This is a genomic window from Arcticibacterium sp. (assembly GCF_055134445.1).
In genome coordinates this window covers 1-42,284 of record NZ_JBSRVI010000087.1, presented here as the reverse complement: position 1 = coordinate 42,284, position 42,284 = coordinate 1, and the positions used below count along the sequence as shown (strand labels likewise).

At 37.0% G+C, this 42,284-nt stretch carries 60 protein-coding genes and 3 tRNA genes; 41 read left to right on the top strand and 22 right to left on the bottom strand.

Annotated elements, in window-relative coordinates; translation table 11 throughout:
• From ACTBZY_RS11975 to ACTBZY_RS11960, 4 genes are all read left to right on the top strand, one after another.
• A partial coding sequence (locus ACTBZY_RS11975; protein ID WP_463046580.1) for a hypothetical protein occupies positions 1-223 on the top strand: 223 nt, incomplete at its 5' end.
• Position 224: 1 nt separating this feature from the next.
• A complete protein-coding gene (locus ACTBZY_RS11970) occupies positions 225-584 on the top strand; it encodes a hypothetical protein (RefSeq protein ID WP_463046579.1) in 360 nt (119 codons plus the stop codon).
• A 67-nt stretch (positions 585-651) separates the two neighbouring features.
• Positions 652-966, top strand: a complete 315-nt coding sequence (locus tag ACTBZY_RS11965; RefSeq protein WP_463046578.1) for a hypothetical protein — start codon at positions 652-654, stop codon at positions 964-966.
• 220 nt (positions 967-1,186) lie between these two features.
• Entirely contained in the window at positions 1,187-1,375 is a 189-nt protein-coding gene (locus ACTBZY_RS11960) for a hypothetical protein (protein WP_463046577.1), read from the top strand.
• Here ACTBZY_RS11960 and ACTBZY_RS11955 read toward each other — a convergent pair.
• The 4 genes from ACTBZY_RS11955 to ACTBZY_RS11940 all read right to left on the bottom strand — a co-directional run bounded on the left by ACTBZY_RS11955 (position 1,372) and on the right by ACTBZY_RS11940 (position 5,128).
• Complete coding sequence (locus ACTBZY_RS11955) at positions 1,372-2,142, bottom strand: phage minor head protein (RefSeq protein ID WP_463046576.1); 771 nt, start codon at positions 2,140-2,142, stop codon at positions 1,372-1,374. The genes ACTBZY_RS11960 and ACTBZY_RS11955 overlap by 4 nt on opposite strands.
• Positions 2,135-3,517 carry a phage portal protein gene (locus ACTBZY_RS11950; RefSeq protein WP_463046575.1) on the bottom strand — a complete coding sequence of 461 codons (1,383 nt, stop codon included), beginning with the start codon at positions 3,515-3,517 and terminating at the stop codon, positions 2,135-2,137. The genes ACTBZY_RS11955 and ACTBZY_RS11950 overlap by 8 nt, the downstream gene beginning before the upstream one ends.
• Before the next feature lie 64 nt (positions 3,518-3,581).
• On the bottom strand, positions 3,582-4,748 hold the full coding sequence (locus ACTBZY_RS11945; RefSeq protein WP_463046574.1) for a PBSX family phage terminase large subunit: 1,167 nt from the start codon (positions 4,746-4,748) through the stop codon (positions 3,582-3,584).
• Positions 4,748-5,128: a hypothetical protein gene (locus tag ACTBZY_RS11940; RefSeq protein WP_463046573.1), complete on the bottom strand. Its 381-nt coding sequence runs from the start codon at positions 5,126-5,128 to the stop codon at positions 4,748-4,750. Before ACTBZY_RS11940 ends, ACTBZY_RS11945 begins: the two co-directional genes overlap by 1 nt.
• A 276-nt stretch (positions 5,129-5,404) precedes the next feature.
• Here ACTBZY_RS11940 and ACTBZY_RS11935 point away from each other — a divergent pair, with 276 nt between their 5' ends.
• From ACTBZY_RS11935 to ACTBZY_RS11900, 8 genes are all read left to right on the top strand, one after another.
• Positions 5,405-5,749, top strand: a complete 345-nt coding sequence (locus ACTBZY_RS11935; RefSeq protein WP_463046572.1) for a hypothetical protein — start codon at positions 5,405-5,407, stop codon at positions 5,747-5,749.
• Positions 5,750-5,817: 68 nt separating this feature from the next.
• On the top strand, positions 5,818-6,027 hold the full coding sequence (locus ACTBZY_RS11930) for a hypothetical protein (RefSeq protein ID WP_463046571.1): 210 nt from the start codon (positions 5,818-5,820) through the stop codon (positions 6,025-6,027).
• Between the two features lie 56 nt (positions 6,028-6,083).
• Positions 6,084-6,326, top strand: a complete 243-nt coding sequence (locus ACTBZY_RS11925) for a hypothetical protein (protein ID WP_463046570.1) — start codon at positions 6,084-6,086, stop codon at positions 6,324-6,326.
• 148 nt (positions 6,327-6,474) lie between these two features.
• Positions 6,475-6,687 (top strand): hypothetical protein, encoded by a 213-nt coding sequence (locus ACTBZY_RS11920; RefSeq protein WP_463046569.1) that lies wholly within the window; start codon positions 6,475-6,477, stop codon positions 6,685-6,687.
• A 155-nt stretch (positions 6,688-6,842) separates the two neighbouring features.
• Positions 6,843-7,037 (top strand): hypothetical protein, encoded by a 195-nt coding sequence (locus ACTBZY_RS11915; protein ID WP_463046568.1) that lies wholly within the window; start codon positions 6,843-6,845, stop codon positions 7,035-7,037.
• 11 nt (positions 7,038-7,048) lie between these two features.
• A complete protein-coding gene (locus ACTBZY_RS11910; RefSeq protein WP_463046567.1) occupies positions 7,049-7,273 on the top strand; it encodes a hypothetical protein in 225 nt (74 codons plus the stop codon).
• Positions 7,270-7,410, top strand: a complete 141-nt coding sequence (locus ACTBZY_RS11905; RefSeq protein WP_463046566.1) for a hypothetical protein — start codon at positions 7,270-7,272, stop codon at positions 7,408-7,410. The genes ACTBZY_RS11910 and ACTBZY_RS11905 overlap by 4 nt, the downstream gene beginning before the upstream one ends.
• 31 nt (positions 7,411-7,441) lie before the next feature.
• Complete coding sequence (locus ACTBZY_RS11900; RefSeq protein ID WP_463046565.1) at positions 7,442-7,585, top strand: hypothetical protein; 144 nt, start codon at positions 7,442-7,444, stop codon at positions 7,583-7,585.
• Positions 7,586-7,613: 28 nt separating this feature from the next.
• On the opposite strand, the gene ACTBZY_RS11895 is transcribed toward ACTBZY_RS11900, so the two are convergent.
• From ACTBZY_RS11895 to ACTBZY_RS11885, 3 genes are all read right to left on the bottom strand, one after another.
• Positions 7,614-7,895: a hypothetical protein gene (locus ACTBZY_RS11895; RefSeq protein WP_463046564.1), complete on the bottom strand. Its 282-nt coding sequence runs from the start codon at positions 7,893-7,895 to the stop codon at positions 7,614-7,616.
• Positions 7,895-9,022 (bottom strand): phage integrase SAM-like domain-containing protein, encoded by a 1,128-nt coding sequence (locus ACTBZY_RS11890; RefSeq protein WP_463046563.1) that lies wholly within the window; start codon positions 9,020-9,022, stop codon positions 7,895-7,897. The genes ACTBZY_RS11895 and ACTBZY_RS11890 overlap by 1 nt, the downstream gene beginning before the upstream one ends.
• A 138-nt stretch (positions 9,023-9,160) precedes the next feature.
• A tRNA-Lys gene (locus ACTBZY_RS11885) sits at positions 9,161-9,233 on the bottom strand.
• A 132-nt stretch (positions 9,234-9,365) separates the two neighbouring features.
• On the opposite strand from ACTBZY_RS11885, the gene ACTBZY_RS11880 reads away from it, so the two are divergent.
• From ACTBZY_RS11880 to ACTBZY_RS11865, 4 genes are all read left to right on the top strand, one after another.
• Positions 9,366-10,046, top strand: coding sequence for a hypothetical protein (locus ACTBZY_RS11880; RefSeq protein ID WP_463046562.1), 681 nt, complete (start codon positions 9,366-9,368; stop codon positions 10,044-10,046).
• A gap of 42 nt (positions 10,047-10,088) precedes the next feature.
• Positions 10,089-10,174, top strand: a tRNA-Leu gene (locus ACTBZY_RS11875).
• Between the two features lie 39 nt (positions 10,175-10,213).
• The gene (locus ACTBZY_RS11870) at positions 10,214-11,263 is read left to right on the top strand and encodes a tyrosine-type recombinase/integrase (protein ID WP_463046561.1); all 1,050 of its coding nucleotides are present in this window, start codon (positions 10,214-10,216) and stop codon (positions 11,261-11,263) included.
• Positions 11,264-11,678: 415 nt separating this feature from the next.
• The gene (locus tag ACTBZY_RS11865; RefSeq protein WP_463046560.1) at positions 11,679-12,086 is read left to right on the top strand and encodes a hypothetical protein; all 408 of its coding nucleotides are present in this window, start codon (positions 11,679-11,681) and stop codon (positions 12,084-12,086) included.
• Here ACTBZY_RS11865 and ACTBZY_RS11860 read toward each other — a convergent pair whose 3' ends face one another.
• The gene (locus tag ACTBZY_RS11860; RefSeq protein ID WP_463046559.1) at positions 12,087-12,788 is read right to left on the bottom strand and encodes a hypothetical protein; all 702 of its coding nucleotides are present in this window, start codon (positions 12,786-12,788) and stop codon (positions 12,087-12,089) included.
• 72 nt (positions 12,789-12,860) lie between these two features.
• Positions 12,861-13,097: a hypothetical protein gene (locus tag ACTBZY_RS11855; protein WP_463046558.1), complete on the bottom strand. Its 237-nt coding sequence runs from the start codon at positions 13,095-13,097 to the stop codon at positions 12,861-12,863.
• Between the two features lie 136 nt (positions 13,098-13,233).
• Between ACTBZY_RS11855 and ACTBZY_RS11850 the strand changes: the two genes are divergently transcribed.
• From ACTBZY_RS11850 to ACTBZY_RS11775, 16 genes are all read left to right on the top strand, one after another.
• Positions 13,234-13,737, top strand: a complete 504-nt coding sequence (locus tag ACTBZY_RS11850; RefSeq protein WP_463046557.1) for a hypothetical protein — start codon at positions 13,234-13,236, stop codon at positions 13,735-13,737.
• Entirely contained in the window at positions 13,734-14,195 is a 462-nt protein-coding gene (locus tag ACTBZY_RS11845; protein WP_463046556.1) for a hypothetical protein, read from the top strand. The genes ACTBZY_RS11850 and ACTBZY_RS11845 overlap by 4 nt, the downstream gene beginning before the upstream one ends.
• Positions 14,188-14,646: a hypothetical protein gene (locus tag ACTBZY_RS11840; protein ID WP_463046555.1), complete on the top strand. Its 459-nt coding sequence runs from the start codon at positions 14,188-14,190 to the stop codon at positions 14,644-14,646. Before ACTBZY_RS11845 ends, ACTBZY_RS11840 begins: the two co-directional genes overlap by 8 nt.
• 36 nt (positions 14,647-14,682) lie before the next feature.
• Positions 14,683-15,243 (top strand): hypothetical protein, encoded by a 561-nt coding sequence (locus ACTBZY_RS11835; protein WP_463046554.1) that lies wholly within the window; start codon positions 14,683-14,685, stop codon positions 15,241-15,243.
• A gap of 78 nt (positions 15,244-15,321) precedes the next feature.
• Positions 15,322-15,483, top strand: a complete 162-nt coding sequence (locus ACTBZY_RS11830) for a hypothetical protein (protein ID WP_463046553.1) — start codon at positions 15,322-15,324, stop codon at positions 15,481-15,483.
• Positions 15,484-15,547: 64 nt separating this feature from the next.
• Positions 15,548-16,051 (top strand): FliH/SctL family protein, encoded by a 504-nt coding sequence (locus ACTBZY_RS11825; protein WP_463046552.1) that lies wholly within the window; start codon positions 15,548-15,550, stop codon positions 16,049-16,051.
• Positions 16,052-16,064: 13 nt separating this feature from the next.
• The gene (locus ACTBZY_RS11820; protein WP_463046551.1) at positions 16,065-16,331 is read left to right on the top strand and encodes a hypothetical protein; all 267 of its coding nucleotides are present in this window, start codon (positions 16,065-16,067) and stop codon (positions 16,329-16,331) included.
• 1 nt (position 16,332) lies between these two features.
• The gene (locus tag ACTBZY_RS11815; RefSeq protein ID WP_463046550.1) at positions 16,333-17,031 is read left to right on the top strand and encodes a hypothetical protein; all 699 of its coding nucleotides are present in this window, start codon (positions 16,333-16,335) and stop codon (positions 17,029-17,031) included.
• Positions 17,032-17,089: 58 nt separating this feature from the next.
• The gene (locus tag ACTBZY_RS11810; RefSeq protein WP_463046549.1) at positions 17,090-17,638 is read left to right on the top strand and encodes a lysozyme; all 549 of its coding nucleotides are present in this window, start codon (positions 17,090-17,092) and stop codon (positions 17,636-17,638) included.
• A gap of 4 nt (positions 17,639-17,642) precedes the next feature.
• A complete protein-coding gene (locus ACTBZY_RS11805) occupies positions 17,643-19,427 on the top strand; it encodes a hypothetical protein (protein WP_463046548.1) in 1,785 nt (594 codons plus the stop codon).
• Between the two features lie 27 nt (positions 19,428-19,454).
• Positions 19,455-19,736 carry a hypothetical protein gene (locus tag ACTBZY_RS11800; protein ID WP_463046547.1) on the top strand — a complete coding sequence of 94 codons (282 nt, stop codon included), beginning with the start codon at positions 19,455-19,457 and terminating at the stop codon, positions 19,734-19,736.
• 4 nt (positions 19,737-19,740) lie between these two features.
• On the top strand, positions 19,741-20,043 hold the full coding sequence (locus ACTBZY_RS11795; RefSeq protein ID WP_463046546.1) for a hypothetical protein: 303 nt from the start codon (positions 19,741-19,743) through the stop codon (positions 20,041-20,043).
• A gap of 13 nt (positions 20,044-20,056) precedes the next feature.
• Positions 20,057-20,368 carry a hypothetical protein gene (locus ACTBZY_RS11790; protein ID WP_463046545.1) on the top strand — a complete coding sequence of 104 codons (312 nt, stop codon included), beginning with the start codon at positions 20,057-20,059 and terminating at the stop codon, positions 20,366-20,368.
• A gap of 1 nt (position 20,369) precedes the next feature.
• Positions 20,370-20,621: a hypothetical protein gene (locus tag ACTBZY_RS11785; protein WP_463046544.1), complete on the top strand. Its 252-nt coding sequence runs from the start codon at positions 20,370-20,372 to the stop codon at positions 20,619-20,621.
• 4 nt (positions 20,622-20,625) lie between these two features.
• The gene (locus tag ACTBZY_RS11780) at positions 20,626-21,339 is read left to right on the top strand and encodes a hypothetical protein (protein ID WP_463046543.1); all 714 of its coding nucleotides are present in this window, start codon (positions 20,626-20,628) and stop codon (positions 21,337-21,339) included.
• Positions 21,339-21,722: a hypothetical protein gene (locus ACTBZY_RS11775; RefSeq protein WP_463046542.1), complete on the top strand. Its 384-nt coding sequence runs from the start codon at positions 21,339-21,341 to the stop codon at positions 21,720-21,722. The genes ACTBZY_RS11780 and ACTBZY_RS11775 overlap by 1 nt, the downstream gene beginning before the upstream one ends.
• 119 nt (positions 21,723-21,841) lie before the next feature.
• Here ACTBZY_RS11775 and ACTBZY_RS11770 read toward each other — a convergent pair whose 3' ends face one another.
• The 6 genes from ACTBZY_RS11770 to ACTBZY_RS11745 all read right to left on the bottom strand — a co-directional run bounded on the left by ACTBZY_RS11770 (position 21,842) and on the right by ACTBZY_RS11745 (position 25,729).
• On the bottom strand, positions 21,842-22,540 hold the full coding sequence (locus ACTBZY_RS11770) for a DNA adenine methylase (RefSeq protein WP_463046541.1): 699 nt from the start codon (positions 22,538-22,540) through the stop codon (positions 21,842-21,844).
• 282 nt (positions 22,541-22,822) lie between these two features.
• The gene (locus ACTBZY_RS11765; RefSeq protein ID WP_463046540.1) at positions 22,823-23,125 is read right to left on the bottom strand and encodes a hypothetical protein; all 303 of its coding nucleotides are present in this window, start codon (positions 23,123-23,125) and stop codon (positions 22,823-22,825) included.
• Positions 23,122-23,466, bottom strand: a complete 345-nt coding sequence (locus ACTBZY_RS11760; protein WP_463046539.1) for a hypothetical protein — start codon at positions 23,464-23,466, stop codon at positions 23,122-23,124. Before ACTBZY_RS11760 ends, ACTBZY_RS11765 begins: the two co-directional genes overlap by 4 nt.
• Entirely contained in the window at positions 23,450-24,559 is a 1,110-nt protein-coding gene (locus ACTBZY_RS11755; protein WP_463046538.1) for an AAA family ATPase, read from the bottom strand. The genes ACTBZY_RS11760 and ACTBZY_RS11755 overlap by 17 nt, the downstream gene beginning before the upstream one ends.
• A complete protein-coding gene (locus ACTBZY_RS11750) occupies positions 24,556-25,059 on the bottom strand; it encodes a hypothetical protein (protein ID WP_463046537.1) in 504 nt (167 codons plus the stop codon). The genes ACTBZY_RS11755 and ACTBZY_RS11750 overlap by 4 nt, the downstream gene beginning before the upstream one ends.
• A 367-nt stretch (positions 25,060-25,426) precedes the next feature.
• Positions 25,427-25,729: a hypothetical protein gene (locus ACTBZY_RS11745; RefSeq protein ID WP_463046536.1), complete on the bottom strand. Its 303-nt coding sequence runs from the start codon at positions 25,727-25,729 to the stop codon at positions 25,427-25,429.
• A gap of 99 nt (positions 25,730-25,828) precedes the next feature.
• Between ACTBZY_RS11745 and ACTBZY_RS11740 the strand changes: the two genes are divergently transcribed.
• From ACTBZY_RS11740 to ACTBZY_RS11720, 5 genes are all read left to right on the top strand, one after another.
• Entirely contained in the window at positions 25,829-26,191 is a 363-nt protein-coding gene (locus ACTBZY_RS11740) for a helix-turn-helix domain-containing protein (protein WP_463046535.1), read from the top strand.
• Positions 26,192-26,234: 43 nt separating this feature from the next.
• Positions 26,235-26,546: a hypothetical protein gene (locus ACTBZY_RS11735; RefSeq protein WP_463046534.1), complete on the top strand. Its 312-nt coding sequence runs from the start codon at positions 26,235-26,237 to the stop codon at positions 26,544-26,546.
• 693 nt (positions 26,547-27,239) lie between these two features.
• Positions 27,240-27,380, top strand: coding sequence for a hypothetical protein (locus tag ACTBZY_RS11730; RefSeq protein WP_463046533.1), 141 nt, complete (start codon positions 27,240-27,242; stop codon positions 27,378-27,380).
• Between the two features lie 507 nt (positions 27,381-27,887).
• Positions 27,888-28,949 carry a hypothetical protein gene (locus ACTBZY_RS11725; RefSeq protein ID WP_463046532.1) on the top strand — a complete coding sequence of 354 codons (1,062 nt, stop codon included), beginning with the start codon at positions 27,888-27,890 and terminating at the stop codon, positions 28,947-28,949.
• Between the two features lie 190 nt (positions 28,950-29,139).
• Entirely contained in the window at positions 29,140-30,054 is a 915-nt protein-coding gene (locus ACTBZY_RS11720; RefSeq protein ID WP_463046531.1) for a hypothetical protein, read from the top strand.
• Between the two features lie 202 nt (positions 30,055-30,256).
• Here ACTBZY_RS11720 and ACTBZY_RS11715 read toward each other — a convergent pair whose 3' ends face one another.
• Entirely contained in the window at positions 30,257-31,813 is a 1,557-nt protein-coding gene (locus ACTBZY_RS11715) for a hypothetical protein (protein ID WP_463046530.1), read from the bottom strand.
• 101 nt (positions 31,814-31,914) lie between these two features.
• Here ACTBZY_RS11715 and ACTBZY_RS11710 point away from each other — a divergent pair, with 101 nt between their 5' ends.
• A complete protein-coding gene (locus ACTBZY_RS11710) occupies positions 31,915-32,472 on the top strand; it encodes a DUF6580 family putative transport protein (RefSeq protein ID WP_463046529.1) in 558 nt (185 codons plus the stop codon).
• A 5-nt stretch (positions 32,473-32,477) separates the two neighbouring features.
• A complete protein-coding gene (locus ACTBZY_RS11705) occupies positions 32,478-32,780 on the top strand; it encodes a DUF4286 family protein (RefSeq protein ID WP_463046528.1) in 303 nt (100 codons plus the stop codon).
• Here the strand turns inward: ACTBZY_RS11705 and ACTBZY_RS11700 are convergent.
• Together ACTBZY_RS11700 and lpxK are read right to left on the bottom strand one after the other, a co-directional pair.
• On the bottom strand, positions 32,777-34,633 hold the full coding sequence (locus ACTBZY_RS11700) for a putative porin (RefSeq protein WP_463046527.1): 1,857 nt from the start codon (positions 34,631-34,633) through the stop codon (positions 32,777-32,779). The genes ACTBZY_RS11705 and ACTBZY_RS11700 overlap by 4 nt on opposite strands.
• Before the next feature lie 26 nt (positions 34,634-34,659).
• Positions 34,660-35,712: a tetraacyldisaccharide 4'-kinase gene (gene lpxK / locus ACTBZY_RS11695; RefSeq protein WP_463046526.1), complete on the bottom strand. Its 1,053-nt coding sequence runs from the start codon at positions 35,710-35,712 to the stop codon at positions 34,660-34,662.
• A gap of 27 nt (positions 35,713-35,739) precedes the next feature.
• Between lpxK and ACTBZY_RS11690 the strand changes: the two genes are divergently transcribed.
• Entirely contained in the window at positions 35,740-36,822 is a 1,083-nt protein-coding gene (locus ACTBZY_RS11690) for an o-succinylbenzoate synthase (RefSeq protein WP_463046525.1), read from the top strand.
• A 5-nt stretch (positions 36,823-36,827) separates the two neighbouring features.
• On the opposite strand, the gene hemF is transcribed toward ACTBZY_RS11690, so the two are convergent.
• Positions 36,828-37,727, bottom strand: a complete 900-nt coding sequence (gene hemF / locus ACTBZY_RS11685; protein WP_463046524.1) for an oxygen-dependent coproporphyrinogen oxidase — start codon at positions 37,725-37,727, stop codon at positions 36,828-36,830.
• A gap of 103 nt (positions 37,728-37,830) precedes the next feature.
• Between hemF and hisC the strand changes: the two genes are divergently transcribed.
• A complete protein-coding gene (hisC, locus tag ACTBZY_RS11680; protein ID WP_463046523.1) occupies positions 37,831-38,880 on the top strand; it encodes a histidinol-phosphate transaminase in 1,050 nt (349 codons plus the stop codon).
• Between the two features lie 56 nt (positions 38,881-38,936).
• On the opposite strand, the gene ACTBZY_RS11675 is transcribed toward hisC, so the two are convergent.
• The 3 genes from ACTBZY_RS11675 to ACTBZY_RS11665 all read right to left on the bottom strand — a co-directional run.
• Positions 38,937-39,560, bottom strand: a complete 624-nt coding sequence (locus tag ACTBZY_RS11675; RefSeq protein ID WP_463046522.1) for a hypothetical protein — start codon at positions 39,558-39,560, stop codon at positions 38,937-38,939.
• A 146-nt stretch (positions 39,561-39,706) separates the two neighbouring features.
• Positions 39,707-39,780: transfer RNA gene (locus ACTBZY_RS11670), tRNA-Ala, on the bottom strand.
• A 129-nt stretch (positions 39,781-39,909) separates the two neighbouring features.
• Positions 39,910-42,284 (bottom strand): BamA/TamA family outer membrane protein (locus tag ACTBZY_RS11665; protein WP_463046521.1); only part of this gene is annotated, 2,375 nt, incomplete at its 5' end.

The following is a 42,284-nucleotide window of genomic DNA, read 5'->3' as shown; positions in this document are numbered from 1 at the left end:
GCTACTAATTAATGAATTAGTGGAAATGGAGAAAACCCGCCAAGCTAACTTTGACGTTGATGTAATGCGTGACAAATTCGGCTCTATTGACCCCAGAATGGAAAACGGCTGCATCACAACAGGGTTCGAAGCCCTTGGAACGGCTTATATTTTAAAAATCATTGTTTACAAGAAAGAAACCAATCGCCTTAAGAAATTGGGGTTTGATATTTTTAATAATTGATATGGAGGTAATAATTGAAAAGGGCTCTTCTGACGGAGAGGTAAAAATAGGGCTAAAAGGCATTAACTTTATAAATGAAGGAAAAGGGGTTCCGATCCTGAAAGACTTCGACCGTTCCGCAAAGTTGGGCGAAACTAAGTCTGTAAAATTAAAAGACAATTGCCTTGTTGCCGATTTTGAAATCACAAAAGAAATGCATGGCTTGTATCCAGTGATAGGGGTTCGGATTATACGTAACAGTGGCATGGTTGGGGATCATAGGTTTACAACAATGGTAGAAACCGAACTTTTGGCTATTGGCTTATCAGAGTCGCCTAATGAGGATAAATCTATTCAACCTATTAGATATACTGAACATTGAAAACACTCGAAGAAATCACCGCAGCAGTTGAAAAGGCTGAGAAGGAAAGGGAAAGCGACCAATAAATATGCCTTGTTACGACAGTAGAAACGACAGTAGTCGAATTGTGGTTGACAATCCAGAGGACAAAAAGATCATATCTGAGTTGATGAATAGAAATAAGAGCCTAGAGGCTGGACTTTGTGCTATTATTACAGAACTCGAAAAAGAGGGCATTGCGAATAAGATAATAACACGGGCGAGCAGAAGCGGACTTATTGACCTTGTAGGTTTTTGGGCTAATCACAGCAAAGAAGACGATGTTAGGCTGGCGAAAAAGCTCCATAGTGAATTTAGCGAACATGAGCAATCGATACTAAGAAAGTTACTTGGAGACAAATGAAAAGACCAATAATTAGTCAAGAAGAATGTATAAAATAAGCTTAACGCTTTGCGACAAGGTTGTACCTAGTAATATACCTGTATTAGAGTATGATAACGCAGACGAGTCATGTGAAATGGTGGAGGTGTGGCTAGAGTCTAAGCTGTTTGCTTTGTGCGAGTCTCCTAGCGTATTCGTATCTTTTGAAACAGAACGTTGTTGGGATGAAAACTTTTGTCGCATGGAGTCTGCGTTAACTTTTACCGTAACGGGTAGCGTTGATATTATCATGGATCACGCTATTACGTGCCTAACACAACATGAGGGGGTAGATGATGATGCAGTCTCAGACATAGACTTTGCTATCTTTGAATTTGAAAGCTATGAAGAAGCTTTCGGTTATTGCAGCGACTTGAAAGAAGGATCTTAATTCAACCTCGACTCATCAACCACATAAGCAATAGAACACCGACAATTTACCGACTCTTTAGCTGCTCCGTTCGGGTCGCAGGGGTAAAGCATTTGGCTAGCTCCAACTTGAAAATATTCGCCCTTTGGTTTTCTTGTATTATTTAGTGATATGTGCGAATTCCGAACTCTTGCGTCACTAGTCGCCAACCAAACCCCTTCCAAAGGCAATGTGCTTGAATTAGCCGCCTCAGTTGTTCCGAATGATGCCGCATAGGTCGTTTCTGTTCGTGCGATGGTTCTGGCTCTGTTTTTTACTATTCCTAGTTGTTTTTGCAACACCCTAGCACCTTCACGACTTCCGACACGTTGCTCAACAATGAAACCCAAAACCTTTCTAAGGTCGTTGATGGTAGTATTTCGTAGTGTTGATATTTTTACCTGAGTGGCTGCTCCGCCTATCGCCCTTAGTATTGTTTGCTTCCAAACTTCGGAGAAGAAGCCAGTTGCTAATTCAGGAAGGATAAAGTCCTTCTTTCCGGACATCCTTTTAAACTCTGCGTTCTGCCAGTCGTAAAAGCTCAAAGACTCCTTGGTGTAAATCTTGACGAGTAGTTCCTCCCAATCCGAACGGCTCACTCTTTCGACCTGAGCAAGTGCGGATTCTGCGGACTGGAATTGAATCACATCAATGTAATATTTATAAATCGCTTTCAGGTGATTATAAACGACATTAACGTTTCGCCTTTCTGCTGCGTTGTATAGTTTATTATAGCCTGGTCTATTCATCTAACGGCAACGGGTCAGGTATTGAAATATCCCAATACTTTTGTGGCAATTCGGCTCTTTCGTCTTGTAGGGCTTCGTAGTCTATGTATAGCCTCTTTTCGTTGTCGCTCATAAAGTCAGCCTTTGACAACATTTCCACTTCTTTAGCCAAATCCCTTCCGAGTTCTTCGTAAACGTCATAATCGAACGCTATTGAATAGCCTTGATAGTTTTGGATTACGTATTCTCTTAAGTGCTCCTCTATCGCTATAAGGTCAGGAAAAACGCCATCTCTTAAACAACTGGCAATATATGACCTTTGGTTGTCGTAGGTTGTGCCACCACTACTAGGGAAAATAACCTGTGCGTTGAAATTCCACAATGCAGAAATATCCTCTTTCGCTTCTTTCTTTGCGTCAGACGTCACGCCCCTGATTAGGTTTGATTGTAGTTGTGTCACCTCTATAGGTGAGCCAATTACCGCCATCAATTGAGATGTTTTCTGTCTCAGCGACCTAACTATACTGTCTCTAAACTTTTGGAATATTCCAGATTCATCATTAGGAATAGGATTGTCTCCGTCTTTTGGGGTAATCAACGCTCTTAAATCACCACCAGCAAATGAAGAATACTCCCTTTCAATCGCCTGTGTATACGCCTTAATTAAAGGCCATACAGCCTGTATTTTAGAAACCCCATACAAGTGCCCTCCGTTCATGTCTAGTTCTGGACTTTCGGAAGAAATGCGTATTACGTCCTCTTTTAAGATTGTGACATTTGGGTTACTTCTATACCTATAACCCAAAATAGGGTCTACCGGGTTTCCGCTGGCAACTATCTCAACTAGGTGAGTGGGTAGATTGTAAAGGTTATGGAATCTACCGCTATTTAAAGACTTTTCTAACCTTGTTCCATATAACGCAATCCATCCATTGTCTTTATACATACTTGACGCATACATAAAGCCAGCCCATGTTTGGTATTCATTTGGCCTAGTTAGTATCTTTTTAAGACTCACTAAGTCGGATTTTACCCCTATTTCGTCCATTGGCATATCCTCAAACGCCTTTGTCCTGAGTTTTTTTAGCTGCCTTAGCTCGTATGGGTTTGTATAGATTCCGTTCCATTTGTGAAACTCCTTCTTGTCGCTCTTGTTTTCTGGCTTATCTTGAAGGATTAGTGGCTTTATTTGACTGGATTTGCTGGCCTTCCAGTTTGTTACGGTGTATAATGGTGGATTGGTCTTTATAGCGTCGACATACTGCTTGCTATTGTGAATAATAGACGGAATCGGTATATTTTGGAAAGAATGCTGAAAGATAACCTCATTGAACTTGTTAGGCTCAGATGGGCTTTGTGTTGTTGGCTTTCGCCCTTTACTGAAGAAACCAGCCATTTAACTTGATGTTATTGGGCTGTTAGTGCGTTTTGGATATTCAAATATAGTTGGCATTTACCAATTATCCAACAGCCCAAGAATATTTTGGTTTTAATAAGCTCTCACAACCATACCGAACCGCATCAATTAAATGATTATAGGAGTCAATGGGCTTGTTTAGGTTGTTTCCTTCTTTGTCTGTGTCCCAAGTATAATTCCTTAGCTCTTTTATTAAGTTAGTAGATCTCGAGGTTACTAATAAATCATACTGCTGCAAGTTTTGGATGCCGTGCATGATTGAGTCCTTTCCTTTGTTTGCTCCTTTTATTCTAACCCCGCCCCTTTTGATTTCTTCAATACTTTTCGGTTCTGCTGAGTCGGCAACAATGTAAATATTGTCGTCGATATTCTGTTTTACAAAGTTGACTATATCAGGGTTGACCATTTTAGTCCGGTATAACCTTTCGTCTAGTATCAACTTGCCGTTCCATTTATAAATGTCTGCAATTGTGGTAGGGTCGTTTGTGTATCCAAAATCAAGCCCCCTGCTAAATAGCTGTGCGTCTGGCGGTATTGTGTCGATTTGTTTCCAGTTGTTGAAAATTACCCCCTCCAATGAGCCAATTAGCCCAAGGCCGTAAACGTTGTACCAGTTTTCCCAAAATTTGGAAGACTTGGCTTTCTCTTTAGCCTTTAAGATAAAGTCTATTGCTGATCGTGGGCAAGCTTCATTATCTAGGTAGTTGATAATTAAGAAATCAACGTCGCTATCTCCTTGTAATTCTTCATGAAACCAAAATGGACTAGTAGGATTCCAGTCCATTGTCACACTCCCTTTTGTTCGTACCGCTAACTCAGTATAGGCAGTAAAAGGCATATTATTTGCCTCATTCATGTATAATCTGTCACGCCTACCCCCTCTTAGCTTCTTTCCGTCATCAGCCCCAAAGAACTCAATATAAGAGCCGTTCGCAAAGGTGTAACGTGAATCTGTACTATGCCAGTGGCTTTGAATCCATCGACCAGTATCAATCATAATTTCCTTAAAATCCTTTATTGCACCTCTTTTGAGGTGTGGAACTGATTCGGCAACTACTGAAATAGATGTATTGGGGTGTTTTATAGCGAAATCAATTTCAATCGGCAATATTCCATAGGTCTTTCCTGCCGACGTTCCACCCTGAACGCCTTTAATTGGCTTTTTTAGGGCTTTAATCTTGTTTATTGCCGTTGTTCGCTCAAACGCCATTAGTCGGGGAATAGTGGTTGTTCTGAAATCTCAACCTTGCTTGTAATAGACTGCATAGCCCTACCAAATACATAATCCCTAAAATCGGCTAATGCCTTCGACCTGGTTGTGTCGTCGGTCATTTCTTTTATTATCAATCTGAGGTACAAGGGTTGTTCTTTGTCGTTTGCTATTTCTTTAATAGCCAGTTCGTCCAATGAAAAAATTATTTGGTAGGCTTCAATTAGTTGCTCCTTGGATAAAGGTTCAAAACCTTCCTCTTTCATCTTTGCATTAAACATGGTGAAAGTCTTAGGTTTCCGACCCCTATTTTTAGGCTGGTATTCTGACGAAAATTGTTTTCCATCCTCTCCATCAATTTTACTGTATCCTCCCGCCATATCGTCGTTTTTTCGTCGTTTTACCTTACTTAGAACGGTACACCCTCAACCCTACTTATCTGACAAAAATAGAACTAAATATAGTTGGTATTTCCAGACTATGCAACAAGCGAGTAAAATTAATTTACTGAATTGCACTATTGTAATAATTATATGACAAAATAAAGAACTTTTGACTAATACTTAAAGTATTGTAATTATATTATTACATATTCAATCGTTTTCGTATCTTTGAAATGTCGGAACAACGAAGTGACGACATAAACGACTAAGACAATGAAAAAGTTAGCTACATGGGGTAAGGTTATCAAGGAAACAGAAATGGCAATGCTTATCGAAACAGAGGTTGGCAATGTTGAGCAAATGGAAGAGACTACAAGGTCTCAGGACTGGTTCCCAAAATCTCAATTAGAAATATTAAGACGAGGAAACTCAAAGGAGGTCATTAATGATGAAAGGTCAAATACTGTCTTTTTTGTAAGTAAGAAAAAATACTTCCCTAGTAACAAATCAATTGAAATATCAAGTACAAAAGGGATTTACTCAACCACTGCTGATGAGGTAAAAGAGGGTAATTCTAATTCAAATCTTTTCAAAAACACTAAATATACATTTGCTTAAAAACCTTAGTCGCTCCGAAATCGCAAGAAAGTAGGAGCTTTAACAACAACAATTAAACAATTAAGACGATGAAAGCTCAAATCAAAATCGAAAAACCATTCCGTGTAGGCTCAGCTAATGAACTTTATGAAGTGATGGGAAAGCTAAATTCTTATGTCTCTGAATACGGGATAGACACAAAAGGGAATATCTATTTTAAAATGCTTAATGGAACAACTGAAAGGTATTCAAGAAAAGAGTTCATTAAGATGTCAAGAGAAGACAGAAACGTATTTTAAAACAAAAACACCCCGAACATCTACACAATGAACGGGGTGTTTAAACAACTAAGACGATGCAAGATAACGAAGATTTAATGTTCAACCAATCGGACAGCTTTATTGATTTCCTAAAAGAACACCCTTTAATCTCTATAAACGCTTTAGAGAAGGAGACCGGCTGCAAGGGAAATGTAATTGCTCAGGCTATGGCAGGCAATCGAAAAATACCAATTCATTATTGGTACGCTATAAATAATACCCTGGTCAATTACGGGTACAGTATCGATGATTATGTAAGCACCGAGGAAGGGGATTAATTTATCACCCAAAATCAAAGAAATAAACGATAGTTTGGGCGATAAGTGGGTGATAAAAATATTGTTTCATCTTTTCTTGCTTTATGTTTGCAAATATCAAATAGAATGACGTACTTTGAAATGCAGTAACAATTAAACAATCAAAGAAATGAAACTATCAATCGAAACAACTAACAAATTAAGAGCTGGGGATTTAGAGAACGCTTATAATGATGCTTTAAACGCAACAAACAGAGAAGGGTTTATTTGTAAGCTTAAGTCTAACATGCCTAACACAATTGTAGGGGCTGGAGGCAATCACATCTTTGTTTCTGAACAAGGTGGGGAAAGGTTAGGCTTAATTACAAACCCATTAAGATAAATAATTCACGGGGTGTTAACCACTTCTTCAGGAAATCCGCAAATTAGACCGAGGTAAGTACATTGAGTTGAGGCATATTGACTATGATTTAATTCGAGACAATAAGCCAATGTTGATAAGATTGCTAATTCTGGTTATAATGAAATACAAATGATATGGGACAAAGAGTAACACAAAGAATTTTAGAATGTGACATATGCAATAATATCCCTGAAAATGGGGCTTACTTATGGCGTATGGGTAATGAAATGTGGTGTGAAGCCTGTTGTGACAAAGCCGACGAGGAAGAAGAACAGTCAGAAGATGATAGTTATGATTATAATTTTTACGAAACGTGCGACCCTTGTTAAACACAAACCAAATGACCGAAGAACTAAAAAAAGCATTAGAAACCAATAAGAAATGGGGAGGCAAGCGAACCGCAGGAAAAGGGAAAAAGATTGGACGACCAGCCAAAACCCGAACGAAAGATAAAACTATTTCGGTCAGGGTTGAGACTAGGCACTACGACCACCTAAAACCTTTTTTAAATGAGGCCGCGGAGAAGGAAGCGGAAAGGATTGATAAACTTAAACCAGACCAATGAAACTAGAAAAAGCAGTACGAAAAGCCGATTTGTCAGCTATTGAGCTGGCAAACAAAATCGCTGACATCATAGCCGAGCAATACGGCAAACATAATTTTGAGGACTTTAAGAAAATTATAAACGAACGATTGAAATGAAATTGAATAAACTTAAATAAAACCTAAAATTATGCACTATAACTGGATACACGTTTACAATCACGAGCAGCCCCTAGGAAGTTTTTACACAGATAAATCTAAGGGGGAGGATATTGTTAGAGAAGTCAATGAAAAATATGGAACAGGACAATGGACAAGATTCACTTCTGAGTAGTCTTTTAGTTTTACCTATACACACTCAACTAACCCCACCCCAAAACATCAAATAAAACCCTTTTCCCCTTTGGTGATAATTCGTAAATAATTGGCTTTTGGGTGTTGGTGTTCTTCTTTTGAATTAATTTAGTAGAAAGTAGCCCTTTGATTGCGTCTAGGGCTACTGTTCTATTTATTTTCAGGTTAAGAATAATCTTTTCCAAATATGATTCGTCTGGATTGGCTCTTATAAAATTCAAAATATCCAGCTTAGTAGTTTTGTTTCCTTGTGTGGAAATGGCTTTTAGAGTCTTATTTACCTCTTTCATCAAGCAGCCACTTTGGTTTCTTCTATGACTCTGTAAATTGTCACATCTGCGTAAACATCCAGCTCTTTTGTGTCTTTCTGACCCATCATTTTCGCGGTTGTGTCCTTGGATAACAACAAGTGATTAAGGCAATAGTTGGCAAAGGTCTTTCGAGAGTAATGAAATTTGATGTACTTCTTAACCCCTATCACATCTAAGGCAATCTTAATGTTCTTATTGCATTTATTATTGTACAACTTTGGTATAATGTAGTTGTACTTTTCTAAAATGTTCTTCGCCTCGCTAAACAACGGCAAAAAGAACCCTGAGCCTGTCTTTAACCATTTACCTCTGATAAACTCCCTGTCGTTTATAAATACGATAATGTCCGCAGTAAATCGCATAATGTCAGAAAACGCCATTCCGGTATAACACCCAATCAAAAAGACGTCGATGTCCTTTTGAATTGTGGCAATTTCTAAACCCCTGAGAAGCTCTAGTTCAAAAATAGATAAATGTGTAATATCAATTTTATTCTTCCGTTCTATGCCGCCAATTGACTGCCCGCTTATGAGTCCGCAATCGTTACCGAAATCAATCAGCATTTTAATTGCTGCCTTACATTTGTAGATATACGCATCGCTGTAATTCCGCTTTTTCATTTCGTGGCCCAGGCGATTAATGACTTTTACATCAACTTCATCAGGCATTATTTTTTTGTTTACAAATTCAAACAATTTAGAGTATCGACGCTTATAACCCTTCAAGGTAAGCTTAGACAACCCTTTTTTTGATTGCGAGTATTCATTAAATAGTTCCGTAAAGTTCAACCTAGCCTTAACCTCGCCCCTATAAAGGGCTTTGATTTGTGCGGCTGTTGCGATTGTCTTATTTACTTCAAAATGATTGTAAATTGACAGTATATCGGATTTAATAGTATTCAGCCTTAAATTTAGCTGCAAGGCTGAGGGATTCGTACCTCGAACCTTTTGTGTTCTTTGTATCCAATCGGATTTAGGCAACTTGATGTTTAGGGCCCCAATTTCTTCACGTTCACCGTTTACGGTAATTCGGAGCTGGAGGTTGACAATGGTCTTCGACCCTCTGGAGGTTCTCCCCCAAAAGTTTAGGCTTATTTTATTGATCATGGCTAGGTTTATATCGTTCCTTTTGCCGTGTACACTTATCATGCCAATTGTTCCCTTTTTTGCTACCGTTCGCTATGTATTCAAAAAACTGTTTCTATCACTTCTATAGCGGTTAGAGGCCGCTTTAACTATAAATCGTGATCCCGCTGGGGCTCGAACCCAGGACCCATACATTAAAAGTGTATTGCTCTACCAACTGAGCTACGGAATCAATTTTTTCTCTTTACATTTGCAGAATCTCATACCGTTTCCCTCAAATGCGATGCAAAAGTATAACGTTCTGTTTAAACATCCAAGTCCGTCTGTGAAATATTTCATACTTTTTTTTATACTCATAATACAAGTGGCTGACAGTAAAGGACAAGGGCAATTTACAAAGAAAGCAGATTCATTATTTAAGAATAAAAACTACGATGAGGCTGCTATCCTTTATGAAGAGTTATTGGCCAAACATTCCATAAACAGGAGCAATTGTTTCTTAAAACTGGCATTCATTAACGAGCAAAAAGGAGATTTTCCAAGGGCCATCTATTATTTAAGCGAATATTTTCACCTGAACCCGTCGGAAAATACTTTTTCTAAAATAAATAAAATGGCCGAAGAAAACTCTTTTAATGGTTATGGAAGAAGCGATCTTAATTTTATCTTACTCATTTATGAAAGATACTATTTATGGATCAGCATGGCCTTTATATTGATAGTGAGTTACAGTTTCTATGTCTTGGTGCTGAAAAGATTTAAAGGAGAAGAAACCGCTTTAAGACATAAATTGAGCTTCGTCTTTTTGGTCTTTGGGAGCTTTGCTATTCTAAACCTTGACGGCTACTTTAGACATGGTATCGTGAAACACCAAAACATTTACTTGCGGGAGGCTCCATCTGCGGGTGCAGACGTGAGCTCCAACCTGGCAGAAGGCAGTAGAGTAAATGTGATAGGAGAAAAGGATATTTGGTTGAGATTATTGATCAATGGAAAAATACAATTTGGCAAAAAGAGTGATTTTTGGATAATTGATAAGAATTGATAGAAAACTTATTAAATGATTTTTTAGATTTGCAGCCTCTTCGGCGATGTGGTGGAATTGGTAGACACGCCAGCTTGAGGGGCTGGTGGGCTTAGCCCATAGGAGTTCGACTCTCCTCATCGTCACCAAAGCCCGTATCTACTTGTAAATCAGTAGGTACGGGCAAAGTGATACAAAAAACTGATACAATCAAAAAAGCAACATTACACGACCACGGCGGAGATTTAAAAAAACGCTGGTTTATCGATTATTACGTGGGGAAAGTTCGGTATAGGGAATGGATACCAGCTAGGCCAGCCCAAACACGGGCAAAAAGGGCTTTTGCCCTACTCCAGAAAATACAGGACGGACTGCATCTAGGTAGGCAGACCGAAATATTTTTTAGACTTGATAATGTTATCGAAAGTTTAGATTTAAGAAAACGTACAAAAGACACCTACAGAACATCGGCAAGGCTTCTAGCAAATTATTTCGAGGGCAGAAAGCTTGGCAACATTACAGAAACGGAGGCAAACAGTTTTGTAAGTCACCTAAAAACTAAATATTCTGATACAACCACAAAAAACAACATTAGCCACTTAAAGGCCATTCTTAAGCATACAGAATGCAAGGCGTTCTTAAATCTTAGAAGTACCTACAATGTACAGGAATCAGAATTTAATCACCCATTTGGCGACTATGAACGGGAAATTCTGGAGGCTCATTTAAAAGATAAGTACCCTAGCCTATTTATTTTTACAAGGTTCATTTTTTACGGTTATATAAGGCCAGCAGAATTAAGAAAATTAAAAGTTTCTGACATTGATTTAAATACCAGAACTATTAAGATTTCAGCCAGTATAGCCAAAACCAAAAGAACAGCAGCCGTACCGATTATTAAACCATTGTTAGACTTAATAATTAGTGAAGGCATTACAAGGAATTTAGGAGATAAATATTTATTCGGTAAAGACTTAGTGCCAAGCTTTGATATTTCGTCTGTAAATGAGGCTACAAACTTGCATAATAAGGCTTGTAAAGAAGTGGGTATTTATATTGAACGTAAAACGGTTTTGTATAGCTGGAAACATACAGGAAACATACAGGCATTTTTGGCTGGTATGGACATTAGAGTTATTCAGATGGTTAACAGACATAAATCAATACAGACCACAGAAATCTATTTAAGAAAGCTAGGTCTTTTCTTAGACCGAACGGTTTTTGATTTCACTTATTGAAACAAAAGAATATTCTGTTTTTTGTCTGGACAGACAGGACTGGACAGACAGGGGGGTATCTAAGGGTTTTGTCTGTCTGTCCAGATTTGGAACAAAATAATATTTGGCAAAACTCCAATTTCAAAGGCTTTTACAGAATAATCTAAAAATGGACAAAGGGCATTCGTTCTTAATGCCTGTCCATTGGTGGTTTTTTATAGGAATAAGACAACACATTAAAGCCTTTTAAGCCATATTTCTTATTATAGTACAATTAACTCAAATCTGGACAGACAGACACATTCCCTATATAGAACTTTGTCCGTCCGTCCATATAGCGGTATGGGCGGTAATGGACATAAAGGAATATAAGAATAATTAAATTTTAAAAATTGCGGTACGTCCGTATATTGCCAGCCTAAACCAAAAAAACACAATGAAGAAATTACTTCTATTATCTATCCTAAGCTTAGGTTTTCTTTCATCATGCGAAAAATCAGACCCACAGGCTGACTTGTTCAGTCAAATGATTGGAAACTATGATGCTAATTTCTTGGATTTCGCAGGAAACCAGATTGCATTACCACAGTCCAGTATAAATGCTTTTGGTTCGGCTCAAATATTTAAGGATAAAAACGGAAATAAGAAATTTTACTTCAATTTGACTATAGGTACAGATTCTATTAATGAAGAAATTGACATCATTGAAGTTCAAGAGTTTCAAAACAAGGTTTACTTATTCAAAGAGAATGAACAGGAAATTTATCTTGACGGAAATGACTTGGTTTTCTTTACGACTGATTCAGGAGTTTACATAAGAATGGTTTTCAGAAAAAAGATTTAGCTAATAACTAACATCTATCAATAAATCTCCACTATCCAAGTATCTATACTTAGGTCTCCTAATGAACTCAAACAGAAATACACCTAAAAGGAGGTAAAGCAACTTTCTAGTAAGCTTTTTACTGTAAAAGAATATTCCAGCACTTACAGCCGTGGCAATTTGAATGTCAGATATGGCCGTGATGCTGTTAGGAAATATTGTTCCTTCAAAAAGGCTTAAGCCAAAACCTGAACCAAATCTTTCGTCTTTTACAAAAATAGCCTCGGGCATATTCAAATTATCTAATTCGGTTTGCCTTGCAATTTGTCGGTCTGGTTTGGAGCTTCCAAGATAGAACTTTACTCTTTTAGAATCGTAATAGTGTAAACCTAGCTTTGTAGGGTGTGTATGTACAGGCAAAGGCAAAAATCCAGCATCTAAAGTACTTTTTACCTCGTTATTCCAGTCGGTTAAATTCGGGTTATAGGTAGAATCCGAAAGACTTTTATTTTTTATCTCTGTAAATCCATTACAAAGCAGCTTTGAATCTCCATTTATTTGAAGTTTTAAAATACCTCCAGTTTCCTTTTCAGGCTTATAGACGTTTTTTAGTTCGTCTATTACAGATTTCTTTATCAGTATTTCAATAGGCCGTTTTAATCGGTATTCGTTACCAGATTTCTTTAATATTTTGCTTACCAGATGGTCGTTAATTGTTTGCATAATGTTTGTTATTTGCTTGTTTAAAGGCGTTTCTAGTATCGGTACAGGTGCTATTTCCTAGGGTGTGGCCTATTAGAAACCTTTAGGATATAGCATTTTTTTGATTTCTTCATCAGTCATAAGGCCACGAAAGTATTTTATTATAGTAAATGCCTGTGTGTCTCTAAAATATTGAATACCCTTTTCCCATTCCAATTGACTTTTTATAGTTTCTGGTAGGTGTTTGTTTAATTCTTGGTATGTAACTCCTAACATATTTGCTATTTCTGATTTGCTCCAACGCAAAATTCCAATGTTTCTTTTACTCATTCTAGTTGCTAATTAAAATACATGACATCATGTCATAAATTTACGAAATTGTATGCAATTAGTATGACATAGTGTCCGATTCTTTACGGACAAAGTGCCTTTTATGTGCTTGTTTTGAATCCAAGAAAAAAAAGGAATGAACACAAAAGAATCATTGATTGAACGACAAAAAGCCATTGTGCTAGAATTGGATGCAATCAATGATACAATTGACGAAAAATTTAATTCATGGAGTAATGAAGTAACAACGCCAGCAAGAAAGTTCTTAGAAACATTTCAATCAGCAGACTATACAAAGTCATTTACCGAAAAGCTAACAGCCTATAATAAGGAGATAACAAAGAGCGGCGGTAAGTATGTAAAACAGGTTCAGCTCTATGATAGCAGTCATGAAATAGTTTTCAGTTGGTACAATAACAGCAGGAATAAGAAAATTTCAGGATACAGGCGTAATGCTTTGGCACTTATAGAGGAGTTTGATTTTAATGTAGCGGTTGTTTATGACGTTTTGCCTTTTGCTGACGGAAGCGAAAAACCTCCAACAGAAGAAGAAGAGCCTCCAGCAGATTTTAATACCTATGTTCCTTGGGCGGTTGGTTTAGTAGTGGCCTTTATACTTTATAAGAGATTCAGAAAATGAGCAGTAAACAGATAAAAATAGTATTGGTAGGGCTAGTATTCATATACCTAGTAATGCTTTACAATGCTGCAAATTCGCTGGTTTTTACGCTTGGAAAGATTAGAAACTTTTCAGGAAAAAACTTTCAAATTTCTTGGGTTCAGTCTTTAAATATAATCAATCCTAGTGCCGTGGGAGTGCCTATAAATTCGGCGAACGTTTCTGCCTATGTAGGTAATACTAAGGTAGGAGTGGCTTATTTGAACGATTCACAGGTAGCCAGAAAAGGGAATACTGAAATATTTTTTACTATCAGAATAGGACTTTTAGAAATAGCGGCTTTAGGTGAAAGCATTAAAAACCAAGCGGCAAACGGCGAACTTTCAATTGGCTACAAAGGAACGATTAACAGCCTAGGAATAAACTTTCCATTTTCAGATTCAATAAAATTACCATTTAAAATAGCGGCAAATGTATAATATAGGTTCAGGCGGTTCTATTTCTCCTTTTAGTCAATATCAGTCTTTTGGGGCTGGTTTTGGTGGGCAAACGCCGTTTGTTTTCGGTTTTCAAACTCCTAATTTTTTGCCTCAAAATATCGGGCTAAATGAAAAGGGTTTCGGTGATGCTGTAGATAAAGCGGTAACCACAGGTAATCAAAAATGGAAAACCATTTTAGATAATATTCTAGAATATGGGACAAAAGCTTTAAGTGCATTAGTGCAGTCAGGCGTAATAAAATCTAAAAACGACATCTATAGCGGAACTTTTAGCACTACTGGTTTTGACCAATATTCTAGTGGTTTGGGAGAATCTACAGCAGATAGTAGTAGTACGTTTTTAGGCCTAAACCAAAATAGCATTTTATTAATTGGTGTCGGTGTCCTGTTGTTTTTTGGACTAGGTAGCGGCTCAAAAAAGAGTAAATAATTTTTCAAATAATTTTTAAACTAAATAGCATAAAATATGCCAGCAGCAGTAAACGGGAATGTCTTAGGGGTGGCTTTTCCTTCAACAAAAAATCATCCTCTAAAAGCAATGTCTTTTACAACTGGAGGCCAATTGTATTTGGCTCAGGTTATTAAATCTTTTCCTTTAACGGTAGTAATTAGAGGCCGTCAGCTTTTAATGGATTCCAACGTAACACAAGGCTATTCTACCAGAAATAGTACTTATGCGGAGGCGGATTTGTCAACACTTGCAGAAGGTACGGACGGAAACGGCTTTAACCAGCCAGCAGCCTTTTCTACGCCTACAGGATGGACTGAAAAGTTTGACCAAGAGTTTGGTAATAAGTATTACGTTTTGACTTCTGACATTGAAGCAGAAGCGGGCGGAGATTCAGACGGTGACGGCGTAAAAGACGAAATTGTAAGAAGTGCTCCGGGACTAGACAAAATAGTTGACTGGGTAAAAGCAAACACTTGGTTGGCTGTTGGAATTGTGGTAGCGGCCTTTTTCCTTCTTAAGCCTAAGAAAACAGGCAGAGGCAAAGGAAAGTCTATTTTAGGCGGTCTATTGGCTTAATTCAAAAAGGGTTCGCTTTGCCGTCTGTTTCAGGCCGCAAAGCACCCTATTTATAAATCTTTAAATTTTTAGAAAATCATGGCAAAAATAAAAATGCCCAAAAAACCGAGAATTGGAGCGGCTCAAAGCACTTGGGATAAATACGAGCTGAAAATGAAAAAGTACGTGGAAGCCAAAAATGAAATAGTGAGGCGAAACGGACTAAAAGAAAGGCTGGTAAGCAAAATAAAAATTGCTTAAAAGCTAAGTGAATGTTTTAACAATCCACGGCCTTTGAGGTCGTGGATTCATAAACCCAAAGGACATGGATTTAGAAAAGATAAAAAAGGTATTTGAAAGTAATAATGCAAATTATTACAGAGTGGAAAACAGCTCTAAAAAAAAGGTTGCTGGAGGTACTAACCTTGCCACACCGCAAGCGGCCTTTGAACATTTTGTAAATGCATTGGACGTAATAGGAGAAGGTAAATTTTCCTTAGTGGTTTCAGCAGATTCAAGCAATAGCAGGGGGGCGGTCTGGTATCCGTTCGAAAATGGATTTACAAATGGTTTAGGTAATTCAAGTATGTTAGATATAGAGAAAATAAGAAAAGAGGCTTATGAGGCAGGCAGACAAGAAGCCAGATGGGAGAATATGGTTGAAAAGGTCAATTCTTTAGAAAACCGTCTCCAAAAGTTTATTGAAGTGGTTTCAAATAAGTTTGATGAACTGGAAAACGATAATGACGGCGATGTGATGGACAAAGTAGAAACGGCTATGTCAGCAGCCGAACTAATGAAAGATAGATTCAAAGATTTTAAATTATAAGATTCCAAAGGACATGGAAAAATACACAGAAGAAGTAAGAAATTTTGCAGCCATTTGGATGGCTAATTTTAAGGGGAATGAGGACGAAAGCACAGAAAGTTTAAAAAAACTGAATGGCCTTTTAACATCAAACACCGACATACTACCATTTTTAGCCAAGCCCAAAAATCAAGAAGTTATGGGAGACATGGTTAAAATGTTGAACAACAGTAGCAGTAAAAACCCAATTACTATTTTCAATAATCTTAGTAAAGCGGCGAAACAATTAGACCTAAAATAAAATGAATCCTTATTTATTAATAGCCCTATCTATTGGCGGTTTTTTCAAAGATTCCATAAAAGGAGTTTTTAAGGATAAGCAATTAAAGACAGTAATTATTGCATTGGTGGCTTTTGTCTTCATCAAAAAGCAAATAGATGCTATTAACAGAAATAAGTATTTAACCGGTACACTTCCAGAATCAAATTTTGCGGTTCGATTGAATGATGCTTTTCATCCATATTGGGAAATCGAGATTCCTTTTATAGGCCATTTACCAGACGGTACAGATGAGGCGGCTTGCTGGAAAATAGCAAAGGAAATGAACGCTTTGAAAAATTTTAGTGCAGTGGCTAAAGCGTTCAAAGTGCTTTATAATAAAGAGCTAAAAAATGTCTTAGCATCAGAGGGGGTTTTTGATGAGTTCATAAGGATTTATGAAGGTTTGCCAGCCTCAAAAAGTCAGAACGTGGAAAGTTACGGAGGCTTTAAAACAGGCGACAAAATAACCGTTAAGCTAGGGCATAGCATAAGGGACGTAAGCACACAGAAAACCGTTAAGCTAGGCAACTCAAAAACGGAATATGGCATATTTACAATTTTAATAAATCAAGACATTGCAGGTATTAAAAACGGCGTTTGGGCTAATGTTTATACAACTGATAAAGCGAATGGGGGTAAATACTACTTGGTACACATTGACGGCATTAAAAAGGCTTAGTTTCTTACTCTTAATTGTTTCTATTGGGTGCAGTAAGGTTGATTTAAAAATTAGTGATATGAAGCTAGATAATACAGGTTATGAGTTTATAAGGGTAAAGGAGTCTTTTAGGGAATACGCCTATAATGACGGCATAGTGTGGGCTATTGGCTACGGAAATACCTTTTATGAAAACGGCGAACCCGTTAGGGCTGGAGACAGAATAACAAAGCAAAGGGGCGAACAATTATTTCTTTATATAGCGGATGATTTTGCGAGACAGGTAGATAATTTAATAACCTCAAAATTGACCCAAAATCAATTTAATGCTTTAGTATCCTATGCTTATAATAGGGGCGTATCAAGGTTTAAAAATACAGTCCTTTTAGGCATGGTAAATGCAAACCCAAACAATGCCTTTATTTCACAGCAGTTTGTAATAGAATGGGGTAGTAATCAGACCTATAAAAACGGACTTATTAACAGGCGTAAAGCAGAGGCCGAACTATATTTTTCTAATTCCAGTAGCGGTTTAAATCTGTTTTCGGGCATTAGTTCGGAGCTGGTAAGTATCATATTAATTATTTCAATTATTGGCCTTAGTTATTACTTAAGGCGTAAAAACTAAAAGAATGGCAAATTTTAAGAAAATAGCAGTTTTAGGCGTGGGAGCGTTGGCACTTTCTGAACTGTTCAAAGCACAGGCAGAAAGTAGAAATGCAAATGTCAATATAGAATCAAATGTAGACTTTGAAAAGTGGGTGGAGCGTGTAAAATCAGATATTACACTAAGAACCAAACTACAAGGCGAACAGGGCATTCAAGGTATCCAAGGAATACAAGGAATACAAGGTATCCAAGGAATACAAGGCCTACAGGGGCTAAAAGGAGATACAGGAAATGACGGTTCAGAATTTCCCGTGGCTGTTAAGCGTTTCACTTTTACGGCTAACACCTTAGCGGAATACATACAAACTAGAACTTTTACCCATGGTTTCGGCCTATCAAATCCTGAAAATGTAAAAGTTGAGGTAAGAGCCTTAAATGTGGTAGGTGGTACGGGATGGAATGGAAATTTTATTTCATGGAATGCAGTCCTAAACAAAACAGCTAACAGCCTACAGGTTCGGTTAAATTCGTCTTCATTGCCTCCAGAATATGCAGGAACATACGAAGTTATTATTTCGGCTGGTGGTTCAGAATCAGACTTTAAAGGCGATAAAGGCGACCAAGGAATTCAAGGTTTACAGGGTGTCCAAGGAATCCAAGGTGTACAAGGTATTCAAGGTGTTAAAGGTGACACAGGAAACGACGGTTCAGAATTTCCCGTTGCAGTCCACAACGAAGTAAAAAGTCTTACGGGAGGAGTGGCGGTTACGGTCACACATAATTTAGGGTTAGCGAATCCAGAAAACGTAATTATCCAGCTCATAAGGTCGGCAGATAATGAAAACCTTTACTACTTCAAAGCCAGCAATTTTACAGCAAATACTTTGTCTTTAACATTAGCGGCAGGAAGTACGGCAGGGAATCACAAAATACTGGTAATGGCTGGAGGTTCAGCGGTTAGTTTTAAAGGTGACAAGGGAACGGATGCAAGCATTTTACCTAGTTTGTTTTATAAAGAAACTAAAAGTTTTGCTCAAAATACAGCTACTTTAATAACGCATAATCTTAATTTAACAAATCCAGAAGATATTATTGTTTCGGCTATAAATCAGACCTATAATATCCAATATCCCGTAACTATTACAGATTATACGGCTAATACCTTAAAAGTTAATATTGGCGGCAATTATGCAGGGAATTACTATATAAAAATTATAGCAGGGGCAAAGGTAAACAATCAAGTCCCTTATTTGAATAGCCTTTTAATCAATGGAGCTGGTGAGCTTGATAGTAGTATTAACTGGACTGATGGTTTAGACATTAGCAACAGAGAGCCAGACGGCAGAAAGGTCATACTTAAATCATCAACATTAAACAAGTACTATTATAACGAAACTAAAGTATTTAAGCCTATTGATAGATTAATGAAAATGTCTGTTTTTGTAAAATCGCCATCGGGAAGGGTGAAATTTGTAAATTATACAGAGACAGGAGCGTCTATAGGTCTTCAAAATTGCATATATACAACTGATGGATTGCAGTTTGTTAGGTATATATCTTATTTGATGCCAATTGAAGGTTCTTCTAATTCAATGGTAAGCGGTACAAATTATTTTAAAGTATACTTTTATTCCCAATTTGATGAAATAGAAATACATAGTTTGGTGGTTTTACCAGTAGAATTATCTGAATTCGTGCCATACAATTTAACGTGGCTACCAGTAGGCCAACACGTTCTAGACCCAACCACAGGAGACAGAGGCTTTTGGAACGGAACGGCCTTCAAGTGGTTTGCTATGCAACCTTAATTTTTAACATTAAAACTTATTTTTAAGATGAACATATTTGCAATTTTTTCTAAACGTCACGGCCTCATGTCTTCTATAGAAGATGAAAACAATCTACAGGAAGGCCAAACGGAGTTCCAAAGCCAGCACAACACAGACGAACGTTTTTTTAACTGCAATTCTGTAAGCTGTACACAGGCGGTTTTTGATGCTGTAAAAGATAAGGCTGGAACGCTGGAGGCTCCAAAGCTTATAGACAATGCAGCAGCAGAGCCAGACCCTAGTAGGATAAATGTTTACATAGAAAACGGCTCTTTGAAAATAGCTTAACAGCATGGAAAAGAACCCTTTTAAATGGGCTTGGTTAATCATCCTATTTGCATTGGTTTTAGGCGTGGGCTATATCATAACCAGCATAGGCGAAGCATTAACCAAGCCAGCCATAGAGATGCACGAAAATAGGGGCAAAATTAGCCTTTACAAAGTGCAAGAAGTGGAAGCATTAGAGCGGTACAAAGAACTATCTATTATTAAAGACAGCATTAGGGCAAAGCTTGACAGCGTAACCTATAAGGACTTTGAAGGTATAGACAGCCTAGGGGTTCAGAACGTTTTAAATCAAATTTTCAACTATTAACTTTTTTATTGACATGAATTTACATATTAACATAGATACCTTTTCAGGGCATTTATCAAGTGCTTTAGACCTTGACAGCTATAAGAAGAAAACAGGAACGGACTTTGTACCAGCTCCTAAAAATTTCAACATGGAACAAGAAAACGTATCCATTACAAAGCCATTGTTTGATAAAATCAAAGGTACTATTGGCCTAGGCGAACACAGCCCAATAGTAATTACTCCAGAGGCTTTTTTTAGTGCAGAATTTGAACCTATAGAGGGCAAAATTTACCTAGCCATAGAAAACGATTCTTTGAAAGAATTAACCGTAAATACTAAGTAATATGAAAGCTTTATTAAGTCTAATAACCCTTGCAGCCATTTCTTTAGGTTCGTTTGCCAGCAATGAAAAAGAAGAGCCTAAAAAGGTGGTAGAAATTAAGCCAGTAATCTATTCAGATGCCCAAATAGGTGACTACGAAAGAATCTTAGAAATAGATAGTATTCAAACCAGCTTAGAAAATGAAAAAGCGGTTTTGTTATCTCATTTTAAATTTACCTCCAAAACAGGAATAGAACGGCCTATAAATTACTAATTGGATGAACCCTAAAGCACTTGTTTTGATTTTGTCGCTTATCATATACTGGATTTATACGTCTAGAAATAAAACCGTTCAGGCGGCTAACAAAACAACGGCGTTAAATAAATCAATCTCGAGTACTCCAGAAGAGCCAACGGTAAATAATGGCCTTACAGCTCCGTCAAATATCTACATTGGAGCGGCTGGAGAACAGGACGGCTCAAAAGATTACTTTGCTTTACAGGCCGAAATATCAGGCGGAGAAAGTTTATTTTGGTGGTATGGACTATCAAACGGCAATATTTACCCTAACCCGTCATACGGCGGAAACGGCTATATAAGAACATACTTTCCTACTCATTCAACCAATTGGGCAAACGGCAACAGTAAGCCAAATGTGATAGGAAAAATAGAGTACAAAGTATTTTCCCCAAACGGCGTTTTAATCTTATATGTAAAAGATACCAAAGGCGGTTACCATCCAAATTACGGGAGCAATTTAAGGGCGGACAATCATCCGAAACATTCAGATCGTTTTTTACCTGAATTAGGCAGCTACTTAATAGAGTTTAAGAATATTAGTGATAATCCACTAGCCACAATGGCAATAACTTGGGGCGAAACCACACGAGCCAATTTAGGAGCAGGCCAAAGCACTTCTTTTACCGTAAACGTTACAGACTGGTATAATTTAGGCCATGAGATACCAAAACTAAACTGTAATGTATATTGATGAAAAAGCTATTTAACATTGTTACCTTAAGTTTTCTATTAAGTACCACGGCGGCGGCTCAATTCCTTACAGATAGTTCAAAGCTTTTTTATTTAACAGAAATAGGGGCAAAAAGGGCAATTACAATGCATTTAGAACTTATTCAGGTGCAAACCCTTTTAGAAGTTTCTAATGCTCAAATATGGCATTTAAAACAGGCCGTAAGTTCATTACAAATGCAGGTATCTTTATTAGAAAGGAATGCATTATTAGCAACCAAGAAACCTTTTTTTCTTAGGCTCTCCAGTTTCATTAATAAGGCTGGAGCTAAGATTTTAATTTATGCCATTTTAGTAGGTGGCGGTATAATGATAATTCTAAGTTATAGTTCAGGCTTTACTTAGTTTTCTGTTCATGTCCAATGAATATAAAAGCCACTCTATTGAGTGGCTTTTTTTTATCTCCAGAATATACAGAAATGTATTCAGGTCCGGAATTACCTGCAGGGCATACATTTTTGTATTCAATTGCCGGAAAATTCAGCTTTAAGGCTTTCTAAAACTGCGTTACGTTCTAGTGTAGGAAGGTCTTTTAATTTTTCTACTAATAACCTTTTCCTTCTTTTTATTCTTTGTCTGTCAATACGATTATCCCCTAAATATGAATAATCGGCCAATTCGGTAACATCATAATTATACCAAAGTACTTCTTTGGCCATTCCGTTTCTAGTTGAATTTTCAAATTCTGTATAATTCCATCCGTTCAACATTTCAAAATACAAAGGGTGAGGGTAATGAGATATTAGTACATCGTATCTTTTTGAAATTTTTATGGCCAACGTTAACAGTTCTGTATGCATATCAATGTTGCCGAACTCTTTTTTATAAATTTCCTTTTGGCTTTTACGAGACTCAAACAGATACGGAGCATCAATATATATGACAGCTGGTGCAGACAGTTCTGTATTTACTTCAGCAAGAAATTCTTTATAATCAAGATTGAAAAACTTAAATTTTTGGCTCTTTTCTGGATATCTTAAAAAAACCTCTTTAGATAGGTCATTTATCAGTTTTATAGAATCACAATTCAATTTTCGTGATATCGTAAAATTGCCGCCGAAAGGTTCAATAAAATACTTGTGTGGGCGTATGTGGTTTATGATAGTCTGATAAGTTCCAGAACTTTCTTTACCTCCAAAATATGTTTGAAATGGCTTTTGCATGTTTATTTATTATAAGAAAACCCGAACCCAAACGGGAACGGGTTTAGGGGTTTTATTTCCGTAAGTAGATTTTAATTATTCAGGTTTGAAACCGTTTTTTATCCATGTTATGAAGTCATAAGCAGGGGTAACTATTATAACAATTAAGATTGCTATATAAACATGAATTTCGGGTTCATGTTCAGGGAATTTGAACGCTTTCAACCGTTTTTTTAACCCATTGAATTGGGTAGCTAAAAGGCCTAAATAGATAAGAATGAAAAGTTTGAAAGTTATAATCATTTATTTATTGGTTGGTTTGGTTAAAAATTCATTTTCTTCTAAGATTGTTAGAATCAAGCCTAATGCTACAAAGGCGACAATATCAAGCGGTGGAATTCTCTTAAGTGGCTTGTAATAATCTAATATTCGGTTGTAAATAATTTCAACATTAAGACCTACTACAAAAGAGCAGACGAACAGAAAAATTTGAAGAGAATCCCCGTATTTCAAGTCTTCTGATACATGGACAAATAATAGAATCAAAGCCCAAATTGGTAGGACAATCGAAGCTGTAATTATCTTAGATTTTATCTTATAGTTCATTGATTTATTAATGTAAAGTGATTTGATTTTCTTGATATGATTTGATACAAATACCCGTTTTGGTATGCTAGGTTTTCAGGAATTACCAACTCAATTTTTTTACCGCTATCTTCCAGTAACTTCAACAGTTCTTTGCATTCGATTTCGTCCGTTCTACTTTCTACCAAGTCAGAAATCATGTCAATTCTTAATACTTCAATCCTGTCTTGTTCTAGTAAACCTTTAAGAATGTTCAAACGGCTTTCTATACAAAAACTATTTAAGCTTACGATTGTGTCAAATTCTGGATTATTGGCTCTACACTTCCAGTAATACTCATGGGTGTTAATTATTGCTTTCATTTTGGTTGGTTTGGTTAAAATTCTTAATGTAATTGTCTTTCCCTTCTAGCTTGATAATTTCAAATTCTAGCAAGTCCTTAAACCTTCTGGCTATTGACTTTTTCAGGCTATCGGCTTTTACTTCTTTGTTTATTGTATTGTCACGGTTTCCGATTCCTTCTATTATCTGTTGTTTAGTTTGGGTTTCAGAACCTACAAAAATGCGGTTTACTAGGTCTTGGAAATCTGCAATCTTATCGTCTTGGGTTTTGGCTGCAATGTTTTTTAAATCCCCTTCATTTAATACCCTGAAATCTTTGATAGAATCGTCATATCTAAAATTTACGTCTTCAAAGTCTTCTGAATCCCTTATATACCTACTAGTAATTGTAAATACTCCGTTTTTTCTATCCTTAGAAAAATGTATTACACCAGCGGCTCTTTTTTCCCAAAGTGAACCCACGTGGCCTTGACTATCAGACGAGCCTTTACCCGAATGCATAACAGGAACAACGCTTACATTTTCAGGAATACTTTTAAAGAATTCGTCATAGAATTCTTTGGCCTCAACTTCATCATTCATTGATTTATGAAAATCAATTAGACCGTCTATAATTAGCAATCCGATTTCGTTCGCCATTGGGTAGATGACTTGTTTAAGAAACTCCTTACGTTCATTTACGGTGAACCTTGCCACGTTGTAAAAAATAAGGTTTTCAGGCTGTTTATCAATCTCCAGCTTTTTACAGATTTTGACAATAAACTTTCGTGTTCTACTCCTATGCTGTTCTGTATCTATGTAAACAATCTTTTTTGTTTGCTTATTGGCGTTAAAAAACAGCGTTTTGGAGTGGTCGGAGTAGTCAGATAGAGCAGATTCCATTATCATAGTCAAACCGACTGATTTTGCAGCTTTCTTTTGCCCTACTAAAAGCATAATACCTCCATTAGTACATACCCAACTATTACGCAAGAATATGGTTGGTTCTACGTCTGGTATGTTCATTCCAATATGAATAGAACATTCGGCGTTCCAGTCTCTTTTTTTGATTTCATTAGATAGTAAAGGTTTATCCCCTTTTTTGCCTATCATTTCGGCAAGTCCTTTACTCATATATCAAGTTTAGTTTTTAGCTTTCCTAAACTGTCATCAAGTGTCAAGCTATCGTATTTAACAAAGCACTTAAAAAATAAATACATGGAGGTTTGAACGCTGTAGGGGATATCCTCCATTTTCTCATATTTAACAAAGAATTCCGAAATATCGGAGCGGTATTTATTCCAAGACATATTAAAAACGGCTATTGCACCCCGTTCCGACATCTCCAGCAGGGGTTTATAGATTTCTGTTAATAGGTTCTTTTCTTTGTTAACATCATTAGCAGTATCTAGGCCACCAGTTAAAACCATTTCTGTAAATGTTTCAATAATAGTGGCGGTAAGGCTCTTTAATCTTAAGAACTGTTCACATTCTTCTAGCTGGTATTTGTTCAATTCTCCTTTTTCCTTCCAGAATTGCACCTTCTTTGTAAGCCTATTTTCTTCTAGGTTAAGAAGCTCTTTTATTTCCTGTACGGCTCTAAGCGGTACAGCATTTAGATAGTTTTTTTCCATGTTTCAATGAGTTCATCTACTGTATTTGTCATTATTAGCTAATGACCTTTTTGAATGTTTCTTAAGCGGTGTATTTCTTATTTTAAATTCGGGGCAACTCGCATCCTTTTGTACATAAGAGTCTAAATGCCTTTTTCCTTTATTTAGATGATTTTGGCACAACAAAACGTTAAGTTCTCCAAACCCCTGTACTTTCATTTCCCTATACTCTAAATGCAATTCTGAGAAATTGCAATTCTCACAGTTCACGCAATAGTTTATCATATTCAAAGTGGTTTTGTATTACTCTTATCAAGAATCAGAATTAGAGCCATGCAAGGCACGACAATACAAAGAAGCAGGACAACGGCGGCGGCTTTTAGTACTTTCATTTCTTAGGATTTTTAGCGGCTGAATAAATATTCATTTGCCCATTCCAAGGGGTAATGCCTTTTTCTATTATTGCCCCAACTTCATGTTTGTAGATGTCATCAATAACCATGATTTCAGAAAATATATATCTCCACAATACGAGGTCAATAATATGAGGTCGTTGGATTCTTTTGCCAAAATTTTGACGGGTCATTTCAGTAACATCCAACCAAGCTTTCCTGTAATGCCTTTGTTGCCTAATTCCTAGTTTATCGAACTTTTCAGATAATGGGTGCATGATTTGTTTTTGTTTGCTCATAATGGAAACTATAATTTTACGTTGTCAACTGACAGTTTACATTACAAGTGTACGCACGTTGGTGCGTATTTCAAAACAAATAGATTAAAATATACATATATGGAGGATAATACACCCGTGGGCGAATGGATAGTCCAAGTAATGTTTAAGAAAAAGCTTAGCAAGAGGCTTGTTTATGACCGTGCAGGGATTTCACAAAACGGATTTGACAAAATGATTAAAAACAATTCAATGAAACTTGATGCATTCGTGGATATATGTAAAGCTATGGAAGTAGAACCAACGGAGTATTTTATATACATAAGTGCTGATAATCACACATCATATGAAACATCAATAGCAGCAGAACCTTTAAGTGAATACGGTAAAAGAAAAACAATTGATACAGAAACTAAGGAATTTTACGAGCGGCAAATAGAGAGCCTAACAAGAATCATTGAGAATCTTTCAGAGAAAGGATAATACTACTTTAAACCAAAATAAAAACAAGTAACATATGGGAGACATGAAATCAATACAAACCATAATTGAGGCTTACATAAGAGAAAACGAAGCAGACGGTTTTATACAAGTAAAAGACCTAAAGTCAATTAGTCAGTTTATAGGGATTCCGTTAAAAGGGCTTAAGTATGCCATGAAAACCAACAATATGAAAAGCCAATACCTAAATAGGCTATTCATGCTTTTAAAAATAGAGCCAAACGAGTTTTTTGGATATCAAGGAAACGCCACCAAAATGGAAGAACAGCAGGAGAAAATATTAAAAGAGCTGGAGAAATTAAATACTAAAGTCGAAACATTGAAAAGCAATCAATAAACGAATTGGACAAAGTTGATACATGTATCAACTTTTCATAACTAATTGACTATATGGGAATTAAGTGGCATAAAGGGGGGTTCTCCTCATCGTCACAAAATCCCGTATGTTCTTGATATTCAAGAGATACGGGCTTTTTTATGCCCATTTTATAAAGTACAATTCAAATGAATCAGAGCTCTCGAATGCTGGCGGCGTAGTTTAAGGCTTTCAAACCGCTGTTTGAATGGAATAATTCTGTTATTAAATCTCTTTACAGTTGCCTGCCCTCCCCCACTATTATCGCTGAAAGCTTGAGAGAGCGAAGTAAGAAATGCTTTAAAGGCACTTTTTAAGTTTTTATGTACTCATTCACTCCTCCAATTAAAAAGTATTCTGGTTTAAGATAATAACGGTTCTAGCACCTTCCATGATGAAGGCCTTTCTTTGGGAAATACATAACAATCCATTCCAAGCTTTCTGATGGTTAGGCGACAACTGTCTCAGAATCTTACCCGCTTTTAGGAAATCATTGGCCTCTTTTAATGAAATTTCTTTTACTGTAACTCAAATATGAGGGATAGATTTTTAAGCTTCAAAAATTGCTAAATTGCTTAGAAGTTTTATACCGTTTAATAAGTTTTTATAGGCTGGATGAAATCGTTTTTACAACTTCACTATTCATAAAGGAATTATTAAATATAAATTAAATTCATGGAAACAATTGAAGCAATTAAGCCAGGGCCAAAACCTAAAAAAGAAGATGGCACTCCTGACAGAAGGAGACGTGTTAATCCCGAGACGAAACCTAAGCATCCAAAATTAAAGCCACATAAACATGAACCTGGAGACTAGATGTAAAATTATTACTTTGACTTAGTCTAGGAAAAGTTTAAACCAGCCGCTCCAAAGTGCAGCTGGTTTACTATAATTGCCTCATTTTATCACCACTCCAAGTAAAAAGTATTCTGGTTTAAGATAATAACGGTTCTAGCACCATCCATGATAAAGGCCTTTCTTTGGGAAATACATAACAATCGGTTCCAAGCTTTCTAATGGTTAGGCGACAACTGTCTCAGAATCTTACCCGCTTTTAGGAAATCATTCGCCTCTTTTAATGAAATTTCTTTTACCATAACTCAAAGATGAGGGATAGATTTTTAGGCATCAAAAAATGCTACATTGCTTAGAAGTTTTACACCGTTTAATAAGTTTATATTGGCTTGGTGAATTAGTTTCTACAAATTCACAGTCTGACAAACAAATCTCATAACAACCAGATACAGTTGGATATTAAAATATATGAGAGATTCATGGAATGATTGTTAAATATAAAACTGACATGTTTTAAACATCTAAAAGATGACAAGAGTTATAAACTTTCCATATGACAAAAACCAAAAGCCTTTTGCTTTTTTAAATTATCCCATTGAGCTAGATGGAGTGAGTAGTTACGATTTAGGAGATGGATTTTTACTAAGAAAAGCTAATGAGACGGAAAAGGCAATAATTTACTGGCACTTAACTAATTATTTGTCGATTTCAGATAGTGCAGATAGTTCTCATAATTTTAAAACCACCAAGAGTTGGCAAGGGGGACAATGTGGCGAGCGTATTGACTATGAAGAAATTAATTATACTATTCTTGAAATTGAAAATGTAAAAGACGCAAATTATCCAATTGATTCTACTAGAATACAATTAGCCTTTCTTCTATTTAAGTGTCATTTTTCCATTATGTTTACATTCTATTTTGTAAAAAATGACACTAGTGAGTCTCTGTCTGCTCACCTGTTAATGCTCTCCGATACGAAGCAGCCTCAACGAATACTAAATATAGCAGAAGTCCTTTACTCAATGTATCGAATCGAATCAATTAAATTTAGTTCATCTGAGTTAAATACACTTCAAATGTTAAAGGACAATATTTATAAAATGGCACAACTTAATCTTGACCCCAAGGATTTCAAATTTATGACTCACAACTTTCAAACCTACGTCTTCTTAAATGAAATCTCAATTTCGTCAAGATTTAGGATTCTTGCATTATTTTCCGTTTTGGAAGGTTTATTAATGGATCCTTCTGTAATTATGTCAAAAAAGGCTCAATACATCAAAAAAGCTTTAGACAATTTGGGCGAAAATCACGCAAATTTTAAATCTATAATTTCCAAAGTAGGACTTAAAGGTTCTTGCTCAAATACTCTCGGAACTTGGGTCAGTAAAGCATATAAATACCGAAACTCAATTGCTCACGGTTATGAAGCGGACTTTAATAGAGAACTCAGAATCTTTAATCATCAATTTGACAAAATTCTTCCTTTACTGGAAGAGGTGCTTATTGAAGTATGGAAAACGCTAATTCAGGACCCAAAGTCCTATTTAGAATGGATTAAGGAGATCGGGGAAAGTAAGCCCAGCTGAGCAGAAGTCGAAAAGACCTCAAAGATCGGGGCTAAAGGCTTATGAACACTTGTTCTAGACATATAGTACAATCTACCGAAAAATAAATATAAGCTAGGTGAAATGGGTTCGTTTTCGCAAATTCACGGCATCTATAAGTAAGTACGCTGGATATATTCCATTGTCCGTGAGTGTTTGAAAAAAAAATAAAATGTCGAAAGCATCGGAAAGAAGTAAAAAAAGAAATAAGGCAAAAGAAACCCTTAGACTAATAAGTGATAATCCCTCTGAATACTTAGTTATTCATTATTCGTGTGAAAGTTTTTTCAATTTACCTCAAGGAAACACTCCTCGAATTACATCAATTGCGGTTCGCTATGTAAGAAATGCTCAAACGCACTCTTTTTCTATTCATAAAATGGCTGAATTAAAAGGAATTCTTCCTGAACAAATTAATCAACACTACAATCAACTAGAGAAAGAAATGTTGGACGAGTATTTCGATTTTGTTAATAGACATCTAGAATACAAATGGATTCATATTAACATGCGAAATATAAATTTCGGATTTGAGGCAATTAATCATCGATATAGAGTATTGGAAGGTACACCAGTTCCAATAAACGACAATTTAAAGATTGACTTAGCCAGACTATTTGTTGACATTTATGGCAAACAATATTCGCCACACCCAAGAATGGAATCACTTTATTGCTTGAATAAAGTTACTATGGCGAGCTTTTTGAATGGTGAAGATGAAGCTAGTGCATTTAACAATGGTGATTATGTTGCACTACACCAATCTACCCTTCGCAAGGTAGACAATATGCACAATGTGATATCACTTTCTGTTGAAGGAGATTTGAAAACTAAAAGCAACATTTTCCAGGTTTACGGAATTGGTCCCGCAGCTATTTTTTACGCCGCTAAAGACAACTGGATAGTAGCAATAATATTGTTTGTTATTGCAAGTGCTATCGCTACTTTAATTGGAATAGGAATTACAAATCATATAGATTCTACTAACCAAAAAGAAAAATCACCATCTGCAACACCTACAAACAATTATATACTAAGGGAAACTACTGTTCTAAACCGTTGGCTACCGCAAATAAAAATAAAATAGGACAAAGATTTGCTCTCTATGCTTCCAGAGTCTGTGCGGTGCTTTCAAACCTCTGGTTTGAAAGAATGTTCTTTTTGTCAAATTAAGGCTGATGAACATTCCTGCTAAGTTAAAAGCCGAGCCAAGTGAGATTTAATATAAATGTGATGCCGCTGGGGCTCCAAACCAGGACCCATACATTAATAGTGTTTTCCAGCTCTTTTTACTTCCGTCTTTTCAGCCAATCTTTCAAACTAAAACTACTTTCTTGAAGAACAGGGCAGTCCATAAGTTTATTTTTAGGACGTTTATGACCTAAAAATAGGCTTAATCCAGCATGTACAGAAAGGCCTCTGGGTTTTCCTAAACCCAAGACACCTGTCACATTATCAAAACCAAAGAACAAGGGTCCTGCTCTCAGTGAAGCTCCAAAATTGAAGTTTTGGTAGTCGTTATCTAAGGATACAGGAAAACTGACTTCGAGGTTTTTCTTTTCAAAACGAGGAATGATACTTAAGCCAGAAAACCCCACAGGGCCTAGCTTGCTTTTACCTAGAAGAAACTGTCGTAAAACAGCACTGACATAAAATCCTTCTCTCACTAGATAGTCGCCATGAATAACCAGAGTAGCGGGCATAAAAACCCGGTAAGAATTCAAATATGTACTTGGGTCTAATGAGTACACTTCTTCTAAGTCTTGGATAAACTCGTCTGTAGAAGTTAGTTGATAAAAAGTAGCCGGCGGAATAAAGTCATTTTGGCTGTCTACCTGCCCTACCTGCACCAGTTGTGGGTCGGCATATTTCACAAAACCGATATCCTGAAGTGCTACCCCTATTTTATAACTGTATTTATTGATGTTTGGGTCTGGAATGTAAGCCCCCTTGTACTTATATCTTTGTCTGGAATAATTCGGTCTTTTTTCAAAAACAAAACCAATATCACCCGCAAAACCAGCTCCTACTCCATTGAGCGAGGTCATTTCGTTCAGCATCCAAGAAAAAGACGGAACGGCATTTTGCGAGGCATGGAAAAATGTCCCCTTGGTTTTATCTACCGTAATATTTTGATATTTATTAGTTGGTGGAGCAGGCTCAATCAAATAATCCACGCCTTCGCCCACAAGATTTAAGCTTAGGTTACTGGTGACCCTTTTAAGGGTAGCTCCTACTTTAAGAAAATTCTCATTATCCTGTCTTATGACTTTACCAAGACTCACAAAGAACTCATTAAAAGCCCCTACGTTCATTTGAAAGGTCTCATTACGGAACGTCTGGTTGTGCAAGACTGGATTTTTAGTTCCTGTTAAAATGGCCGTGGCAATGTTCGTCGAAGTATTTCCAAAGGAATTTAGGAGTCTAAACCGTACGCCAGCGGCAATACCTACACCGTGTTTTGGCGAACTAAACTGTATAGCAGGCCCGCGTATCTCGGTATTGATATATGCTTTGGCATTATTGGCTTTGGTGAATTTATAATAGTCTGGTCGCCAGATGGGTTTACCAGAAATATCAGATCGGTATTTGGCATTCACCGTTCCGCTACTTAACCTAAATAAGGAATAGGGAGCGTTCCATCTGGCATAGTTATTATGTATTTCTGTACCCGCGGCTGCCAAGTTGATATAGACCTGATATCTGGAATCTACGGCATTGGCGGGATTTAACATCACGCCATGCGTTCCAGCATAATTGCTAGAACCAATGCCTAAAAAGTTCTGAGCTTTAAGTTGCTCAAAAGAAGTTAGGAGAATAAAAAGAGCATAGAATTGTTTCGACAAAGCTTCTCTCAATGAGTTTGATTACAAATATAATTAAATGCCTCTAGCTTGAATACTTGATTTCTCATAATACAAGTACTATTTTTGTGCAAACGTGAATAATGATGAAAAATAAACAACTTATTATAACTGCTATTTGTTTGGTGGTGTTTGCAGCCCTATCAAGATTGGTGTCTCATCCAATGAATTTTACTCCTATAACGGCTGTAATACTATTTTCTGTATTTGCCTTTGAGGGTAAATGGAAGATAATTGTTCCTTTGATAGCGATTGTTTCTAGTGATGCCCTTATTCACCTGAATACAGGATACGGCTTTCATTCTGGTACTTGGTTAGTTTATTCTGGTTATTTATGCATTGCTTTAATAGGGTTTGCTCTTTTAAAGAAGATATCCTTACTAAAGATTGTATTTAGTTCTGTAGCTGGTGCCGTTGCATTCTTTTTACTAACCAATTTCGCTTTTTTCTATCCTGTGGCTAGTGCTGCAAACGATTTTCAAGGATACACGCATAATATGACGGGTATTTTGGCTTCTTATACCGCTGGAATTCCTTTCTTCAGAAACATGCTGTTTGGTGACATTTTATACACTTGTATTCTTTTTGGTGCGTATTTCACTGCGGAGCATATTATTCTTAAGCCAGCTCCAATCAAATAATATCATTGATTTTATCAAGTTTTACTTTTAGCGTAGAGTATTCACATGCTCTTTTGTTTGAGCGTAGCTTAAAACAAGATGTTATCCCTTTCTTATTAGAGATAGAGGGTGTTAATGATGTGAAAGCATTCAAACTTATTTCAGAGGTAGAGACTGGAGGACAGAATATTTCCGTTCAAATATTCCTTAAGGATATGGATATCCATAACGGTATAGAAGAGCAGCATAAAATCAAATTTCTAAGCTTGCTAGATGCTAAGTATGCTGGTCAATATCTTTACTTTCAATCTCTGTTAGAAGAAATTTAGTCGAACAGCGGCCAATCTACTTTTATAAAGAAGGTTCTGGCCATGGCCAAATAATCTGGACTGGTATAAAAGCCATTATTAGGCAGCCCCTGGTTAATGAAATTAAAGCTAAAGGCCAACTTAACTCTTTTTACTACGAAATTGGTATAGATATCTGCCACGGGCACGCCCCAAACTGGCTGCGTATCTTGTAGATAAAAGCCTCTTAAAGTCGGTGAATAGGCGTCTCCTTTATAAGCAGAACGATAATATATATCAGACCCTAGATACACATGTAGTACATTGGCGTAAAAAAGATGAAATTCCAGATTGGTGTTATTGATGACACTTGGAATTCTGAACACATCCTTATTATCTGCTTGAGAAAGAATAATTTTGTTGGATACCTTGAAGTTGTTTAACTGAATACCTGCCGCCAGACTTAAGCTATATATGAAAGCCTCAGAAGACAGCTGTTTAGGGCTTAAATTTTGGTCAAAGTACAAATGATTACTCACCAGATTTATCTTGGCACTGGGTTCAAACCATGCTTTCTCGCCTTTGAAAAGGTATTTCCCTGAAGCCTCTGTATGTGTTACGTTTTTAAAATCGCTGTTTTCCCAAGACAGCATAGGGCTGCTAAAGTTCTGATAAAATAGGTATGCGGGTTTTGTGATAAATTTAAAACCCAAGTCAAATCCTTTGAATCTAAGTTTTGAGTGTAAGTAAATATTAGGTTTATCACCAAAACCCAAATAGAAATCTGTGTTTAGATAATTGCTACTGTCTGCAAACCAGTATCCTGCGTTTCCGCCCACCAAAAACTCGGTTTGAGGCTCCGCCTTATCCCCATTATGCAGGGCGGCATAACTATAAATTCTGTTTGTAAGGCCTACATTGTATTTAAAACCTTTGTAAAAGCCCTTAAAGCCAAACCTGTTTTGAATATTATTGAACAGGTAGTAGGTTCTGCTCTTTTCTGCTAAAACGGTGTCTGGATAAAGACCCGCTTCATAATTTTGACTAATCAGCGTATCTGAATGAAAGTATTTCTGCCTTTCTAAATCAAAGGTGTGAAAGACCTGAATTTCCTTAGAAAGCTGGTACTGGTGATAAACATGATAGTTATTCCATCTTTCACGAGACTCCACACCACTTAAAAGCTGCTGATAACTGGTATTATAATTTCTGTCTAAGTTAGACTTGTCAATAAAATCTACGCCGTCACGGGGCTGAATACCACCTTGCTCTTTTTGTTTGTGGTTAAAATGAATAAAGGCACCTAGAAAGGTATACTTTTTATTTTCTGAGTTATAATTGGTACTAAAGGTAACATCCCAGTGGTCTATCAGCCTATCTTCACTGGTGCTGGCAGAATACTGCTTGGAAGACGCTATTCTATGAGAGCTTAAGGCGAGGTTCCAGTTTGGTTTAATATTTTGAGTATGTGTAAAGCCTACATTCATAAGCCCGTTAGAGCTTTGAAGGTACGCCATATCGGTGTATGGAGATCTGGTATTATAATATTTTATTTCCGAGACCTTTGGGGCATAAAAATCACTAAAAGCTTTTAAACCCGTTTCTGTGAAGGCATTGGTAGGCGATACGAATAACATGGATCTGGCTGCGGTGCCTTCGTTTCCAAGGTCCTGCCATAAAAAGCCATTGGCCTTATTGATGGTCATGAACCTAAATCCATCTATTAAGGTATCTGGATGAATAAGGGTGGTATCGTCTGCAAGAAAGTTTCTTTCAAACAAATAACCGGTGCTCGTTGGTCCGTAAACCTGTTTGGTACTGTCATCCAAAATTTGTGAATGTCCTAAAGCAGGAATTAAAAGCCCAAGAAACAAAAGAATGCGACTGCTATTCATTAAGTATTATTGATTTCGAGGCAAATTTAGCCATTATTTAAAGAACCCTTTCTGTCTTGAAAGCTTTTAAAATCTGTCATAAATTTTCTTAAAAACTCAGATTCTTTTTCAGAAAACTTTGAAGTAAGTTTCAAAACATAAAATAAAGCTAATTGTTCCACCGATAAGAGGAATTTGATTTTGACGAAATCCTTTTCTGTAGTGACAATAGGCATAGACGGTTCGGCATGAAGAATAGCCAGTATTTCCCCTTTTTGATAATGATGATGATCAGCATAGAAGTGTTTTTCTGCTAGCTGATACTGTTTACTCAATTCAAAAGCGAAAGATTCATTGTCGGCGATTCCTGATATAACCTTCACATTTTCACCGCTTTTTAGCTTTTTGTCGAAAATGTTAGACGGAGCGTCAAATGCTTGATAATTAAAATATACAGGGGTATGTTCTGGAATAAACTGGACGATTTTCTGCTCAAAGCCTTTTTTTGTTTCAGTATCAGCCCGTTGCGATTTGGTCACAACCACCAGATCTGCTCGTCTTGCTCCTTTTCTAGCCTCTCTTAATCTACCAAAAGGCAGGAGGTAATCTTTAAAAAATGGGGCGGCGTAGGTGGTTAATAATATGAGTAATTGTGGACTTACATGCCTGTGTTGGAAGACGTCATCAAAAAGAATAATTTTTGTATCTGGATAGGCGGCGAGTAAGTTTTCTACGCCCGTTTTTCTGTTTTCACAAACAAAGAACCTGGCCGCACTTTGATGCTTTTGAAAGAGCATGTACATTTCGTCTCCCACGGTATCTGGCGTGGCCTCTTTATTTATGGCGAGGTAGCCTTTGGTGTTTCTTCCATAACCGCGACTAAGCACCGCTATTTTTTGTCCCTCAAAGGCCTCAATTAAAAAAGAAATGAAAGGCGTTTTCCCTGTGCCGCCAACGCTTAGGTTTCCAACGCCTATACTGAAAACTGGAGGCACATAAGTTTTGAATAATCCTTGATCGAAAAGAAAATTTCTGATTCTGGTGATGACATCATAAAGAATGGCAAATGGGAACAAGAAAGTCTTAAAAAACCTTTTCAATTATGTAATTTCGATTTTTGATAAAATATGACACTCAAAGCCAGCTATTGCAAACATACGTTAAATTTTAAATTTGACGCCGGTACTTCTCGTGGTATTCTTAAGACCAAGGATACTTACTTTATAAAATTGTTTGATGAAAGCAATCCAGAAATATTTGGTTTAGGCGAAGCAGCACCTTTGCAGGGTCTCTCGGTAGATTATAAACCGCAGTTTGAGGATTATCTTAAAATCTTTATAGATAAGTTTAATGGCGAAAGCCTTACAGAAAAAGAGCTTATAGAAGCCATTCATTCGGAGTTATTTAATCGCTGGCCTTCTATAAGGTTTGCTTTTGAAATGGCCGTTTATGATTTAATAAACGGTGGTAAACGCTTACTTTTTGACAATGCTTTCAGTCAGGGTAAAAGCGACTTAGAAATAAATGGGCTTATTTGGATGGGTGATGAGGCTTTTATGAGTAACCAGATAGTGTCAAAGCTTAAAGCAGGCTTTAGAACCCTAAAAATGAAGATTGGTGCCATTGACTTTGATACGGAGTATAAACTCCTTCAAAGTATCCGTTCCAACTTCCCCAAAGACGAGTTGACCTTAAGGGTGGATGCCAACGGCGGTTTTGAAGAAAGTGAAGCACATGAAGTTTTAAAAGTCCTGTCGAAACTCGATATCCATTCCATAGAACAACCTATAAAAGCCAATCAATGGGAAAAAATGGCTGCCTTATGTGGTTCTACGCCTGTTCCAATAGCCTTAGACGAAGAACTTATTGGCATAAATGGAAATTCTAGAAATGAGTTATTAAACTTGATAAAGCCTCAGTTTCTGATTTTTAAACCGACCTTATTAGGAGGATTTAGAAATACTGATGAATGGATGGGGCTTTGTGAAAAGAAAAACATTGGTTGGTGGATTACATCTGCTTTAGAGTCCAATGTAGGCTTAAACGCCATAGCTCAATATACCGCGACCAAAGACAGTCTTTTACCTCAAGGCTTAGGCACTGGGCAGTTATTTCATAATAACATAGAAAGCCCTTTATCAATAGAAAAGGGCTTTCTTTATTTAGCACCCAGCCAAAGCTGGGATTTGTCTGCTTTAAACTTTAATTGAGTTGCTTATACCCAGTTGATACCTTTTTTTAAGGCGTTCAGTGTTAACTCTTCATGAGATCCACTTTCTACTTCATGGCAATACTCCCAATTGGCTTGCGGTGGAAGGCTCATTAATATGGATTCTGTTCTGCCTCCGGTCACTAAACCAAATTTGGTGCCTCTGTCCCACACAAGATTAAACTCTACATACCTACCACGACGTAAGTATTGCCAGTCTTTGTTTTTCTGGGTAAAGGTCTTTTCGGCGTTCATGGCAATGAGATGTGTGTATATAGGAGCAAAAATGCGTCCCACATCCTTCACAAAATTGAATATCTGCTCTTTACTCATCGCTAGACTTTTTTCGTTGAGATGGTCAAAGAAAATACCTCCAACGCCTCTGGTTTCTTCTCTATGAGATAAATAGAAGTAGTCGTCGGCTCTATTTTTAAAGTCTGCGTAAAAGTTTAGGTCGTGCTTATCACAAACTGTTTTTAGCTGCTCGTGAAACCATTTGGCTTGGTCGGCATCTAAATAATGTGGTGTCAGGTCTATCCCCCCGCCAAACCAGTATGTTCCGTTAGAAAGTTCAAAGTACCTTACATTCATGTGAATGATGGGAACCATAGGGCTGTTAGGATGCTGTACGATGGAAACGCCAGTTGCAAAGAAGTCGGCGTCATCTTCTATTTTTAAGGCCTTTTTCATATCCTCTCCCAGTGGTCCTTCAACGGCCGAAAAGTTAACGCCCCCTTTTTCTAAAATATGACCGTTCTGAATTAAGCGAGTTCTTCCTCCCCCACCCGTTTTATGGCTCCAAATGTCTTCTTGAAACTTCGCTTTTCCATCCGTTTTTTCTAAAGATTGACATATTTCGTCCTGTAAATCTTTAAAAAAGTCCTCTATTTCTTTTCTATCCATCATTGTCAGTATTTTTGCAGCACAAAATTAGAAAAAGAATTCACAGGGCTTTGTATGTTTGCACATGATGTTTGTCACGCTCGAGTTATGAGCATAATCATTTAATATGTCGATAATAAATCTTTTGGTAAGAAAGCACCTTTTAGAGCTTAAACCGTACAGTTCTGCACGAGATGAGTATACAGGAAAGGAAGGTATTTTTCTTGATGCCAATGAAAATCCATATGGTTCGGTGGCTGGTAAAAACCTAAATAGGTATCCAGATCCTTATCAAAGGGAAATTAAAGTAAAATTGGGTAGGCTTAAAGGAGCCAGACCTGAGCAAATATTTCTAGGAAATGGCTCCGATGAGGCCATAGACCTTATTATTAAAACTGTTTGCGAGCCGAAAGAAGATAATATTTTGCTGCTACCGCCTACCTATGGTATGTACCAAGTATGTGCAGATATTCAGCAAGTAGAGGCTCGAAAAAGTAATTTAACGCCAGACTTTCAGTTAGATTTGGAGGATATTGCTTCCAAAGTAGATGATAAAACCAAAGCCATATGGGTTTGTTCGCCTAATAATCCAACGGGCAATCTTATTAATGTCAGTGCTATTGAAAGCCTTTTAAGAGCTTATCCAAAATGTCTGGTGATCATAGATGAGGCCTATATCGATTTCTCTACGCAGCCATCTTTTATTGGACGCCTAGGTGAGTTTGAGAATCTGGTCGTACTCCAAACTTTCTCAAAAGCCTGGGGCATGGCTGGATTAAGGGTAGGAATGGCTTTTGCTCACGAAGATCTTATTAAGATTTTAAATAAGATTAAATATCCTTATAACTTAAACTTAGTATCTCAAAAACTTATTTTAGAGGTTTTAGATAACGAAAGCAAAAAAGATAAGTTTGTAGAGAAAATACTAGAAGAGCGATTTAAACTCTACAAGAAATTGATAGAGTTGGAGTCTGTAAGACATATTTATCCATCAGATTCAAACCAATTGCTCGTTAAATTTAAGGATGCAAAATCTATCTTTAACTATCTGATTGAGAAAAAGATAATTGTTAGAGACAGAACAAATGTGGTACTCTGCGATGACTGTTTAAGAATAACCGTAGGGAAAGGAAAAGAGAACAATGCTTTAATTGAGCAATTACAGGCCTATAGATAGGTTAAAAAAGCAGGTCTCATCTAAAATGGGACCTGCCTTTTTTAATCTGACATTTCTCAATTGGGCGTCAAAATGGCATACTTGCTTTCAAAAGTAGGTTTGTATGTTTTCTCTAAAATCAAAATCTTGTCGTATTCATAAGCTGTAAAACGTAAAAATTCCGTTACCGAGGTTTCAAAACACGTATCTAGCGTTCCGTTTTTACCTGAAACTTCGTTCTTATTATTAATGCTCACGGAGTGCACCAGTGAATTATCTAAATAGAGCAGTAAGGCATCACAGTTGTTATTTTCTGGATTGAATTCGGAATATTTATACTCCTCATTTACTATCTGTTCCACCATCTCTGGTTTATCTAGCCAAAATTCTGAATCACAAAAGGTTTTACCGTGACAGTTAAAAGAGAAATGCCTGTTTTGCGGTATTTCGTCAAACTCATAGTCGACAAAATTCTTGTAGACCAAATCACCACCCTTTTTTGAATCCATTTCTAAATAAAGGGCATTGCTCTCCACATACTTTAAAGCTTCTATTTCGGTGCCTTTGTCGGTATAAAGTGTTACTATTTCATAAGGCACAAAAAACGTGTCTACCCGAGATGGAGAACTCAGGTCGTGCTGAAGCAGTTTAAATTTACTATTCGAAGTAAAAATTAGCGAACCGTCTTTGTTTCTTTTCATAGGGATGTCGGTGAAGTTACTATTCCTGATTTACTATCATTATAGTTATAACGAAACAATAGGCTATATTAAAAAAAAACTCACCACGAATTAACCATGGTGAGAATAAAAAAAAATCACGCTGACCAGGTCATAGGTGATAGGTGTGGAGAATACAGGAATCGAACCTGCGACCTTTTGACTGCCAGTCAAACGCTCTAGCCAACTGAGCTAATTCCCCAAATATGTGTCAAACGCCTGCCTCCCGATAACTATCGGGAGAGCTAATTCCCTTTTAAAACGACACTTTCTAAATCTTTAAAAGAGTAGTTTCTCTATTACGGTCGCAAATATAATAGAACTTTTAAAATTACCATCCAGGAATCATAAAGTTTACTCCAGTAACGACAGGTTTTTTTCCGCCATTATAAAATGGTAAAGCAAAATAGGGTTCAAGAATGAGATAACCCAAGACGTTAATTCTTAAACTAAGTCCCGTGGTTACGATTAAGTCGTTCTTAAAATCTATGACGGAGTTTCCTATGGTTGGGAATGTGCTGACCTCTCCTATTTTCTTTTCTTTGGACCAAACCATTCCAGCATCCATAAAGAAGTTTAAATCGCTAGGAACAAAATTGAACGGGATTAAGGCAATTTGCTCAGGTCCTGTAAATGGTAGTCTAATTTCAAAGTTAGCGACGGCCAGTTGCTCCCCAGAAAGTGCTTGTTGGGTAATTTGGCCGTCTGCCTGCTGTTTTGAAAAGGCTTTACCATAAAACCCATGCATGTACCATGGATAGCCCAGATACAGTGGATTTATTTGATTTAGTAAATCGAGATTATTGGGGTTCAATCTTCCGTTATATTGAAACTTCGCCGCTAATGTTACTGGTTTCAGGAACTGATATTTTCTAGCGTCAATGAGTACATCTGTGTAACTGGTAGAACCAAAATACTGCCCAACCTGAAATCTATATCTATGTCCATTAAGTGGAGCAACTGTCCCGAAAGTGGCATTATCTCCTACAAAAGCAGCGTATACACTATTTAAATTAAATGGCTCAAACTGAAAATTGTCGGGATATTCTGACCTATTTAGTTTTACCGGTCTATCGGACCCTAAAGAGTAATAATCAGCTAAATAACCTGTTGGGCTTAAACCTATCCTGGCATATTCTGGATATTCTTTAACACTGGCAGAATAGAATGCCACTGAGCCACCTATTTCTAACCTTTTTGTTTTACTTAAAGGTCTAAAAGCGAAAACAGAAAAATCATCAATGAATATTCGGGCTATTTGCCTATTTAATATGGCGTTATAGTAATCTATGTTTCCACTTTGTCCTAACGTATCCAAAATCTCAGTTTCATATCCTATCAAAAACTGATAAGGAATGTGTGATACAGAAGCTCCAAATTGTAATGGATTTTTCTGGTTCAAATAGAAAAACTGCCCTCCAAAGTCTTGTATTTCTCCATTGAGAGCTACGGTGGCAGAAAGTTGGTTATTGTTTAGCATATCACTGAAAAGGGCGGTAATTCCGCCTCCTACTCCCGTACCAAATCTTGATGTAGAAACCCCAAGACCAGAATTGGCCAAATAATCGAGCTTGAAATATGGCTTGTAGGATTTCTCAAGAAGCGTACTTGTTCTTGTCCTCGAAACCAAACCCTGTTTGTTCAGATTCGTTTGAACCAAGTCTCTCCCATCTTTCCAATCTAAAGGTGCCAACTTTCCCGCCAGTTTGTTAACCGTATTTTCAACTGGTTCATTGAGCAAATCACTAGGTTTGGCTTTTAAAATGCTGTAAGAGCCATCTAAGAAGTAAGAATAGGCAATATCTCCATTTTCGGAGGCCATGCTTAAAGCAGGCGAAAACATGGTGATTCCACTAACGCCCGTATAGAAATTAGTAAGCTTAGTCAGATTTCTAGAGGCAATATTGTACTTATATAAGTTCCTAAAACCATCTCTGTCGGATAAGAAAACAATGTTTTCGCCGGTTGGGTCAGAAACTGGATTGAAATTATCTGCTCCTTTAAAAATGTCGAAATTTTCCACTTTTCTTGTGGACATTTCAATTCTATTAATGCTTAGGTTGGCTTTCTCTAATCTTATATATCCATCATTTCTGTCAGAAACGAAATAAACGTATCTTCCATCTGCCGACCAGCTGGGTTGAATATCTGAAAACTCGTCATTGGTCAGATTTACCACTTCTTTAGATTTCAGATTAAATGAATATAAATCTGAATTACCTTCTACTAGACCAGAAACCACGATGGTATTTCCATCTGGAGACCACGCCGGATTAGAAAAGGCGTCTACCCCTTTAATACCATAGGTCTTTTTGCTCCCGTTAGCAGCATTTATAATACTCAGTTTATTTTGCCCTTTGGATTGAACTACGATAGCCAAGTTTTTACTATCTGGTGACCATGTTCCGGCTGTTTCTATAAAACTGTAAGAGTCTACATGACCAGCAAAAGAGTTAGAAGAGATTTTTTTAATGGTTTTGCCCGTTTCAGCATCTACTATAAAAATGTCTAGGGAAAGTACATTTTTAGAAGAAATATAAGCAATATACTTGCCGTCAGGGCTTATGGTAGGAGAAACGTTCATTTCACCTCCCGTTTTTTCTGAGGCTAAAACGGTTCCCCTAGGTGCTATCTCTGTTCCTTCTCTAAGGGGTTTGTAAGCATCGATTAAAGACTGCTTAAACTTGGCAGAGAACCTGTCTAAGT

Excerpts from the sequence above, each read along its gene's own strand:
- ACTBZY_RS11970 (WP_463046579.1), top strand. The coding sequence starts at position 225 with ATGGAGGTAATAATTGAAAAGGGCTCTTCTGACGGAGAGGTAAAAATA.
- ACTBZY_RS11965 (WP_463046578.1), top strand. The coding sequence starts at position 652 with ATGCCTTGTTACGACAGTAGAAACGACAGTAGTCGAATTGTGGTTGAC.
- ACTBZY_RS11960 (WP_463046577.1), top strand. The coding sequence starts at position 1,187 with ATGGAGTCTGCGTTAACTTTTACCGTAACGGGTAGCGTTGATATTATC.
- ACTBZY_RS11955 (WP_463046576.1), bottom strand. The coding sequence starts at position 2,142 with ATGAATAGACCAGGCTATAATAAACTATACAACGCAGCAGAAAGGCGA.
- ACTBZY_RS11950 (WP_463046575.1), bottom strand. The coding sequence starts at position 3,517 with ATGGCTGGTTTCTTCAGTAAAGGGCGAAAGCCAACAACACAAAGCCCA.
- ACTBZY_RS11945 (WP_463046574.1), bottom strand. The coding sequence starts at position 4,748 with ATGGCGTTTGAGCGAACAACGGCAATAAACAAGATTAAAGCCCTAAAA.
- ACTBZY_RS11940 (WP_463046573.1), bottom strand. The coding sequence starts at position 5,128 with ATGGCGGGAGGATACAGTAAAATTGATGGAGAGGATGGAAAACAATTT.
- ACTBZY_RS11935 (WP_463046572.1), top strand. The coding sequence starts at position 5,405 with ATGAAAAAGTTAGCTACATGGGGTAAGGTTATCAAGGAAACAGAAATG.
- ACTBZY_RS11930 (WP_463046571.1), top strand. The coding sequence starts at position 5,818 with ATGAAAGCTCAAATCAAAATCGAAAAACCATTCCGTGTAGGCTCAGCT.
- ACTBZY_RS11925 (WP_463046570.1), top strand. The coding sequence starts at position 6,084 with ATGCAAGATAACGAAGATTTAATGTTCAACCAATCGGACAGCTTTATT.
- ACTBZY_RS11920 (WP_463046569.1), top strand. The coding sequence starts at position 6,475 with ATGAAACTATCAATCGAAACAACTAACAAATTAAGAGCTGGGGATTTA.
- ACTBZY_RS11915 (WP_463046568.1), top strand. The coding sequence starts at position 6,843 with ATGGGACAAAGAGTAACACAAAGAATTTTAGAATGTGACATATGCAAT.
- ACTBZY_RS11910 (WP_463046567.1), top strand. The coding sequence starts at position 7,049 with ATGACCGAAGAACTAAAAAAAGCATTAGAAACCAATAAGAAATGGGGA.
- ACTBZY_RS11905 (WP_463046566.1), top strand. The coding sequence starts at position 7,270 with ATGAAACTAGAAAAAGCAGTACGAAAAGCCGATTTGTCAGCTATTGAG.
- ACTBZY_RS11900 (WP_463046565.1), top strand. The coding sequence starts at position 7,442 with ATGCACTATAACTGGATACACGTTTACAATCACGAGCAGCCCCTAGGA.
- ACTBZY_RS11895 (WP_463046564.1), bottom strand. The coding sequence starts at position 7,895 with ATGAAAGAGGTAAATAAGACTCTAAAAGCCATTTCCACACAAGGAAAC.
- ACTBZY_RS11890 (WP_463046563.1), bottom strand. The coding sequence starts at position 9,022 with ATGATCAATAAAATAAGCCTAAACTTTTGGGGGAGAACCTCCAGAGGG.
- ACTBZY_RS11865 (WP_463046560.1), top strand. The coding sequence starts at position 11,679 with ATGAAGAAATTACTTCTATTATCTATCCTAAGCTTAGGTTTTCTTTCA.
- ACTBZY_RS11860 (WP_463046559.1), bottom strand. The coding sequence starts at position 12,788 with ATGCAAACAATTAACGACCATCTGGTAAGCAAAATATTAAAGAAATCT.
- ACTBZY_RS11855 (WP_463046558.1), bottom strand. The coding sequence starts at position 13,097 with ATGAGTAAAAGAAACATTGGAATTTTGCGTTGGAGCAAATCAGAAATA.
- ACTBZY_RS11850 (WP_463046557.1), top strand. The coding sequence starts at position 13,234 with ATGAACACAAAAGAATCATTGATTGAACGACAAAAAGCCATTGTGCTA.
- ACTBZY_RS11845 (WP_463046556.1), top strand. The coding sequence starts at position 13,734 with ATGAGCAGTAAACAGATAAAAATAGTATTGGTAGGGCTAGTATTCATA.
- ACTBZY_RS11840 (WP_463046555.1), top strand. The coding sequence starts at position 14,188 with ATGTATAATATAGGTTCAGGCGGTTCTATTTCTCCTTTTAGTCAATAT.
- ACTBZY_RS11835 (WP_463046554.1), top strand. The coding sequence starts at position 14,683 with ATGCCAGCAGCAGTAAACGGGAATGTCTTAGGGGTGGCTTTTCCTTCA.
- ACTBZY_RS11830 (WP_463046553.1), top strand. The coding sequence starts at position 15,322 with ATGGCAAAAATAAAAATGCCCAAAAAACCGAGAATTGGAGCGGCTCAA.
- ACTBZY_RS11825 (WP_463046552.1), top strand. The coding sequence starts at position 15,548 with ATGGATTTAGAAAAGATAAAAAAGGTATTTGAAAGTAATAATGCAAAT.
- ACTBZY_RS11820 (WP_463046551.1), top strand. The coding sequence starts at position 16,065 with ATGGAAAAATACACAGAAGAAGTAAGAAATTTTGCAGCCATTTGGATG.
- ACTBZY_RS11815 (WP_463046550.1), top strand. The coding sequence starts at position 16,333 with ATGAATCCTTATTTATTAATAGCCCTATCTATTGGCGGTTTTTTCAAA.
- ACTBZY_RS11810 (WP_463046549.1), top strand. The coding sequence starts at position 17,090 with ATGAAGCTAGATAATACAGGTTATGAGTTTATAAGGGTAAAGGAGTCT.
- ACTBZY_RS11805 (WP_463046548.1), top strand. The coding sequence starts at position 17,643 with ATGGCAAATTTTAAGAAAATAGCAGTTTTAGGCGTGGGAGCGTTGGCA.
- ACTBZY_RS11800 (WP_463046547.1), top strand. The coding sequence starts at position 19,455 with ATGAACATATTTGCAATTTTTTCTAAACGTCACGGCCTCATGTCTTCT.
- ACTBZY_RS11795 (WP_463046546.1), top strand. The coding sequence starts at position 19,741 with ATGGAAAAGAACCCTTTTAAATGGGCTTGGTTAATCATCCTATTTGCA.
- ACTBZY_RS11790 (WP_463046545.1), top strand. The coding sequence starts at position 20,057 with ATGAATTTACATATTAACATAGATACCTTTTCAGGGCATTTATCAAGT.
- ACTBZY_RS11785 (WP_463046544.1), top strand. The coding sequence starts at position 20,370 with ATGAAAGCTTTATTAAGTCTAATAACCCTTGCAGCCATTTCTTTAGGT.
- ACTBZY_RS11780 (WP_463046543.1), top strand. The coding sequence starts at position 20,626 with ATGAACCCTAAAGCACTTGTTTTGATTTTGTCGCTTATCATATACTGG.
- ACTBZY_RS11775 (WP_463046542.1), top strand. The coding sequence starts at position 21,339 with ATGAAAAAGCTATTTAACATTGTTACCTTAAGTTTTCTATTAAGTACC.
- ACTBZY_RS11770 (WP_463046541.1), bottom strand. The coding sequence starts at position 22,540 with ATGCAAAAGCCATTTCAAACATATTTTGGAGGTAAAGAAAGTTCTGGA.
- ACTBZY_RS11765 (WP_463046540.1), bottom strand. The coding sequence starts at position 23,125 with ATGAACTATAAGATAAAATCTAAGATAATTACAGCTTCGATTGTCCTA.
- ACTBZY_RS11760 (WP_463046539.1), bottom strand. The coding sequence starts at position 23,466 with ATGAAAGCAATAATTAACACCCATGAGTATTACTGGAAGTGTAGAGCC.
- ACTBZY_RS11755 (WP_463046538.1), bottom strand. The coding sequence starts at position 24,559 with ATGAGTAAAGGACTTGCCGAAATGATAGGCAAAAAAGGGGATAAACCT.
- ACTBZY_RS11750 (WP_463046537.1), bottom strand. The coding sequence starts at position 25,059 with ATGGAAAAAAACTATCTAAATGCTGTACCGCTTAGAGCCGTACAGGAA.
- ACTBZY_RS11745 (WP_463046536.1), bottom strand. The coding sequence starts at position 25,729 with ATGAGCAAACAAAAACAAATCATGCACCCATTATCTGAAAAGTTCGAT.
- ACTBZY_RS11740 (WP_463046535.1), top strand. The coding sequence starts at position 25,829 with ATGGAGGATAATACACCCGTGGGCGAATGGATAGTCCAAGTAATGTTT.
- ACTBZY_RS11735 (WP_463046534.1), top strand. The coding sequence starts at position 26,235 with ATGAAATCAATACAAACCATAATTGAGGCTTACATAAGAGAAAACGAA.
- ACTBZY_RS11730 (WP_463046533.1), top strand. The coding sequence starts at position 27,240 with ATGGAAACAATTGAAGCAATTAAGCCAGGGCCAAAACCTAAAAAAGAA.
- ACTBZY_RS11725 (WP_463046532.1), top strand. The coding sequence starts at position 27,888 with ATGACAAGAGTTATAAACTTTCCATATGACAAAAACCAAAAGCCTTTT.
- ACTBZY_RS11720 (WP_463046531.1), top strand. The coding sequence starts at position 29,140 with ATGTCGAAAGCATCGGAAAGAAGTAAAAAAAGAAATAAGGCAAAAGAA.
- ACTBZY_RS11710 (WP_463046529.1), top strand. The coding sequence starts at position 31,915 with ATGATGAAAAATAAACAACTTATTATAACTGCTATTTGTTTGGTGGTG.
- ACTBZY_RS11700 (WP_463046527.1), bottom strand. The coding sequence starts at position 34,633 with ATGAATAGCAGTCGCATTCTTTTGTTTCTTGGGCTTTTAATTCCTGCT.
- ACTBZY_RS11690 (WP_463046525.1), top strand. The coding sequence starts at position 35,740 with ATGACACTCAAAGCCAGCTATTGCAAACATACGTTAAATTTTAAATTT.
- hemF (WP_463046524.1), bottom strand. The coding sequence starts at position 37,727 with ATGATGGATAGAAAAGAAATAGAGGACTTTTTTAAAGATTTACAGGAC.
- hisC (WP_463046523.1), top strand. The coding sequence starts at position 37,831 with ATGTCGATAATAAATCTTTTGGTAAGAAAGCACCTTTTAGAGCTTAAA.
- ACTBZY_RS11675 (WP_463046522.1), bottom strand. The coding sequence starts at position 39,560 with ATGAAAAGAAACAAAGACGGTTCGCTAATTTTTACTTCGAATAGTAAA.